Below are 56,778 nucleotides of genomic sequence, written 5' to 3'. Positions count from 1 at the left end.
CCTGACCGAACCCGCTCCGTGACCGGACCCACAGCCCGGCACCCCGCTAGACCACACCGCACGACGAAGGACCACCATGACGACGACAGACGCCACCACCAGCACCCCGACCTCAGGCCCCGAGCTCGGCATCTTCCTGCCGATCGGCAACGGCGGCTGGATCATGTCCGAGACCGCACCCCACCCGCAGGCCACCTACGACTACAACCGGAAGGCCGCGGTCCTCGCGGAGGATGCCGGGCTCGACTTCATCATGTCGATGGGCAAGTGGCGCGGCTACGGCGGCACGACCGACCACTGGGGTCGCACCCTCGAGTCCGTGTCGATGATGTCCGGGCTGGCCGAGGCCACGAGCCGCGTGAAGATCTGGGCGACCATCCACACCAACCTGTTCCACCCGGCCATCGCCGCGAAGATGTACACGACCATGCAGCAGATCAGCGGTGGTCGTGCCGGCATGAACATCGTCGTGGGGGCCTACGCGCAGGAGTTCTCGCAGATGGGTCTGTGGGACGAGAACCTCGACCATGCTGCCCGGTACAGGTACACCGAGGAGTGGACGAGCGTCCTGGAGCGCCTGTGGTCCGAAGACTCGGTGACCCACCACGGCGAGTTCTTCGACCTCGACGACTGCCAGTCCCGCCCGCACCCCGAGGTGCGCCCGACGCTCATCAGCGCGGGCCGCTCCCCCGCAGGCGTCGACTTCCAGGCGCGGCACTGCGACGGGTCGTTCCTCACGGCCGACGACCTGCCCGGTCTGCGGAAGGTCTCCGACCAGGTCAAGGCTGCGGCGGCCGAGAACGGCCGCTCGATCAAGACGTACTCGATGTGCACAGTCGTGCTCGGCGAGACCGACGCCGAGGCGGAGGCCAAGCGCCGCGAGTACGGGCGCGGCGCGGACGTCGAGGCGATCGTCAACATGAAGACGTCGTGGGGTCTGCCGCTCGACAAGGCGCTGTCCATGACGGCCGCCGCCCCCGAGGACGAGGCCTTCCAGACGGCCGTGGTGCACGGCTCGCCCGAGACGGTCTCCGAGCGCATCTCCGAGCTCGTCGAGGAGACCGGCATCGACGGGCTCATGATGATCTTCCCCGACTACCACGCCGACCTCCCGGTCTTCGGCGAGACCGTCCTGCCGCTGCTCCGGCCGGCGTCCGTGCTGGAGGGTGTCGCGTGAGCGCGAGGCAGCACGCGCCCCAGGCGCAGCAGGACGCCGCGTCTCTGCGCGCGGCCGCCGCACCGGGTGAGGCCGCGGCCCCAAGCGATGCCGGGACCCTGGGCGCGACTGCGGCCCTGCCCAGCGCTGCAGCCACGGGCGAGTCAGGTCTGCTCGACGGGACGACGCAGGCCGAGGGGACCACCCTCGTCGACGTCGAGGGCACGATGCACCCGCTGCCAGGGCCGCTCGGCGAGGGCGCTCTGCTCGTGGTCGACGTCCAGCGGTCCTTCGCCGACCCGGCGCACCTGCCGTGGCTCGACGAGGCCGGGCTCGCCGCGGTCGACGCCGCCGTGACGCGCACGGCGTGGCTCGTGGACCAGGCCCGGTCGTCCGGGGTCCCTGTCGTCTGGGTCGCGCTCGAGCAGCTGCCCGACTCGCCGTGGCTCACGTCGCTGTGGTTGCGCGGCCTCGACGAGGGCACCTGGCCCGTGCCTGACGAGCCCTGCGTGCTCGGCACCCCGGGGGCCGAGTGGTTCCGCGTCGGACCGCTCCCGGGCGAGACCGTCGTCCCCAAGCGCCGGTATTCCGGCTTCCTCGGGACGGGTCTGGAAGCCCACCTCCGGGAGACCGGGGTGACCTGGGTGGTCGCCGCCGGGCTCACGAGCGAGTGCTGCGTCGACGGGACCGTCCGTGACGCCTTCCAGCTCGGCTTCCGCGCCGTCATGACCTCGGACGCGACAGCCGCCTACGACGCCGAGACCCACACCCATGCGTTGTCGGTCCTCGCCCAGAACGCCGCTGTCGTCGCGACGTCGGCGAGCGTCGCCGCCGCGTGGGTGCACGCCGCGGCAGCCGCTGCGGGGTCCGTCCCGCCGTCTGCCGCGACTCCGCCCGCCCTATCGACGTCCGCATCGCTGTCTGCAGCACCTCTCGCACCGTCCACCGCACAGCCCACCGCACCGCCGTCCGCCACAGCACCGTCGCCCTCGACAGTGGCCGTCGCCGAGCCGATCCCCGCCGGGAGGCCCTGATGACCACCATGAAGCTCGCCTTCGACATCTCCTTCACGCACACCGAGGGCAAGTGGGCCACGCCCGGGTCCTGGGTGGGCGCGGACTACCCCGACGTCGGGATGTTCACCGAGCTGGCCGTCGCGGCCGAGCGCGGTGGCATCGACATGCTGTTCTTCGGCGACGGCACAGGCATCCCGGACACCTGGGAGCAGTCGATGGACGCCGCGATCCGTTACGGCATCCAGTGGCCGCGGCAGGACATGAGCCCGTTCATCGCCGCGATGGCGCAGGCCACGACGCACATCGGCTTCGGCCTGACGTACTCCTCGACCTACATGCACCCCTTCTACACGGCGCGCCTGCTCAACTCCCTCGACCACGTGACGAAGGGCCGGCTGGCCTTCAACGTCGTCGCCTCGGGGCGCCTGGCCGACGCCGCCAACTACGGCTTCGACGGGCTCATGGACCACGACCAGCGCTACGAGCGGATGGAAGAGTTCGTCTCCGTCTGCAAGGCACTCTGGGACTCCGTCGAGCCCGACGCGATCCTCCGCGACCGCAGCACCGGGCAGTTCGCCGACCCGTCGAAGGTGCACAGGGTGGACCACCACGGCGAGCACTTCGACGTGGCAGGCCCGCTGCCGTCGGTGCCGAGCCCGCAGGGCCACCCGGTCCTCGTGCAGGCCGGGGCGTCGCCGCGCGGCATCGCCGCGAGCGCGTCCTTCGCCGACGTCGTCTTCGGTCTCGGCGGTCACCTGCCCTCGCAGGTCAAGCACCGCGCAGCCCTCGACGCCGCGCTCGTCGAGGCAGGGCGTCGTCCCGAGGACGTCGGGATCCTCTGGGCCACCCAGGTGGTCCTCGGGCGGACGGCCGCCGAGGCCGCGGCCCGCAAGGAGGAGATGGCGACGATGCTCATGGACGAGGACGCCGTCGGGGCGTACCTGTCGTACAACTCGGGCTTCGACTTCTCCGTGCTGCCCGAGAAGTTCACGCTCGCGGAGGTCGCCGCGCAGATCACCGCCGCACAGGCCACCCAGTCCGGGTTCGTGCAGCGCCTCATCGCGCGGCGCGGCGACGACGGTGTGCTCACCCGCACCGAGTTCTTCGAGGAGGGCTGGAAGTACGCGACGGGCTACGAGCAGACCATCGCGGGCACGGCTGAGCAGGTGGCCGACGAGCTCGAGGAGCAGTTCCTCGCGACGGGCTCCAACGGCGGGTTCATGATCTGCAACCCGCAGTCCATGCCGTCTTCGCTCTACGAGGTCACCGATCTGCTCGTCCCCGAGCTCCGCCGCCGCGGACTGGTCAGCGACACGTACGCGGGCACGACGCTGCGCGAGAACCTGCTCGCGTGAGCGCGCGGGGGCGGGTGGGCGTCGTCGGTGACGGGACGGCGTCTGCCGGGGCGGGAGCGGGTATCGGCGGCGGTGCGGGTGTCACCACCACGGTCGGCTCCGGAGGCCGTGCACGGGGACCTGCCGACGCGGGTGCTGGGACACCGCCCGGGCCGGGGAAGGCAGCGCGTCAGCAGCTCCCACCCCGGCTGCGCCAGCAGATCGTCATTGCCTGCTGCCTCGTCGCGAGCGCCCAGATCACCTGGGGCGCGATCGTCCCCGCTCTCCCCCGCTACGGCGACATGTTCTCGGTGTCGTCCTTCCTGCTCGGCGCGATCGTCGCGGCCTTCGGCGTCGGCCGGCTGCTGGTCAACATCCCGGCTGGGCTGCTGGCCGACAGGTTCGGACCGCGGCGGCTGCTGCTCGGGGCGCTCGTGGGTCTCGTGGTCGTCACCGTCCTCACGGCCTTCGCGCCCACGCTGCCGGTGCTGCTAGTCGCGCGGTTCCTCGCCGGGGTGCTCGGCGGTTCGGTCGTGACCATCGGCCTCGCCGTCGTCACGGCCAGAGCCCCCGCCGACGCCCGCGGAACCGTGCTCGCCACGGCCCAGGCCGTCCAGCTCGCCGGTGGAGCGATGGGCCCTGTCGTCGGCGGCCTCGTCCTCGACCGCTGGGGGCTGCACGCGGTGTTCTTCGCCGCAGCAGTGCCGGCGGTCGCGTGCCTGGTCTGGACGCTGCTGCGGCCGGACAGAGAGTTCTGGGGAAAGGTACCTGCGGTCTCCACCCCTGCCTCAGCCCCCTCCCCAGCACCCCCCGCCGCCCTAGCCACCCATGGTGCCGCCACCACGGTCGACCAGCGCAGCGACCTCGTGACTTCGGAGCGAGATCGTGACGTAGAAGGGTCGATCTCGCTCCCAAGTCACGATCTCGCCCGCCTCGACCCGGGGCGGGACTCCGGGACAGCGGCAGGGGCAGCCGCCGCCGGACCGGTCAGCGGTCGCCGCCGCGTCGCGACAGACCTTGCCGCCTTCGTCGGGCTCAACGTCGTCGGCTTCGCGGTGTTCGTCATCCGGTTCGGCGGGGAGCAGTCGCTCGTGCCGATCCTCGGCGACCGCGTCGGCATGACCTCCACGCAGCTGGGTCTGTCGATCGGTGTCATCACCCTCGTCTCGCTCGGCCTGCTGCCGCTGCTCGCCCGGCTGCTCGACGCCGGGTGGCGCCGCCGCCTGCTCGTCCCCGGGATGCTCGTCGCCGCCGTGGCGATCGCCCTGTACCCGGTCGCCGACAGCCCGCTCGCCTTCGGCGCGGTCGTCGTGGCCGCAGGTGTCGGGGCCGCTGTGGGCGGCATCGTCCCGGGAGTCGTCCTCGCCGACGTCGCCGCGCCCGGCCGCCAGGGTGCCGCGATGGGCATCTTCCGCTCGACCGGCGACCTCGGCGCCGTCGTGGGCCCGCTCGCCCTCGGCCTCGCCCTGGACCACGGGGGGGCTGGGGCCGCGAGCCTGTCGCTCGCCGCGGTCGCGGCCGTCTCGGCCCTGGCCTATCTGGTGCTGATCCAGAGGCCTGCGGCTGTGCCCGCGCACGGAGACAGTAGGGCTTGACCCGCCGGCGCCAGGACTCTCGGCGGCCGCCCCGTCATGGACCCGACGACAGGTGGACAGGGATGTCAGTCCAGACCGAGGTCGGACCTGACCTGTTCCCAAGGGATCGCGTGTCCACCGTCAGCCATCTCCTGCCGGGCGGCCCGGGCAGCAGCGACATCTGCGGCATCCTCCAGCTCTGAGATCGCCCGGTCGTGATCTCCGGACCCGACGTCGGACGGTCGGTTCGCCCTGGTCTGCCTCGGTCTGCGTCCGCCCATCCCCGCACGATACGAGACGGCCTCGCCTAGACGGGCATCCCTACACCTGGATGCCGCGAGCAGCCAGCATCGGCGAGACGACAGAACCCCCGTCGAGCATCGCTCGGCGGGGGTTCTGTTCTGAAGTTCTGGGGCGGAGACGGAGGGATTCGAACCCTCGAACGGGTTGCCCCGTTACCACCTTAGCAGGGTGGCGCACTAGACCTGGCTATGCGACGTCTCCTCACCGAGTCACCCCGGCGCTGTGCCCGCTGAGCACGTGATCCTCTGCGGGCTGTGCAAGGCTACCTGCCCAGATGCCCTGGGAGCAAAACGTCGCCCGAGTCGCTGAGACTGCGACCTCGGACGGCCCGTCGCCGGGCGACCAGCACGCAGGCACGCAGGCACGCAGGCACGCAGGCACGCAGCAAAGCAGGCAGGCCGCCACCTCCCTAGTGCGGCGCCCGCCCCCACGACGTGTCGGTCACCGTCCGTGCCACCGTCAGCCCGATCGCGAGGGCGACCACCACGAAGGACGCCTGCACCCCGAAGGCCAGCGCGTCGACGGTCTCGCCCGCGTTGAGGAAGTACACGGCCCTGTACGCCGACGCCCCCGGCACCATGATGACCACCGCCGGCACGCACAGCGTCAGACGCGGGACCCGCATCCGCGGAGCCACGACGTTCGCCGCGACTCCGACCACTAGCCCGGCCGCCGCCGCGGCGCCCTGCGCGATCATCCCGGCGTCGAGGAGCTCGAGCCTGATGACGTTGGCAACCATGCCGATCCCGGCCGCCGCGAAGACCACCCGCCACGGGCTGTTGAACAGCACCGCGAAGCCGAGCACACCGAGTGCGCTCGCGACGAGCCGCAGCACGAGCAGCTGCCCGTCACCGAGGTCGAGCGGCCCAGCAGGGTTCGGCGTGAGGCCCATGACGGCCGAGACACCCCACACGCTCAGCGCGGCGGACATCATGATCATCAGCGCGTAGGCCAGCCTGGACAGCCCCGCTGTGAAGTCGAGGCGCGAGAGGTCGAGCGCCGCGGTGATGAGCGGGAACCCCGGCACGAGGAACAAGACCGCGGAGATGTACCCGCTCTCGTGGATCGAGTCGACGGCCCCAGCGACGAAGAGCAGGTTGACGATCCCGAGGTAGACGACGCTCGCGACGGCTGCGGCGACCATGGTCACGCCGAGCTGGTTGTAGCCCCGGTGGATCAGCAGGCGCCGCGTGAGCTGGCCGAGGCTGGCGCCCACCAGGACGACGAGGACCTCGACGAGACCACCGTTGTTGAGGAAGGCGAAGGCCGCACAGGCGACGCCCGTGAAGAAGGCGTTGGCGAAGGTGCCGTAGCGCAACGGCGTCTGCTCGATCTCGTCGAGCCGCTCCGCGACCTCCTCGGCGGTCACCCCGGGCTCGAGGGACGAGCACAGCCTCTCGAGCTGGACCATGCGGTTCGCGTTCACCCCGATGGTCGGGCTGCGCGTCACCTCGGTCCGGAAGATCGGGCCGCGTCGTGAGGTCGCGACGATCTCGTTGACCGTCACCTGCGCCTCGACGCTGTCGAGCCCGAGGGCCCGACCGACCTGCGCCATCGCGATCCGCACCCGATAGCTGCCGCCGCCCGAGGCGAGCAGCATCCGCCCGACCCGGAGCACGACACCGGACTGCCGGATGAGTCCGACAGGTTCGAGCTCGTCTTCTAGGGGCACCGGAGGAGTCACGGTGTCATCATCGCCCGTGGCTCGGCGCGCGCGGGGGACGTGGGTCCCGTTTTGCCGCCGGGGTGGCGGTTGTCACTGGGACAGGACGAGCAGGTGGCCCGGGGAGCAGTGCTTCCCGGGCCACCTGCGTCGGTCAGCGTCCTGCGTGCGCCTTGCGTCGCATGAGCAGGAGCGCTCCGCCGAGCGTCGCGGCGCCTGCCGCGGCCACGCCGAGGCTGGTCGCCGACGCGCCCGTCGCAGCGAGGTCGCCGGCCGGCGAGGCGCCTGCGGCACCAGCCGGTGCGGCTGCTGCGGCGGGCACCACGGGTGCAGGCTCGACCGGCGCAGCCACCGGGGCGACGTCCGCGAGCGCCGGCACGGCACCGATGGACAGGTAGCCGTCACGGTCGGCGTCCTGGGTGGCGTTGGCGAACCGCAGCGGCAGCCCGCCGTCCATGACGTTGGGGACCGAGAACGCCACGGTCGCACCCGTGAGGTCGAGCGCCGTGGTGTCGAGCGTCGCGGAGACCGTCGACGTGGTCCCGGGGAGCAGCCCGGGCAGGTTCGCGTCGACGGGTGCCTCGGCGAGGATCTCGCCCTGTGCGTCGAGCAGGACCATCGATGCCGGCCAGTCGTAGTAGAACGGTGCGACGCCGCGGTTCTCGAGGTCGAGCGTCACGTCGACGCCTCCAGCGCCCCGGGTGACGCTGCCCTGGACGGCCGCGAGGTCGTAGCCGAGCGAGGCGGAGGCTGCGACGGCCCGCTCGCGCGACTGCCCTGTGTACCCGGTCGCCCAGGCCTGGTGGTTCATCATCCAGCTGATGTGCGTCTGGTCGACGGAGTCCGCGAAGTTGTAGTCACGTCCTGCGGCGATCTCAGCGGCTGCGTCCGGGCAGGACAGCGGGTCGTCGAAGAGGCAGGTCTGCAGCGGCGGGTACAGCTCGCCGCCGACCGGGGCCTGCTGCCACGCGTCCTGCATGCCCTCGGCGATGACCTTGGTGAGGAAGTGCCAGTCGGTCGTCGGCAGCGTCGCGTAGGCGAAGGAGTCGTCGTGCAGGCCGAAGCCGTGGTCCTTGACGGCCTCGGACGGGTACCGGGCGAGCAACCAGGTTTCGTCGAGGGCTGCGTCCCACGCGTCCCAGATCGTCTCGCGGGTGGCCTGGCTCGGCATCCAGTCCTCGCCCGTGGGGTTCTCGTCGGAGACCACGCCGTCCATCGGGTAGGTGTGGTCTTCTCCCCAGAACCCGATGAGGCCGGCGGTGACGTAGCCGACGCGCGGGTCCCCGTCGTACTGCTCGCCGAAGGCGGTGACGAAGTCGACGATCATGTCGACCACGCGGGGGTCGTCGTAGTCGGGCGAGAAGCTCAGGCCGTCGTTGTCGAAGAAGTCATACGCGCGCTCCTGGCTGATGCCGTCGGGTCCGAGCAGGTAGTCCGGCACGCCCGACTCCTGCGCCGGGTAGTCGAGGTAGAAGCGGAACACCGACTGGTGCCCGCGCTCGGCGATCGCGTCGAGCCTGGACTCGACGGCCGTCCAGTCGTAGGTGCCCTCACCCGTCACGACAGAGTCGACGGGGAGGTAGAACCACTCCATCGAGTACGGGAAGTCGGGGTCGGCGAACTCGGCGGTCTGGCCGGGCTCCGGCGCGAAGGGCAAGAAGCCCTTGAGCGGGTTCGTGGCGAGCGCCGGCGTGGTGGTGAGCTCGTAGGTCGCGGTCGCGGCCTCAGGCTCGGCCGGCGCGGCTGCGGCGGCTGGTGCGAGCAGTCCGAGGGCTGATGCGAGCGCGAGCGCCCCGACCCTCTGGGCTCGTCGTCTCTTCACGGTGCGGTCAACGGTCATGGACGCTGTCCTCCAGGCTCGGTCGGCGACGGGTGCACACCTGCAGGCTCCGTCGCCTGCGGGACACACCCGGACCGACGGGGTGGCGACGGTGCTCCGTTCCACCGTCGCGTCCATCAGAGCAGCCGACCACCCCTTCCGCAACCCCCTTGGCAAAAATACGCAGCCTGGTGGCGAAACCTCGCGTCCTCTCGTCGCCGAGGTCGACCAGTGATTGATTCTGACGCTTACATGGGTATCCTGATCACGAACGCGCATTCAAGTCGGTGCGCGCACCGTCTGACAGAACAGTGAGGCGCCCCATGACGGCGACGTACGTGCACGACGAGATCGCATCCCAGCCCGAGAGCTGGCGACGAGCCGCCGCGACGCTCCCGCAGGTGAGCAGCCTGCTCCCCCAGCACGGCGAGCGCGTCGCCGTGGTCGGCTGCGGGACCAGCTGGTTCGTGGCCCAGGCCTACGCGGTCCTGCGCGAAGAGTCCGGCCACGGCCTCACCGACGCCTTCGCAGGCTCGGAGTTCCCGGCGGGCCGCAGCTACGACCGCGTCCTGACCATCTCGAGGTCCGGGACGACGACCGAGATCCTCGAGCTCCTCGGCCAGCTCACCGACGTGCCGACGGTCCTGGTCACCGCCGTCGACGACTCCCCCTGCGCCGCGGCAGCCGACGCGACGATCGGTCTGGGCTTCGCCGACGAGCAGTCCGTCGTCCAGACGCGGTTCGCCACGACGGCCCTCGCCCTCCTGCGCGCACACCTCGGCGAAGACCTCGAGCCTCTCGCCCTCGACGCCGAGAAGGCGCTGGCCGTCGACGTCACGGCACTCCTCGACCTCGAGCAGGTGACCTTCCTCGGTCGCGGCTGGACCGTCGGCCTCGCCCACGAGGCCGCGCTCAAGACCCGTGAGGCAGCCCAGTTCTGGGCCGAGAGCTACCCCGCCATGGACTACCGCCACGGACCGATCTCGATCGCCCAGCCCGGACGGGCCGTCTGGACCCTCGGCGAGGTCCCCCAGGGCCTCGACGCCGACATCGCCGCGACAGGCGCCCAGCACGTGCACCACGACCTCGACCCGCTCGCGGCCCTCGTCGTCGCGCAGCGCTTCGCCGTCGCCCTGGCCGAGCACCGCGGGCTCGACCCCGACCAGCCGCGCTCCCTCACGCGCGCCGTGATCCTCTAGGTGGTGGGCATGACACCCCGCGACGCGCTCCCCAGCCTCGGCGACGGCCACCCCGTGGTCGCGATCGACGTCGGCGGCACCACCATGAAGGTCACGTCGGTCTCGGCCGACGGGACCATGAGCCCGCCCCGCCGCGTCCCGAGCCCACCCCCGGGCCCGGGCAGCGCCGACGAGGTCGTGCGCATCGCCACGGCCCTCGTCCACGAGGAGGCCGAGCGCCTCGGCGCGCCCCCGGCCGCCCTCGGCATCGCCCTGCCGGGCGTCGTCGTCGAGGACCAGGCTCTCGGCGTCTACTCCGAGAACCTCGAGTGGCGCGACGTCGACTTCAGGGCTGCCTTCGCCCGGACCCTCGACCTGCCGATCGCCGTCGCGCACGACGTCCGCGCCGCGGGCGCGGCCGAGACACGCCTCGGTGCGGCACGGGGTGCCTCGACAGCCCTCGTGCTCGCCATCGGCACCGGGATCGCCACGTCGGTCCAGGTCGACGGACGCCTGCACGTCGGACGCGGGTACGCCGGGGAGATCGGGCACGCCGTCGTCGTCCCCGGCGGCGAGCCCTGCGTCTGCGGCAACCGCGGATGCCTCGAGGCCACCGCCTCGGCCGAGGCGATCCGCCGCCGCTACGAGAGGGACACGGGCACCGAGGTCTCGGGCTCGAAAGAGGTCTTCGCGCGGGCAGCAGCAGGCGACCCCGTCGCCGTCGCCGTCCGCGACTCAGCCTTCGACGCGCTCGCCCTCGGGCTCTCGCACGCCATCACGCTGATCGTCCCGGACGTGGTCGTGCTCGCCGGCGGGCTCTCCGAGGCGGGCGACGCCCTCGTCGTCCCCCTCGCGCAGCGCCTCGAGAGCCTCGTCAGGTACGGGCCTGTCCCCCGCCTCGTCCGCGCGACCCTCGGCGAGGACGCCGGCCTGGTCGGGGCTGCGCTCGCGGCCCGCGACGCGCTGGCCGCACAGGACGACCCGCAGCCGAGCCGATGATCCTCACCCTCACCCCCAACCCCGCGGTCGACGTCACGGTCACCACCGAGCAGCTCGACCGCGGGGCCACCCGGGTGGTCGACGCCGCGCGGCGTCGCGCCGGCGGCAAGGGCGTGAACGTCTCGCGTGTCCTCGCCCAGCAGGGCGAGGACACGCACGCCGTGCTCCCCGTCGGCTCGGGCGAGGAGTCGTGGTTCGACGACGACCTCGCCTCGGTCCCCCACACCCTGGTCCCGTGCGCGGGGCCCACCCGGCACTCCTACGCGCTGGTCGAGACCGGCGAAGACGTCACCTCGATGCTCAACGAGCACGGCGCGCAGCGCACCGCGGCAGAGTGGCAGGCCGTGCTCGCCGCGGTCCGCGGGCTGTCGACCAGCGCCGACGTGCTCGTGGCCTCGGGGTCGCTGCCGCCAGGTGCCCCGTCCGACGTGCTCCAGACCATCGTCGGGGTCGGCCACGACGCCGGCATCCCCGTCGTCGTCGACGTCGCGGGCACGCACCTGCTGGCGGCTGCCGACGCCGGGGCCGACGTCCTCAAGCCCAACCGCGACGAGCTCGCGGCGGCCCTCGGCGACCTCGACGTGCTCGACGCAGCCCACGAGCTCCAGCGCCGCGGTGCCGGGATCGTGGTCGTCTCGCTCGGCCCCGACGGGCTGCTCGTCGTCCCGCCCAGCGGCCAGGCCGTCCACGCCCGCCTGCCCGCCGCGCTGCGCGGCAACCCCACAGGCGCCGGCGACGCAGCCGTCGCCGCCATCGCGAGCCTCTTGCATCGGCGCGACGTCTCGACCCTCGGGCCCGATGACCTCGAGGCCGTCGCGCGGCGCGCGGTCGCGTGGTCCGCAGCAGCCGTCCTCAGCCCGTGGGCCGGCTCGCTGGCCGTCGACCCCGCGACGCTCGAGCCCGACGTCGAGATCTCGACCGCCCGGCCAGGCTCCCCATCGCCGGCCCGCGCCACCCCCTGACCTCTCCCACCGACCGACGAACGGATCCTCATGCCTCTCGTGACCACCCGCTACCTCGTCCACGAGGCCGCCCGCCAGGGGACGGGCATCGGCGCCCTCAACGTGCTGCACCTGGAGACCGCCGAGGCCCTCGTGCGCGCCGCCGAGCGCGCCGGCCAGCCCGTGATCCTGCAGATCTCGCAGAACTGCGTCTCCTTCCACGGCGGACACCTCGAACCGCTGACCCACGCCGCGGCCGCCCTCGCCGAGAGCGCGACGGTCGGCGTCTCGCTGCACCTCGACCACGCCGAGGACGAGGCCCTCGCCCTCGCCGCGGTCGACCTCGGCTACTCCTCGGTCATGTACGACGGAGCGACGCTGCCGTGGGACGAGAACATCGCCGCCACGCGCCGCGTCGTCGCCCACGCGCGTACCCGCGACGTCTTCGTCGAGGCCGAGCTCGGTGAGATCGGCGGCAAGGACGGTGCGCACGCCCCCGGGGTCCGCACCGACCCGCAGGAGGCGAAGGACTTCGTCGCGTCCACAGGCGTCGACGCGCTCGCTGTCGCCGTCGGCTCCTCGCACGCGATGACCACCCGCTCCGCGGTGCTCGACCTCGAGCTGATCGCCCGGCTGCGTGACGCCGTCCCGGTCCCGCTCGTCCTGCACGGCTCCTCCGGCGTGGACGACGCGACCATGCAGGCCGCGATCCGCGCCGGGATCGTCAAGGTCAACGTCTCGACCCACCTCAACAGCGCCTTCACGGCTGCCGTGCGCGAGTACCTCGGGGCCAACCCCGCTGTGGTCGACTCCCGCAAGTACATGGGCCCAGGACGCGAGGCCATGATCACCGAGGCCGCCCGGCTGCTGCGCCTCTTCGCGCTCGACCTCGACGAATCCGACGCAGCCGCCGCCCGCACGGCCTGACGGCGGGGCCCTGCCGGCGGGGGCTCTTCCAGCTGTGGTGGCAGGCTCTGCCGCAGCGGCACGACGGCGGCGTGCTGCCACCGTCGGCGGCGCAGGGCTACGCCCGTCGGCGGCGTACGACTGCGCCCGTCGGCGTCCGACGGCTGCTCTGCACCGTAAGGTTCAATGGTCGGGCTCGGCCCGGTTCCCCCAGCGAGGAGTGAGATGGAGCGCGAAGAACGCCTGTCCAGGCTGGTCGACTACATCGTCGCCAACGGGTCGGCCCACGTGGAGCAGATCGTCGAGACCTTCGAGGTCTCCCCGGCGACAGCACGACGAGACCTCGACGCCCTGGCGGACCAGCAGCTGGTCACCCGGACGCGCGGCGGGGCGATGGTCAACTCCATCTCGGGCGACCTCCCCATGCGGTACCGCACGGTGCGCCAGCCAGGTGAGAAGAGCGCCATCGGCGCCAAGGCCGTCTCGCTGGTCACCCCCGGTGAAGTCATCGCCTTCAACGGCGGGACCACCACGACCGTCGCCGCCTACGAGGTCGGTGTGGCCACGGCGGGCGACGAGCGCTTCGCGGGCTCGGTCACGACGGTGGTCACCAACGCCGTGAACATCGCGAACGACCTCATCGTCCGGCAGAACCTGCGCATCGTCGTGACGGGCGGCGTCGCCAGGTCGCAGTCCTACGAGCTCGTCGGTCCGCTCGCCTCGCTCATGCTGCCCGAGATCAACATCGACACCCTGTTCCTCGGGGTGAGCGCCTTCGACCTCGAGCACGGCCTGTTCACCCACCACGAGGGCGAGGCTGCGGTCAACGCGGCCCTGGTCGCGCTCGCGCGCCGCACCTTCGTGCTCGCCGACTCCGACAAGTTCTCGGCCACGGCCTTCGCGCGGATCTGCGCGATCGAGGACGTCGAAGGGGTCGTGACCGACTCCGGGGCTGATCCTGCCGTGCTCGACGAGCTGCGCAGCCGCGGCCTCGAGGTCCACGTCGGCTGAGCCGACCTCCTCGCCAGGTCGGTCGAGGACGGCGTCCTCGCGGGACGTCCCCGGGCAGAAGACCCGGCGCGCCGCACAACCGGCGCAGCCAGCAGCCTCGCACACCGCACGTCCCGCACGTCCCGCACGTCCCGCACGACACCACGAGCCCCGGTCCACGACGGACCGGGGATCGTGACGTTCAGGCGTGGACGGCTCAGAGCGGGTAGGGGCTGTCCTCGTCGACGAACAACGGGCCGAAGTCGACGATCCTGTCGTCGATCCGGAACCTGTACCTGTCCAGCTGCTCGGTGGCCGGCGACCCCGTGAGGAACTCGCGGAGCTCCGCGTGGTCCTCTGGCTCGATCCAGGCCGGCGGGTCGGAGATCGCCGGGAAGCCCGAGAGCGTCGCGATGTCCTTGAGCCACTGCATCTGCTGCTCGCTCAGCAGGTTGCGACGGTGACGGAAGTACACGACGTCCGGGTCGAGGCCGATGAGCCCGCGCATCCACAGGCGGCTCACGGCGTTCGAGGCCGAGTTGTGGGCCGTCGCGTCGGAGGGGTCGTCGGTCGCGTAGTTGTCCCACATCGGGGCGACGTCGGGCCCTGTACGCACGGCGTCGAGGACGCCGAGCGAGGAGAAGACCGGTGCGCCCGAACCCAGCAGGAAGGTGTCGGGTCCGGCGGCAGCCCGGATCGTCTCGATCGCCGACCTGTAGGCCTGCTCGCGGTCGACGTCCTGCGAGCGCACGCCGGCGATCGTGGCGGCGTTGATGAAGTCGAGCTTGAGGTAGCTGAACCCCCAGTCGTGCACGGCACGCGAGACCGTGTCGACGAGGAACTCCTGGGCGTCGGGCCGCGTGAAGTCGAAGGTGTAGTAGTGGCTGCCCCAGTTGGTGCCGGCCTGGACCAGCTCGCCGTCGGTGCCGCGCAGCAGCATCTGCGGGTTGCGGCGGACCACCTCTGAGCCGGGCAGCGCGATGAACGGCGCGATCCAGAGCCCGGCGCGCATGCCGTGGTCGCCGATCAGCCTCACGGAGTCCCGCATGCCGCCGGCGAACTTGTCGTTCGGCTGCCAGTCCCCGACGAGCCGCTCCCAGCCGTCGTCGATCTGCACGGTGTCGAAGCCGAGCGCGGGCAGCTGCGGCACCACCTCGGCGAGGTCGGAGTGTGCGATCGTCTCGTAGTAGGAGTACCAGGACGACCACACGGCGCCGGGGTCGCGGTCGAGGACGCCGTAGCGGTCCGCCAAGAGCTGGCGGTACCGGGCGAAGACAGCCTGCTCCTGGCCTTCGAGCAGGACCCACTCGCCGGTCTTGCCGGTCTCCGTCCAGGCGCTGAGGACGTCGGCGTCGGCGTGCAGGCGCGGGGTGTCGCCGCCGAGGCAGCCGAGCAGGAGCGTGCCCGTCTCGGAGGCGAGGGCGATCACCCAGGACGAGTGGTGCCGCGCGGGGTCGTCCCAGCGGGTGTCGTCTGCGGTGTTCCGGCGGACCGGGTTGGCCACGCGGAGCGGCTGGTCGGCCAGCGACCGCCACCCTGTCGGGGACCAGGAGTTGTGGCCGTTGCGGTACACGTCGCCCTGGGTCACGCCGTGCAGGATCGCGACCCTGGAGGCTGTGAAGAAGGTCTCGGTGGTCGGGCTGGACCCGTCGGCGGGGCTGGCCCACCCGGGGGTGCCGCCGGTCTCACCACCCTGGATCCTCAGCGGGAGGCGGGTCGGGCTGTCGATCGGCATGGGGTCTCCTCTGCGCGACGGCGGGAGCGGTGCGGCGCACCGCTCCCGCCGTCGTGGTGTCCGGCGAGGCTGGGCTCGCACTGCTGTCTGGTGGTCGTGCTGGTGGTCAACGGTCTGGCCGCGGCCGGACGGTCTCCGGGCTGCAGCCTGGCCGTGGTCGGTCAGAGTCCGGCAGGTACCCGGCCGGAGTCCGGCCAGCGACTCGGTCACCGCTGGCCGGACGCGGTGTCACTCGTAGTAGGACTCGACCGTCGCGGCCGCGGTGTCGAGCGCGGTCTGGGCGTCTGTGCCCTGCGCGATCGACTGCATGGCGTCCTGGACCGCGGTGTTGACCTCGGCCGAGCGCTCGATGACCGGGACCAGGAAGGTGTCGCCCGCGTCGGCCACGGACACGAAGGCCGTCGAGTCGTAGCCCATGGCCTCGCGGGCCTCGAGGGCGACCTGGGTCGCGGAGGTGAGCGCCGGGAAGATCAGGCCGGCCTCGCCGACGGTGTCCTGGCACTCGGCCGAGGCCAGGTACTCGACGAACTTGTAGGCCTCGTCAGGGTGCGACGTCCCGGCCCAGACGGAGTCCGCGAGCCCGTTCGTCGACGCGAAGCGCCCCTCGGGACCTGTCGGCACGGCGGCGAAGGCGAAGTCCACGGGTGCGGCCTCACCGAGGTACGAGGACGCCATCCACGATCCCTGGATCGTCGAGGCGGCGTTCTCGTTCTCCATCACGGCCTGGGTGCCCAGGGTCGACGTGGAGTCGAAGCTCGGCGCGTAGCCGTCCTCGATGAGGGACTGCAACCAGGTGGCGGTCTCGACGAGGGACTCGTCGGAGTAGTCGGGTGCCGAGGTGCCGTCGCCGAAGGTGAAGCCGTTGGCGTGGGCGAACACTCCCCAGCCGTTCTGGCCGATGGCCCCGTCGGCCCACTCCGGGTAGTAGCCGTAACGCACCACGTCGTCGCTGTCGAAGGCGGGGTCGCGCCCGTCGCGGCCTGCGGAGTCGATGCTCGTCGCACGGACGAACTCGCCGAAGGTGCCGCCGTCTGTGGGGTTCCACGTGAGGGAGGCCATGTCCTCGGCCGTGAAGCCTGCCTCTTCGGCGGCCTTCACGTTGTAGAGGACACCGACGGTGTCCCAGTCCTTGGGCAGGCCGTAGCGGGCGTCACCCTCGACCCACCTGTCGGCGAGGTCCGGCGTGAAGTCCGCGAAGTCGATGTCGGAGGCGTCGACGTACTCGGAGAGGTCGAGCAGCTGCTGGTTGTCGACGAACTCCTTGTAGTACGAGATCTGGTTGACGAAGATGTCGGGCGCCGTGCCGGCGGTGATCTGGGTGTTGAGGTTCTGCCAGTACTGCGCCCACCCGGTCTGGGTGATCTCGACGGTGATCTCCGGGTTGGCCTCGGTGAAGGCTGCGGCGCAGGCCTGGTACAGCGGCGCCTGCTGGTCGTCCCACATCCAGTACTGGAGGGTGACGTCGCCGCCGTCGGCCGAGCTGTCGCCGGAGGAGCAGGCGGTGAGGGTCAGCGCCGATGCTGCCCCGATCGCCACGAGTGCTGCGAGCTTCTTCATGGTCGTGCCTTTCTGTCTGACTGCCCAGGGGGGAAGAGCGAGACGGCTCGGGCGGGCTACTTGCCGCCGGAGAAGTTGAGGGACTGCACGAGCTGGCGTCCGAGGAAGATGAGGATGATGAGCACGGGGACGACCGAGAGGGTCGAGCCGGCCATGAGGCCCGTCCAGTCGGGACGGGTGTTGGGCGACTGCTGCTGGAACACGCTGAGCCCGACGGTGAGCACGCGGGTGCTCTCGGAGTTCCCGGCGACCAGCGGCCACAGGTACTCCTTCCACATGCCGACGAAGGTGATGAGGATCATCGTCGCGACGGGCCCGCGGCTCATGGGCAGCGCGAAGCGCCAGAACCTGCCGAGAGGGCCGACGCCGTCGAGCATCGCGGCCTCTTCGACGGAGCGCGGCAGCGAGAGGAAGAACTGCCGCAGGAAGAAGATCGCGAAGGGTGTGACGAGCAGGGACGGGGCCACGAGGGCGAGCATCGTGTTGAGCAGGCCGAGCTCGCGCATGAGGGCGAAGTTCGGCAGCAGGGTGAAGATCCCCGGGATCATCAGCCCCGCGATGATCAGGACGAAGAGGCCGTCCCGCCCACGGAAGGTGAGGCGGGCGAAGGCATAGGCCGCCGCGGCGCAGGAGAGCGTCTGCACGAGCGCGACCGACCCGGCGAAGATGAAGGAGTTCATCGTGTACCGCAGGAAGTTGATGCTCGCGCCGGTGCCGCCCGCGGCGATCGCCTCCTGGGTGGTCGTCAGGCCGAGCACCCTGCGGAAGTTGACCAGGGTCGGGTCGCTCGGGAACAACCTGCCCGAGTCCGCGATGAGGTCTGACGTCGGGGTGAGGGACGTGCGGACCATCCAGTAGAACGGGAAGACGGTCGCGAGGACGACGAGCGCGAGGACGAGCCACGCGACGAGCCTGCCGGGGGCGAGGCGGGCCGGGGTGAACCTGGACCGGGTGCGGACCGGGGTGCCGACGGCGGCGGGGGCTGGCGTGGTGGTGGTCATGCGAGGTCCGATCGGTTGGCGCGCATCATGCGCAGCTGCACGTAGGTCAGGGCGCCCAGGAGCACCACGAGCAGGATCGACACCGCTGAGGCGTAGCCCATGCGGTGGAACGAGAAGGCCAGCTGGTAGATGTAGTAGTAGATGACCCGGACCTCGGGGATCGGGTTGTTGCCGTACCCGACCTGGACGAGGTCGAACACCTGGAACGAGCCGATGAACGAGACGACGAGCACCAGGGCGATGACCGGGCGGATGAGGGGCAGCGTGATCCCGAAGAACATCCGGGTCTCGGAGGCCCCGTCGATCGAGCCGGCCTCGTAGAGCTCGGACGGCACCTGGAGCATCCCTGCGTAGAGCAGGAGCGCCGTGTAGCCGAGGCCCGACCAGACGGAGATCATGACGATGATCCACAGGGCGGCCTTCGGGTTGTAGAAGGTCACACCGCTGATGCCGATCGAGTCGAGCAGGTTCGAGAGGTAGCCGACGTTGGCGTCGAGCAGCCAGCCCCAGATGAGCGCGATGGCCACGTTGGGCACGAGCCACGGGAGCAGCAGGACCGACCGGAGCCAGGTCTTGAGGTTGAGGCGCTGCATGAGCGCGGCGAGCACGAGGGCGAGCACCATGACGAGGACGATGTTCGCGACCGCGAAGACGGCCGTGATGCGCAGCGAGCTCCACACCTGGGGGTCGGAGGCGACCTGGCGGAAGTTCTCCAGACCGATGAACTCAGGCTCCCGCAGGAGGTTGAAGTCCGTCATGGAGTAGTAGGTGCCGCGGATCGTGGGGTAGATCCAGAACACCGCGAACCCGAAGAGGGCCGGGAGGAGGAGGATGGCCGCGGCCCAGCTCTCCTTGCGGTTCCGGAACGGCTTCTTCACGGTGCGGCCGGACGGCCCGCCGTCGCTGTCGTCGCTGTCTCTGCGTCGGCCGGTATCGGCCGACGTCTCGAGCAGTCTCGTCACTGAGAACCTCCTGGGCTGTGTGGTGCCCCTGCACTGGTCTGATGGTTAGGCTAGGAACTTGCTAGAACCCTGTCAAGCGTTTTACGTAACCTGGGTCACGTGTGCCACTTCCTGCGTGTGGTACTGGTAGTCCACGAGTCGAAGGAGCTGTACACACACATGGCGACGATCCAGGTCAGGGAGTACAACCTCGAGCGCACGCTGGGCGCGATCAGGTCGAGCGGTCCGTCGACCACGTCCGAGCTCACCCGCGCGACAGGTCTCTCGCGCCCGAGCATCAACTCCCTCGTCTCCGAGCTCGTCGGGCTCGGCTGGGTCGACGTGGTCGAGCCCGTGCTCGACGGGCAGGGTGGCCGTCCGCCCCAGCGCTTCGCCTTCAGGAGCAGGGCCGGCCTGCTGGTAGGCCTCGACATCGGCGTGCACAGGATCTCCGTGCTGCTGGCCGACCTCGACGGGACCGTGCTCGTCGACCACCAGGTGGCCGTCGACCCGACGCTCGCCCCGCCCGAGCGGCTCGGGGCGATCGACCAGACCCTGCGCGAGGCCCTCGCCGAGCACGGCGCGAGCCCGCAGGACGTGTGGGCCGTCGGTGCGGCGGTGACGGGCCCCGTCGACGCGACAGGACGCACCTCCCTCTTCAGCCCGCTGCCGGGCTGGACCGACGTCGACCTGGTCGGCCACCTGTCCGCGACCTTCCCGTGCCCTGTGAGCGTCGAGAACGACGTCAAGCTGGCGCTGCTCGCCGAGCACGCGTGGGGAGCAGCGCAGGGCGCCGACGACGTCGTCTACATCCTGGCGGGGCTGCGGACGGGCGCTGCGGCCTTCGTCAACGGTGTGCTGGTCAAGGGCCACGCCGGTGCCGCCGGTGAGATCGGTCGGCTCCCCGTGGTCCGCTGGAAGAAGGCGATCGGCATCCTCCGCGGCGACGACGCCGGTGACGACGAGCTCGACGTGGACGCCGCAGCCGCCTCGACCACCTTCGAGACCGCGCGGCGCGGCGACCCCGGCGCGCGACGGCTCGTCCGCGAGTACGCCCGAGCCGTCGCGACAGGCGCGTCCGCCCTCGTGCTCACCCTCGACCCCGAGGTCGTCGTGCTCGGTGGTGGCAGCACACCCTGGGCCGACCTGTGGGTGCCGGAGTTCTCGGCGATGGTCGGCCGCAGCGTCATCCGCATGCCCGACGTGCGCGTCTCGACCCTGGGCGGCGACCACGTGGCCCGGGGCGCCGTGAGGCTGGCGATGAGCCAGGTCGAGTCCTCGCACCTGACCGGTGGGATCCGGCCGGCCCGGGCACGGCTCACCGACGCCGACGAGGGCGCCGCGCAGCCTGTCGCGACCTGACGGGGCCCGGACCGCGGAGGGCGACACCGCCGCGACGGCGCGCGCACCCCGGGGCCCGGTCACTCGCCGAGACCCAGGATGCGGCGCGCGTTGGTGCTGTAGAGAGAGGTCAGCAGGTCGAGGGGGAGGTCGGCCCCGGAGACCGCCCACCGCCCCTGCGGAGGGATGCTCGCGCCGGGCGCGTAGGGGAAGCTCTCGTCGTCGCTCTCGAGGAACCTGAAGTACGTCTCGAGGCCGGCGCGCTCGAGCGGGAAGATGTCGGTGCCGAAGAGCACCCGGTCCGGGAACTCCTCGAGCAGCCGGCGGAACCGTCGCGGCTGGCGCCCCAGCTCCGCGACGCGGCCTGCGGTGTCGACGAAGAAGTTCGGGAGCTCGCGCAGCAGCCTCGACACGTGGTCGAGGTCCTCCGCGACGCAGCCGACGTGGGCGCCGATGTAGGTGGTCCCCGGCGTCGCGCGCACGAGCTCCTCGAGGGCTCCGAGGAGACCGTGGAAGGAGGGGTAGACCGAGCGGTCCGCGAAGGACCAGTCCGGCTGCCCGGCGAGCTCGTCGAACCTCTCGTTGTGCGCGTCGAGAGGATCGAAGAAAGCCATGGGGTCAGCCACGTGGATGAGCACCGGGAGTCCGAGCTCACCGGCGACAGCGAGCACCCCGACCACCCGCGGGTCGTCAGGCTGGACGAGCGCGCCGGAGGCGTCGCGGACCGACAGGCCGAGGCTCTTCCACACCTTGACCCCGCGGGCCCCGCGGGCGGCCGAGTCGCGCAGCTGGGCGACGAGGCGCTCGACCCCGTCGGGCTCGGCGAGCAGCGGCCACTCCACCTGGCAGAAGGTGACGAACCTGCCGGGGTGGGCACGGTCGTAGCGGTCGAGGTTCGCCTCGAGGGCGTCGCCCCACAGACCGTCGAGGTTGACCACCGTCGTGAGGTTGGCCTCGTCCATGAGGGCGAGCAGAGCGTCCACGTCAGGGGTGCACCAGTCGTCGGTGAGCCAGCGGCCGAGGTGGTTGTGGATGTCGACAGCCGGGACGGCCGCGCGGGTGACGCGGGTGGTGGGCACCCGCAGCTGCTGCCGGGGTGTCCAGTCGGCGACGCGCAGGTCTGGGACTGGGGGCGTGCTCGGGTTCACACCCAAGGCGTCGTGGAGGGGCATCGTCGCGGTCTCCCGTGGCTGAAGTTGATCGATTGGGTCAGGTTCCAATCAGATTCTTGCACGCCATCCGATGTTGCGCCATGATCGACCCATGGTTCACATCGCGTTCATCGGCGCAGGCAGCGTCGTCTTCACCCGTCAGCTCGTGAGCGACATCCTCCGGTTCCCGGAGCTCGCCGGGGCGCACCTGTCCCTGCACGACATCGACCAGGAACGGCTCGTCGTCGCCGAGGCGACCACCCGTCGCGTCGCCGCCCAGCTCGGGGCCTCCCCCGAGGTCACCGCCACCCTCGACCGCCGAGAGGCCCTCGACGGGGCCGACTTCGTCATCAACATGATCCAGGTGGGCGGGGTCGACGCGACGCTGCGCGACCTCACCATCCCCGCGGAGCACGGGCTCCTGCAGACCATCGGCGACACGACTGGCGTCGGCGGGATCTTCCGGGCGCTGCGCACCTTCCCGGTGATCGAGGCGCTCACCGCAGACATGCGCGACGTCTGCCCCGACGCCTGGCTGCTCAACTACACCAACCCGATGGCCATGAACGTCTGGTGGGCCTCCGTCGTCGCCCCCGACATCAAGGTCGCCGGGCTGTGCCACAGCGTCTACTGGACCGCGAACGACCTGGCCGAGCTCGTCGGCGTCCCGGTCGAGGAGACGACCTTCCGGGCCGCCGGGATCAACCACCAGTCGTGGATGGTCCGGTGGGAGCACCAGGGCGAGAGCCTGTACCCGCGCCTGGCGGAGAAGATCGCGGCCGACCCCGAGCTCGAGCGCCGGGTCCGCGTCGAGATGTTCCGGCGCATCGGCTACTACCCGACCGAGACCAGCGAGCACTCCTCCGAGTACCTGCCGTGGTTCCTGCGGTCGCCCGAGCAGATCGAGAGGTACCGCCTCAAGCCCCTCGAGTACGCCGACATCAGCCGTGCCAACCTCGCCCAGCTCGACGAGACGCGGCGGATCCTCGCCGCCGACGAAGACTTCACGCTCGACGCTGGCGCGAGCGAGTACGCACCGCAGATCATCCACTCGATCGTCACGGGCACCCATCGCGAGGTGCACGTCAACGTGCCGAACGTCGGGCTGATCGACAACCTGCCGCAGGGCGCTGTCGTCGAGGTCCCGGCGACCGTCGACAGCTCGGGGATCCACCCCGTCCCGATGGGCGCCCTGCCGGTCCAGTGCGCCGCGGTCAACCAGCCCTACGCCTCGGTCGCCGGGCTCACCGTCGAGGCAGCACGTCGCGGCGACCCGCTGCTCGTCCGCCAGGCGGCGCTCGTGGACCCGAACACGTCGTCGACCCTGACCCCGGAGCAGATCTGGGCGCTGTGCGACGAGCTCGTCGCGGCGCACGGCGACCTGCTGCCCCCGGCGCTGCGGGTGCAGCTCGGCAGCTGACGCCGCAATACCGCAGTCCCGCAGTCCCGCAGTCCCGCAGTCCCGCAGTCCCGCACGCAGGACGCCAGAAGCCCTCGACCGGAGCTCGTCCGGTCGAGGGCTTCTGCGTGCTGCGGAGGCGGAGGGATGTGAACCCACGGTCGGCTCTCACCGACCCGCACGAGCTGCCAGGGACACCTGACGCTGCCTGATGGGACAGTAGAAGGGCGGTGACCTCACACCTGCAGCACCTCTACGAAGTGGACTCGACGATGGCAACGGACAGCCGGAGATCCACCAAGGCGATCGTTGCACTTGGTGCCACATCCGTAGCGATGGCCACCCTGGCATTTCTTGCATGGTCCACTCTTGGGCCTCAAGGTGAGCTCGACTGCACAGTGGAGACGAATGTCGTCACCGAGAGAGCCGTCGTCGAGTCGATGCCAATCTGCGCACCGTAGCTTCCGACGCCCCCTCCGCACTCACGCCCGCCACCACGAGCTGAGACGACTTCCCCCACTCTCCCGGGCCCGCCAGGTGGGACCTGTCGGACGCACGAGCACCGCTCAGCGTGGCCGGCGCTAGCCAGCTGCTAGCCATCTGCTGGCCCAGGGACTGCTCGCGAGAGCCTAGAGCCGCCCCTGCCGAGCACAGGGTGCTGACACGAGAACAGCCCCTGACCCGGTCTGTGAGACCAGGTCAGGGGCTGTTCTGCTGCGGAGGCGGAGGGATTTGAACCCACGGTCGACTTTCACCGACTCCAGTTTTCAAGACTGGTGCATTAGGCCGCTCTGCCACACCTCCTCGCATCCTGCTGCGCGTCACCCTGAGGTGCACGCGCCGTCAGACGCACTGGACATCCTGCCACGAGACCCGCCCCGAACCGAACTCCCCACGCGCACCCAGAGCGTCGATCGCACCGAGGTCACCCTCAGGGGAACGAGGTCGTACGAACACGCCAGAACACCCCGAGGACAGGGCAGATCCGGCGTGTCCGTACGACCTCGCCGACAGACGTTCGACCTGGGGGCAGGACGGGCGACCTCGTGACCGGACACGACGGGCGACCTCGCGGACCGGAGGCGACCCGGGAGAGGACGGGACGACCTCGCGGCACGACATGCGACCTGGGCGAGGACCGCACGACCTCGCCGCACGACGGGCGACCTCGCGGCCGAGGGGGGATCGGCCGCGAGGTCAGTCTGGTCGAGCAGCTGGCTCAGGCGGCCCGGATCTGCTGCATGGCGTGCTGCACGAGCGCGATGAGCGACTGCTTGGTCGCCGCGCGCGAGCGGGCGTCCGTGTAGAGCATCGGCACGTGAGCAGGGATCTGGAGCGCCTCGCGGACGTCCTCCAACCTGTGCTTGGCCACCCCGTCGAAGCAGTTGACGCCCACCACGAAGGGGATGCCGCGCGACTCGAAGTAGTCGACTGCCGGGAAGCACTGCTCCAGGCGGTCGGTGTCGACGAGCACCACAGCGCCTATCGCACCGCGCACCAGGTCGTCCCACATGAAGAGGAAGCGGTCCTGACCCGGCGTGCCGAAGAGGTACAGCCACAGCGAGCCCGGGAGCTCGATGCGCCCGAAGTCCATGGCGACTGTCGTGGTCGTCTTGCGGTCGGACACGCCGCCGGCGTCGTCCACGCCGACCGAGTGCTCGGTCATCGCAGCCTCGGTGTTGAGAGGCTCGATGTCGGAGATCGACCCGATGAACGTCGTCTTGCCGACGGCGAACCCGCCTGCGACCACGATCTTGACGACCGTGGGCGCTCCGACGGGCTTGCTCACAGCGGTGGCCTCGGCCGGTCCGCTAGAGGGCTGAAATACCATTGAGAACACTCTCCAACACACTCAGGGACAGGGCCGGGTTCTGGCCGTGACCGGTGTGAACATTGACTGGCGTAGACGTGTGGATGGTCAGGTAGCCGTCCTCGGCGAGGTCCGCGATGAGGATGCGGACCACCCCGAGGGGCATCCGCAGGAGCGCGGACACCTCGGCGATCGACACGTAGGTGCTGGCGGCGTGGCTGAGGATCGCCCGCTTCTCGGGCGGCAGGCCACGGCTGTCGACAGCCCCCGGGAGCACCTCGATGAGGGTCTCGAGGGGCAGGTTCGACGTCGCCGACCGCACACGACCGCCGGTCACGGCGTAGGGCCGCACCGTCGCGGCCTCGAAGTGCTCGCCGTCCATGGAGTGCGAGCTCGACCGTCTGTTCATCATGGCAACCTCATCCGACCGGGGCGCGGACGGCTCCGTCGACCGGCAGGCTGCTGCGCATCTCGGTGATGAGCTGAGGCGTCAGCGTCGCCTCGGTCCGAGAGACCAGCATCGCCATCTCGTAGCCGATCAGACCGACGTCGCACGTCGAGTCCGCGACAGCCGCGAGGACAGAGCCGTTGGACACGTTCATGAGGAACAGGAAGCCGTTGTCCATCTCGATGATGGACTGACGGACCGCACCTCCGTTGAGCTGGCGGGACGCCCCGCGGGTCAGGCTCGACATGCCGGACACGATCGCGGCGAGCTGGTCGCCGCTGGTCCGGTCCAGGTTGTCGGACATGGCCATGAGCAGGCCGTCGGCCGACACGACCAGGGTGTGACGGGTGCCAGGAACTGTCCTGACGAAGTTGTCCAGCAACCAACCGAAGTTCGTCGCCTCGGTGCTGAGAGCGCTCACGCTTCCTCCTTCTCGATGCCTCAGTGGCGAAAGACCATCAACGCGGCTGGGGCGCCGAGTCTGGGACGTACTGCGTGCCGAGGTCGCCGGCGGGTGCCGGTGCCTCCGCGGTGGGACCGTCGGCCTCGGGTGCCTGGCGACCACGCGAGGTGGCCGACTGGAACGCCGAGAGCCTGGAGCGAAGCTCGGCCGCGTCGCGGCTGATCTTCTGGGACGCGAGGTCGTCGGTGGATTCCGCGACCTCGCCACGGGTACGGCGGGTCAGCCCGCCGCCCTGTGAGGTTTCGACCGCCGCAGGGCGGTAGGAGGACAGCTGGCTCAGCTCGGCCAGCGCCTGCTCCTGGATGTTCGACCGCATGGCGAGCATCGAGGACATGTCCGAGCTGATCTGCCCGGGGGGCGTCCAGCTGTCGCCCGCCCCGGCGATCTTGCCGAGCTCGGCGAGCGCGGTGTCCGGGACAGGAGCAGGGTTCCAGGAGCCGCTCGCCAGGTCGGGCAGCGTGCTGCCCGACGGTGACGGGGCCGGTGCCGGGGCCGGTGCCCACGCGACAGGCTCCGCCACGGGGGCTGTCGCCAGCACGGGGGCGGACTCGGGCAGGAAGAGCGGCTGGACGGGGGCCGCGACGGGCTCGGCCGGCGCGAAGGAGGCCGGGCCTGTCCGTGTGACCGGCATGACGGGCCGCGGTGCGACGGCGGCGGGAGCCTCGTCGACCTCGTCCTCACGCTTCTTCTTGCGACCGAAGAGGCTGCGGCGCACGGGCGCCTCGCGCTGCTTGGTCGACCGCCGGGTCGGCGCGTCGGCGACGACGTCGGCGAAGCTCGGCAGCGCCGCTCCGGTGCCCCAGGCTGCTGCGGGCTCGGCGGCCGGCGCCACCGGGGCCTGGGCTGCTGCGGCGGCCGGCGCCTGGACGACCGGGGCCTCCGCGACGACCGGCTCAGGCTCGACGACCTGCTCGGCAGGTGCAGAGAACACCGACGACCTGGGCTCAGGCTCGACCAGCGCGCGGCGGGCCGCCCGGGTCGTGAGCGCGGGGGCCGCCACGGGTGCGGGCTCGAAGGCCTGCTCCGGCGCGGAGGGCTCCTCGGCCAGGGCTGCTGTCGGGAGCGCGCTGTACGCCGTCTCGGGCTCCCACAGGGCGGCCGGCTCGACGACGGGTTCCGGCGCGACGACAGGTTCGGGCGCGAAGACCGGCTGGGGTTCGTACGCCGGCTGGGGTTCGTAGACCGGCAGCGGCTCGAAGGCCTCGGCCGGGGCGTAGGCAGGCTCGGGCTCGAAGTCGGGCAGAGGCTGGTAGGCACCCGTCGGGTCGTAGGTCGCCGTCGGCTCGAAGGCGGCGGCGGGCTCGTAGGCCGCGGCGGGCTCGAACGCGGCTGCGGGCTCGAAGGCCTCAGCAGTCTCGTAGGCAGCCGCGGACTCGTACGCAGCAGCCGGCTCGTACGCCTGCGAGGGCTGGAAGGCCCTGGCGGGGCCCGCGACGGCCGCGGGCTCATCCGCAGGGAACGGCTCGTCCAGCACCACGGCCGGTGCCCACGCGTCGTCGACGGCGGGAGCAGCAGGAGCCCAGGGCTCGTCGTCGGGCTCGAGCGCCGGCACCACGAGGGAGGGTCCCTGGACGGGCGCAGGCTCCGGCGCGCGCAGCCCGAGGCTGTCGAGCGCAGAGGTGCTCCACGTCGGTTCCTGGTCGTCCTCGACGAGGGCCGGGGGCGGTGAGGTCGCACCGCGCTCGGCGGCCACGGCGTCGAGGGCCGACGCCCCGTCCTCGAGAGCGTTGAGGGTCCGGAACCTGGAGAACATGGCGCTGCGTCGTCCGCCGTCGAGCAGCGGGGCGTCCTGGACGGGCTCGAGGACCGCCGGGCCAGCAGCAGAGGCTCCGCCCGGGGACCGGCTCGGCAGCGACGGCGGGAGCGCCTCGGCGAGGGTCTGCTCGGGGGCCCAGTCGACGTCGGTCGACGCCGACAGCTCGACCTCGGGGTCCGCTGACTCGAGCGCCGGGAGGACGATCGAGTCGTCGGCCGGCGGCAGGTTCGCCGGCGCGCCGGCGACCGGGGCGTCAGGCAGCGCGGCACCGAGCGGCGTGGACGCACGACGACGCGGCATGCCGAGGGAGGTCGAGCCGTCGGTCAGCGCCTCGAGGTCGACAGGCTGGGCGGCCGGGGCGGCCTCGGGCGCGCTCCAGTCCTGCGTGGCCTGCTGCGTGGCGGGCACCAGCGGGTCCGTCGGCATCTGCAGGGGGACGTCGGACTCGTCGACGAACAGCGCGAGCGGCAGGGAGACCGTGACGACCGTGCCGGCGCTGCCGTCGACAGGGGCGCCGAAGACCACGTGCGCACCGAGCCTGTCGGCGAGGCGCCCGACCACGAAGAGCCCGAGGCGCTGGACACCGATCACGTCGGAGGGTGAGCGCGAGGCGACCTTCTCGTTCGCGGTAGCGATGTCGGCGGCGCTCATGCCGAGCCCGTGGTCGCGGACCTCGATGGTCACGAAGTGCTTGGTGCGGGTCGTGGTGACCTCGACGGCGGTGTTCGGCTCCGAGAACATCGTGGCGTTCTCGAGGAGCTCGGCGACGAGGTGCGCGGCGCTGAGCGCCGTGTGGCCGAGCATGAGCGGGTCGGACTCGAGGTTCAGGCGGACCCTGTCGTACAGCTCGATCTCGGAGGACGCCGTGCGCACCACGTCGGAGACGGGCATCGGCTGGCGGACGCGCCGACCCGAGTCGATCCCGGCGAGCACGAGCAGCGACTCGGAGTTGCGGCGCATGCGGGTCGCGAGGTGGTCGAGGCGGAACAGGTTCGCGAGGATGTTCGGGTCTTCCTCGGACCTCTCGAGGTCGTCGAGGAAGGCGAGCTGACGGTTGAGCAGCACGTGGTCGCGGCGGGCCACGTTGACGAACATCTCGGCGATCGACCCGCGCAGCGCAGCCTGCTCGCGGGCGACCTCGACCGTCGTGTGGTTGACGTCGTTGAAGGCGGCGGCGAGCTGGCCGACCTCGTCGTCGGACTCGACGGGGATCTCGGCGAGCGTGAAGTCCGGCATCTCGCCGGGGACCGCGCTCTGCTCGACGAGCTTCGGCAGCTGGTCGCGGACCTCGGTCGCGGCCTTCGTCAGGTGCTTGAGCGGGCCGGTGATGCGTCGGGCGATGAGCAGCGCGACGGCCACGGAGGCGGCGACGGCGAGCATGGCCACGAGCACCGTGACGACGGCTGTCGTGCGGGCAGAGGCCGTGGACCTGGCGGCCGCGTCCGACGTGCGGGAGGCGAGGGTGTCGACGAGCGGGTCGAAGCGGTTGATCTCCGCCTGGACGGCGTCGGGCCACCGGGCTGCGAGGTCGGGCGTCACAGCGCTGAAGTCACCCGTCGCGAGGAGCCTGCGCAGACCCGCGTACTCCACGTTGGGCCGCGGGACCAGCAGTCCTTCGACGCCCAGGGCGCCGACGGCGCTGGTCGCCGTCGACCGGGCCGCGTTGGTGTCGGCCACGATCCCGGTCAGCGCGTAGACACGGTTGACGGCGAGCTTGCTGCGGGACGCGTCGACGAGCGCAGCCTGCATCAGCGGGAGCTCGGCACCGAGCTGGTCGGCGGCGTCGAGCGAGGTGACGTACGCGGTGACGTCAGCCGCGAGCGGCCGGTCGGTCAGGGTCGCGGCGAGCGCGGCGAGGCCGGCAGGCAGCCCGCGGACGAGCTCCGTGTAGCTGGTCGAGAGGTCGTCGGTGTCGGCAGACCCGCGCTTCTGCTCGTCGCGGATGATGACCAGCTCGAGCCTGTTCTCGCGCAGCGCCGTCTCGAGCGCCTCGCTGACCCGCGCGTCGAGCGCACCGGTGTCGACGGCCTCGAAGGCCGTCGCGAGGTCGGCGAGGGCCGCGTCGGTGACCTTGCGGGCGGCGACGATCTTCGCGGTCGTCTCACCCCGCTCGGTGTTGACCGAGACCGTCCGCTCGTCCGACAGGGCCTGGGTCGCGGTCTCGATCGCGGGGCCGAGGTCGACGACGCCCTGCGCCTGCCCGGCGACCTTGGCGTCGTCGAAGGCGGCGAGGGAGAACATCGCGGCGGCGATGAACAGCACGAGGACAGGGACGGCGAGGGTCGCCAGGATCTTCCCTCGGACGCTCAGCTTGCGGAGCATCTGTACCCCTCCTCTTCCTCGGCTCGTGCGGTCTGGTGATCGGGTCTGCGGGGTGCGGGCCCGCCCGAGGAGACCTCGTCCGACACCCGCCGCATCGAGAGCATCGGCCCGAGCCGCCAGCACCTTGAGCGCCTTCGCGGAATTAACCCGCACGTCCCTCGTCAGGCGGCCGCGCGGCGCCGCCCGTGCCGGACCACCAGCGCGGTCGTACGCTGGGACGATGCGCGCAGTGATGATCGACGAGTTCGGCGGCCCCGAGGTGCTCACCTGGCGGGAGGTCCCGACCCCCGTCCCCGCGGCGGACGAGGTGCTCGTGCGGGTCGCGGCCGCCGGGGTCAACCGGGCCGACCTCCTCCAGCGCCAGGGCCACTACCCGCCGCCCGCCGGGGCACCCGACTGGCCGGGTCTCGAGGTGTCGGGGGTCGTCGAGGCGATCGGCGACCAGGTCGCCGGGTGGCAGGTCGGCCAGCGCGTCGCGGCCCTCGTCGACGGCGGCGGCTACGCGACGCACGTGACCGTCCCGGCCACCCAGCTCTTCACGGTCCCCGCGGGCATGACCCTCGTCGAGGCCGCGTCCCTGCCCGAGGCCGTGTGCACGGTCTGGAGCAACCTGGTGAGCACGGCCCACCTGGAGGCGGGCGAGACCCTGCTCGTGCACGGCGGTGCCGGCGGCGTGGGGACCATCGCCGTCCAGGTGGCCGTCGCCCTCGGTGCCCGCGTCCTCGTGACGGCCGGCTCCCAGGACCGCGTGGACGCCTGCGTCGCGCTCGGAGCCGCAGGCGGCTTCGTCTACAGGACGACCGACGGCTCCTCCTTCGCCGACGCCCTGCCGGACCTCGTGCGCGAGCACACCGACGGGCGCGGCGCCGACGTGGTGCTCGACGTGGTCGGCGCGGCCTACCTCGACGCGAACCTGCGGTCCCTCGCGATCGGAGGGCGGCTCGTGGTCATCGGCATGCAGCAGGGCAGCCGGGCCGAGCTCGACCTCGGACGCCTGCTCACCTCCCGTGCGAGCGTCTCGGGCACGACGCTGCGCGCCCGCCCGCGCAGCGAGAAGGCGAGCATCGTCGAGGCGGTCCGCGAGCACGTGTGGCCGATGCTCGAGGACGGCCGGGTCCGCACCGTGGTGCACGCCGAGGTGCCCATGCAGGAGGCGTCCCGCGCGCACGAGCTCATGGACTCCGGCGCCGTGCTCGGCAAGGTCCTGCTCGTCCCCTGAGCGGCGAGCCCGTCGCCCGGCAGGATGCCCGACGCTCCCCGCCGTGCGCCCCGCCCGTTCTGGACGAGACTGGGAGCATGGCAGCGAACCAGAGCTCACCAGACCAAGGTGACCGGCCGGCCGGGCGTCACGACCACGGCGGGGCGGCACCACGAGACGACAGCGCGGCACCGAAGCCGACCGAGCCTTCACGGGCCCACCGCGAGGCTCAGGGGCCTCAGGTGCCCCGCGACGAAGATGCCCGCGGCGTCGAGGTCCACCCCGCCCAGGCCGCCGCAGCGCCCGCAGCCCCCGAGGACGAGCGGACCCGCACGACGGTCATCCACGAGCCCGCGAAGATCCTGCGGATCGGCGAGATGATCAAGCGCCTCCTCGAGGAGGTGCGCAGCGCACCCCTCGACGAGGCTGCCCGCGCGCGGCTGGCCGAGGTCCACGAGAGGTCCATCACCGAGCTCGAGGACGGCCTCTCCCCCGACCTCGTGGCCGAGCTGCACCGCATCACGCTGCCCTTCACCGACGACGCCGTGCCCTCGGAGGCCGAGCTGCGCATCGCGCAGGCCCAGCTCGTCGGATGGCTCGAAGGCCTGTTCCACGGTCTGCAGACCGCGATGGTCGCGCAGCAGATGGCCGCCCAGGCGCAGCTCCAGCAGATGCAGGCCGGGCAGCGGGTGCTCCCGCCAGGTCTTGCCGGCGAGGCCCCCCGGACAGCAGGGAGCCCGGGGCCGGACAGCCGTCCGACCCCGGGCCAGTACCTCTGACGCGCACCTGTCGCGTCTGCGACGCGCGTTGCGCGCCGTACGTCCAGAGCCATCGGGCCCGCCGCCCCTCCCCGGTGCAGCGGGCCCGCGCTCAGCCTTTGACGGACCCCGCGAGGAGTCCCCTCACAAAGTACCGCTGAAGTGCCAAGAACACGATCAGCGGGACGATCATCGACACGAATGCACCCGCTGAGAGCAGGTGCCACTGCGAGCCGCGGGTTCCCGCGAGCTCGGCGATGCGCACCGTGAGCGGGAAGGTGTTCGTGTTGCCGAAGGTCAGCGAGACGAGCAGGTCGTTCCACACCCAGAGGAACTGGAAGATCGCGAAGGACGCGATCGCCGGGGTGAGGAGCGGCATGAGCACCTGGAAGAAGATCTTCACGTGCCCGGCACCGTCGACCCGCGCGGCCTCGACGAGCGACGGTGGGATGTCCTTCATGAAGTTGTGCAGCAGGAAGATCGCGAGCGGCAGCGCGAAGATCGAGTGCGAGAGCCAGATCGACCAGAACGAGCCGTTGACCCCCCACTGCACGTACTGCGACAGCAGCGGGATGAGCGTCACCTGGATCGGCACCACCTGGAGCGCGAAGACCGCGACGAAGAGCAGGTTGCGGCCCTTGAAGTCGATCCACGCGAAGGCGTAGGACGCGAGCAGCGCGAGCGAGATCGGGATGACCACGGCCGGCAGCGTGATGACCAGGGAGTTGATGAAGAAGGTCGCGAAGTTCGTCGACGACCCGAACAGCACCTCGGAGTAGTTCTCGAACGTGAGCTGCGGGTCCTTGAGCAGTGTCCACCACCCGGAGGTCCGGATGTCTGCCCGGGGCCGGAACGACGTGACGAGCAGACCGAAGGTCGGGATCGTCCAGAGGATCGCGAGGACGATCGCGACGAAGGACGCCCACGGCGAGGTGAGACGGCCCTTGGCGGCGATCGCGCGCTTCTCCGCACGGCTGAGCTTCTTGACCGACACGTTGGGCGTCGACTCGTCGCTGTCCCCCTTCTTGACCAGAGGGCCGACGGGGTTCACGGGGGCGCTCATCGGATCTCCTCGGTCATGCGGAGCTGGCGGACGTTGTAGATGACCAGCGGCACCACGAGGATGAAGAGGATCACCGCGAGAGCGGCACCGAGGCCCTGGTTACGGATCACGAAGCTCTGGTTGTAGAACTCGTTCGCGACGACCGAGGTGTCGAAGTTGCCGCCGGTCATGGTCCGGACGATGTCGAAGACCTTGAGCGTGCCCATGGCGATCGTCGTGATGACGACGATGAGCGCGGGCCGGATGCTCGGGATCGTGATGTAGCGGAACATGCCGAGGCCGTGCAGGCCGTCGAGACGGGCCGCCTCGACGATGTCGTCGGGGATGGCCTTGATCGCTGCGGAGAGCACGGTCATCGAGAACCCGGCCTGGATCCAGATCATCACGACGATGAGGAAGAAGGTGTTGGCGGGCGCGCCGAGCAAGAACTGCTGCGGCTCGAGCCCGATCCAGACCAGCAGCTGGTTGAGCGCACCCGTCTGGTTGACGCCTGGCTGGTCAGGCTTGTACTCGTAGACGAACTTCCAGATGATGCCGGCGCCGACCATCGAGATCGACATCGGCAGGAAGACGAGTGTCTTGGCGAGGTACTCGTAGCGCGTGCGGTCGACGAGCACCGCGTAGACCAGACCGACGATCGTCGCAACGATCGGCACGAGGATCACCCACGCGAGGGTGTTCCGCAGGACGACCTGGAACTGTTCTTCGGTGAAGGCGGCGACGTAGTTGTCGAAGCCGACGAACTCGGCGCCGTTCCGGTTGAACAGCGAGCCCCAGATGGTCCGGATCCCGGGGTACACCAGACCGAAGCCGAGACCCAGGACTGCCGGGCCGAGGAACCCGACGGTGACGACCCACCCGGGGATCTTCTTGGGGCGGTCGACCGCGAAGAGGATCGCCCCCATGACGACGACGAAGAGGACGATGGCGATCGCCATGAGCGCCAGCTTGTGCGGCGTCGACTCCGCGTTGATGAACCAGTCCATGCTCTACCTCCACGCCGGGGGGGACTGCGTGGGCCGCACTGCCCAGGCAGGTCCGACGCCGTCCGAGACCGGGAGGTCTCGGACGGCGTCGGACGTCGATCAGTCGAGCGTCAGCTCGCGGGCCAGGCCGCGTCGATGTTGGAGAGGACCTCTTCGTCGGAGATGTCAGAGACGAACCAGTCCGTCATCTGCTTCCAGAACGCTCCCGTCCCGACCTCCCCGGGCATCATGTCCGAGCCGTCGAAGCGGAAGGTGTAGCTCTCGTCCGTGAGCAGGTCGTAGGAGAGCTTGTCGATCGGCGACTGCAGGAGCGAGCCGTCGAAGCCGGTGTTGGCGGAGATCCAGCCCTGGCCGGTCACCTGAGCCTTGGCGTCAGCCCACTGCGGGCTGGACAGGTAGGCGTGGAAGGCCTGGACCTCGGGGCGGTCGCTGAAGGCGGTGACGAACTCGCCACCACCGAGCAGCGGCTTCTCGTCGGCGGTCTTGCCCGGCAGGTAGAAGGCGAAGACGTCGCCCTTCTCGCTCACGTCGAGCGACTCGTCCCAGTTGGCCTGGTAGAAGTTCGCCGCGCGGTGCAGCGAGCAGGTGCCGTCGGGGATGCCGTTGCCGGCCTCGTTCCACGGCGCTGCGGCGATCGAGCGGACGTCGCCCAGGCCACCGTTGACGTAGTCCGGGTTCTTGAGGATGTCGCCGGCCGCGCCGAGCGCCTCGACGATCGCGGGGTCGTCGAAGGGGATCTCGTGGGTGACCCACTGGTCGTAGACCTCAGGTCCGGCGGTCCGCAGGACCATGTCCTCGAGGAAGTCGGTGGCCGGCCAGCCTGTCGCGTCACCGGACTCGATGCCTGCGCACCACGGGATCTTGCCCTCGTCGGCGATCTGCTGCGTGAGGGCCATGAGCTCGTCGAGCGTCGTGGGGATCTCGTAGCCGCTCGCCTCGAACTCGCTGGGCGAGTACCAGACGAAGGACTTCACGTTGGCGCCGAGCGGGGTCGCGTAGAGGGTGCCGTCGACCGAGCCGTAGTTGACCCAGTCTTCGGTGTAGTACTCGTTCGCGTTGTCGATGACGGCCTGCGGGGCCGGCATCACGGCGTCGGGGAAGTCCGCGACGAGCGACTTGAGGAAGCCCGGCTGCGGGATGTACGCGATGTCGGGGGCGTTGCCGGCGGTCAGGCGCACGGGGAGCTGCGCCTCGAACTCGCGGGAGCCCTCGTAGGCGATCTCGACGCCCGTGCACTCGGTGAAGGGCTTGTAGGAGTCTTCCTGCTCCTGCGACTCCGGGTCGACGATCGAGGTGTAGACCGAGACGGTCTTGCCCTCGAGGTCACCGAACTCGTCGGTGTACTGGGTGTAGTCCGCACAGTCGACGTCGGCCGAGGGAGCGTCGTCGCCGCCACCGCCGTCGCTGTCCGAGCACCCTGCGAGCACGAGAGCGACGCTCGCTCCGGCCGCGACAGCCGCGAAACTGCGGCGCTTCAGTGTTCTCATCGTTTGCGCTTCCTCACATCGTCGTGACGGATGGTCCCCCGGGAGGCGCAGGACTCAGATGGCCACTGCTGTGGGACCGCTCAGAGCAATGCAAGCGCTTGCATGGCCCGAGCGCAACCGCTCGCACCCTCTTGCGAGGTCACAGTTGCGTCACGTCTTCCGAGGTGAGGCGGTTGACGACCGGGTGACGAGGTGCGTCGCGTGCAGCACCTGGAGCGCTCCGGACACTCTCTCCGCCCCGGGCGTCGCCCACAGCGCGATGTCCGCGAGAAGCAGCCGGGCGGCCTCGGCTCCTTGTCGTGCCGGGTCCTGCGCGACGGTCGTCAGCCCTACCAGCTCGCCGAGGTCGTGACCGTCGATGCCGATGACCGAGAGCTGCCCCGGGACGTCGAGGCCCCTCTCGCGTGCGGCCAGCACGGCGCCCATCGCCATCTCGTCCGAGGCCGCGAAGAGCGCGGTGATCTCCGGGTGGGTGTCGAGCAGCCTGTGGGCCGCCTCGCGCCCGCCGTTGACGTCGAAGGCGCCGTCGACGGCCCACCCGGGCTCGGCCGCGACGCACGCGTCCTCGAGGGCCACCCGCCAGGCGGCGTGCCGGGCCACGGGCGGGGACCACGAGTGGTCGACCCCGGCCGGCCCCGTGATGTGGCCGATCCGGCGGTGGCCCAGCCCCAGCAGGTGCTCGGTCGCGCAGCGCCCGGCCGCGTCGTCGTCGAGGCGGACCGTCACGTGGTCGTCACGGCCTGTCCCGATGAAGGCGAGCGGCAGGTCGAGGGCCTCGAGCGACGTGACCTCTTCCTTGCTGAGCGGCATGCCGACCACGAGGATCCCGTCGACCCGGCGGCGCAGGACGCTCGGGTCGACCCGCGGCCGCGACTGGTCGCGCGAGAGGTCGAAGGTGTAGAGCAGCGCGTCGAAGCCCACCTCGCGCAGGGCACGCTCGGCCCCGTCGATCGCGTGCGCGTAGAACCAGCGGTCGACCCACGGGGTGAGCAGACCGATGGTGCGGGTGCGCCCGGAGGCCAGGCTGGCGGCCGAGGGGGACGCGACATAGCCGAGCCGCCGCGCGACAGCCTCGATGCGCTCGCGCGTCGCCGCCGACACGCTGGTCATCCCGCGGAGCGCGCGGGAGACCGTCGCCGTCGAGACGCCGGCTGCTCGTGCGACGTCGTCCATGCTCACCACAGCGCCGGGGCGAGGGACCGTCGGAGAGGTGCTCACGGCACGGCCTGGTCCCGTCCCTGGTCGAGGATGCTGCGGAGCACGGGGACCGCGCCGTCGTCGACGATCGACAGCGTGACCTCGTCGGCCGCCGCGATCACCGAGGCGTCGGCGTGGCCCATCGCGACGCCGCGCGCCGCCCAGCCGAGCATCTCGAGGTCGTTCTCCCCGTCCCCGATCGCGACGGTGCGATCAGCGGGGACCGAGCAGAGCGTCCGCAGCCGCTCGAGCGCCGACGCCTTGGTGACCCCGCGCGGGGCGACGTCCATCCAGCGGGTCGCGGAGATGAAGAACGACGTCGCGACCAGACCGAGCGCGTCGACGCGCTGCTCGAGCTCGCGCGTCGGGGTGCTCGCCTCGGAGACGACCACCCGGATCGCGTCACGACCACCCAGGTCGTCGAGGGTGACCACTGTGCTGGGCCCGTGGGTCCCGTGCGCGGGGAAGCCGTCGGTCACCCAGAACCCGACACCTACCTCTTCCATCGCGATGTGCGCCGACGGCATGTGCTCTGCCATCACGGCGAGGGCCGGGCGCGGGTCGAAGCGGACGACCTCCTCGACCACGTAGCCCTCCGGCAGGCTCGGGTCGAGGCGCGCGGTGACCGAGCCGTTCGACGAGACCACCCAGCCGGAGTCGATCCCGAGCTCACGGGCCACCGGCAGCGCACCGACGAGGGGGCGACCCGTCGCGATGACCACCTCGTGACCGGCGTCGCGGAGCGCGGCGATCGACTCGCGGACCTCGTCCGAGATGAACTCGTCGAAGGACATGAGCGTGCCGTCGACGTCGAGGGCGACGAGGTACGCCCCGTCGGCCGCACGCCGGGCGACCTCGGCGGCGGCCTGCGCCGTGAGCGCCTCGGTGGCGGGCGCCCCGGGCGACAGCACGGGGCTGCCGCCGACGGGGGCACCACCGAGGTCGAGCGTCATGCCGAGACCGGCTCGAGGACCTCGAGCCCGCCGAGGTAGGGCCGCAGCCCCTCGGGGACGCGGACCGAGCCGTCGGCCTGCTGGTGGTTCTCGAGGATCGCGACGATCCAGCGTGTGGTGCCCAGCGTCCCGTTGAGGGTCGCGACCGGGCGGGTGTCGCCCGCGGCCGTGCGCTCACGGATGCCGAGGCGGCGCGCCTGGAAGGTGGTGCAGTTGGAGGTCGACGTGAGCTCGAGGAACCTGTTCTGCGTCGGGAGCCACGCCTCGCAGTCGAACTTGCGGGCCGCGCTCGACCCGAGGTCGCCGGCCGCGGTGTCGATCACGCGGTACGGGAGCTCGGCCTTGGCGAGCATCTGCTCCTCCCAGGCGAGCAGGCGCTCGTGCTCCGCGGCAGCCTCCTCGACCGGGACGTAGCTGAACATCTCGACCTTGTGGAACTGGTGCACGCGGATGATCCCGCGGGTGTCCTTGCCGTAGGAGCCGGCCTCGCGGCGGTAGCAGGCGCTCCAGCCCGCGTAGCGCTGGGGGCCAGCGGTCAGGTCGAGGATCTCGTCGGAGTGGTAGCCCGCGAGCGCCACCTCGCTCGTGCCGGTGAGGTAGAGGTCGTCGGCCTCGAGGCGGTAGATCTCGTCCGCGTGGGCGCCGAGGAACCCTGTGCCGGCCATGATCCCGGGCTTGACGAGGGTCGGGGTGATCATCGGTGTGAACCCGGCGGCGTAGGCCTGGTCCATCGCGGCGTTGAGCAGCGCGAGCTCGAGGCGCGCGCCGATGCCTGTGAGGTAGTAGAAGCGGGCACCCGAGACCTTCGCGCCGCGCTCGGTGTCGATCGCCTTGAGGCGCTCGCCGAGGTCGAGGTGGTCGCGCGGCACGAAGTCGGCGCCGTACTCGGCCTGGAAGTCGCGGATCGTGCCCTCGGTGCGCAGCACGACGTAGTCGTCCTCGCCGCCGGCCGGGGCGCCCTCGACGATGTTGGCGATGCGTCGGCTGAGCTCGGTCAGCGTCTTGTCGGCCTCGTCGGCCTCGGCCTGGAGGGCCTTGACCTGCTCCGAGATCGTCTTGGTGCGGGCCAGCAGCGCCGTGCGCTCGTCACCCTGCGCCTTGGCGACGTCCTTGCCGAGAGACTTCTGCTCGGCGCGCAGCTGCTCGAACTCCGTCAGCGCGGCACGGCGCCGGGAGTCGGCGTCGAGCACCTGGTCGACGAGGGCAGGGTCGTCACCTCGGGCCACCTGGCTTGCACGGACGAGGTCAGGGTTGTCGCGAACCACTCGCAGATCGATCACCCGGACAGCCTAGCGACCGATGCTCCGTGCTGCGCGCACGGACCGGCGGCGGGGTCGTGCGGTGAGTGGGCCGGAGGTGCCAGACTCGTGCAGGGCAGGTACCTGAGCCGGGTGCGTGTCGGGGCACCGCTCGACCGGCGGGCGCACGAGGAGGCAGCACATGGCAGGGCACAGGATCTTCAGCACGAGCTTCGCGAGCATCTATCCGCTCTACGTGACCAAGGTGGAGCGCAAGGGGCACACCCGCGACGAGGTCGACACGGTCATCCGCTGGTTGACGGGCTACGACGACGCAGGGCTCGCCGAGGTCGTCGCCGACGGGTCCGACATGGAGACCTTCTTCGCGCGGGCGCCGCGCATGAACCCCGACGCCTCGCTCATCACGGGGGTGATCTGCGGGCTGCGGGTCGAAGACGTCGAAGACCCGCTGATGCAGCAGATCCGCTGGATGGACAAGCTGGTCGACGAGGTCGCCCGCGGCAAGAAGATGACGTCGATCCTGCGGGGCAGCGGGACCGCGAGCGTCTGAGCGACCTCAGGCCTTGTGCGGCAGCGAGACCGTGGCGCGTACCCCGCCGCCCGGAGCCTCGTCGAGACGGACGTCCCCTCCGAGCTCACGGGTCACCTCCCGCGCGATCGACAGCCCCAGGCCCGAGCCTCCGGCGTCGCGCTGGCGTCCGTCCTCGAGCCGTGTGAAGCGCTCAAAGACCCGTTCCCGGTCGCCTGCGGCGATCCCCGGCCCGTTGTCGACGACGACGACCTCCCCGTCGGAGACGTGGACCAGCACACGCGACGACGCGTGCCGGAGCGCGTTGTCGACCAGGTTGCGGACAGCCCTCCCCGCGGCCGACGGGTCTGTCGCCGCTGTCCCTGCGCCGGTGGTCTCGACCCGGGGCACCGGGGACCCTGCAGGTCTAGAGGCGCCTGAAGCGAGCACGCTGCCCGGGACGACGCCGTCGACGAGCTCGCGCAGGTCGACCGGCTCGCGCCGTGCGGTCGTGGCACCGAGCCGCGCGAGCACGAGGAGGTCGTCGACCAGCCTGTCGAGCCGCTGCACCTCGGACGCGAGGTCGTCGGCGAGCTCGGCGGCCGTGTAGGCCTCCGGGTGCTCCTGCGCGATCTCGACGCTGACCCGCAGCGCGGCGACGGGTGACCTCAGCTCGTGCGCGGCGTCGGCGACGAAGGCGCGCTGGCGGGCGGCCGAGGACTCGAGCCTGTCGAGCATGTCGTTGAGCGTGCGGGCGAGCGCCCCGAGCTCGTCTCCCCCCGCTCCTGGGACAGGCAGGGACCCCGGACCGCCGCGGGCCGTGACGAGCTCGGCTCCGCGCCGGAGCTCTTCGACAGGGCGCAGGGCTCGTCCGAGCAGCGCCCAGACGAGCCCGCCGAGGGCCACGGTGAGGAGCGGGACGACGGCGCCGAGCGAGACGCGCAGCGCGGAGACCACCCCCTCGACCTCGCGCAGCGGCAGGGCGCTGACCGCCCAGGCGGGCTCCCCGCGCCACTCGACGGGCAGCACCGCGGCACGGACCAGCCCACCGGCGTAGGCGCTGCGGTCCGTCGTCACGAACACGGGCTCGGCCAGTCTGCTGCTGCCCTGGGCAGGGGTGTCGGCCGCCGGGCGCTCGGCGTCGTCGAGCACCGAGACCGGGACGACCGCGAGAGTGCGGCTGCCGCTCGCCGAGGTCGCGAGCACGAGGCCGTCGGCGTCGAGCAGCTGGGTGACCTCGCCCGGCTCGGTCGCGGGCAGGACCGCGGGCAGCTGGTCGCTCGTGGCGAGCTGCCCGACTGTCGTCACGCTCGCCCGCACGAGCTCGTCGAGGGCGGCGACGCGGCTGCTCGAGACGACCATCGACAGGAGGGTCGCGCCGAGCGCGAGGGCCACGGCGAAGAGACCCGCCGCGACGATCGTCAGCCGCAGGCGCAGCGACCACGACGACCACGGCCGCACCCCCGTGCGTCCGTCTCCCCGGAAGACCCTGCGCCGGCCCGCTGGTCCCGGGATCATCCGTCGACGCGGTACCCGGCGCCGCGGACCGTGGCCACGGCGTCGCGGCCGAGCTTGCGGCGCAGGTACCCGACGTACACCTCGACGACGTTGAGGTCTTCGCCGTCGCCGTCCCAGACGTGGTCGCGGAGCTCGACCTTGCCGACCACCTGCCCGGGCCGTCGCATGAGGTACTCGAGCAGGGCGAACTCGCGCGCCGTGACCTGGACGGGCGCACCGCGGCGGGTGACCACGTGGCTCGCCGGGTCGAGGCTGACCTCCCCCGCCACGAGGACGACGGGCCGTGGGACGGCGCCGCGCCGCAGCAACGCCCGCAGCCTCGCGACCAGCACGACGAAGGCAAAAGGCTTGGTGAGGTAGTCGTCTGCGCCGACGTCGAGGCCGTCGGCCACGTCGTGGTCCCCGTCCTTGGCGCTCAGCAGGAGGACCGGTGTCCAGACCTCTTCGGCGCGCAGCGTCTGGAGCACGTCGTAGCCGGAGCGCACGGGGAGCATGATGTCGAGGACGACGGCGTCGTAGGCACCCTCGCGGGCCAGGTCGAGGCCGGTCTGGCCGTCGTGCGCGACGTCGACAGCGAAGCCCTCGGCGGTCAGCCCACGGGTCAGGGCTCGGCTCATGACGACCTCGTCGTCGACCACCAGGATGCGCATGCCGACCAGCATGGCAGCCCCGGCGCAGACGTGCGTCAGGGCGTCCACAGGGCCTCTCAGCGTCCCCACAGCAACGCTCCGGCAGAGTGTGGTCCATGGCTACTCGACGTGCACTCTCGAACCGCGCCCGCTGGGGCGTCCCTGTGGTGACCGCGGCTGTCGTCGCGGGCGCCTTCACGCTCCCGTCGGCGCTCGCGTCGTCCGACACCCCCGACCTCGGCGAGATCACCGCAGCCGAGCTGGTCGACAGGATCGCCTCGGCCGAGCCTGTCCCGGTCTCGGGCACAGTCGTCATGACCACCCGCCTCGGCCTCCCCGACCTCAACCTCGCGCAGGTGCAGGGCGCAGGCCCGCTCGACCTGCTCGGCGGATCCTCGACCGTGCGGGTCTGGAGCGACGGCGAGGGCAAGGCTCGGTCGTCCCTCCTCGGCGACCTCTCCGAGTACACGGTCGTGACCGACGGCGGGTCCGCGTGGACCTACTCGAGCAGCGACGACGAGGCCGTCCACTACGCCGTCGCCCCCGAGGACCAGGCCGCCCTCGACCAGCTGAGCGCCTCCGTCAAGGACCTCGACCCCGCCGTCGTCGGCGACCTGCCCACCCCGCAGGCTGTCGCCGAGCAGGCCCTCGCCGCCGCAGACGAGACCTCTGAGGTGACCGTCGGCCCCGCGACCCAGGTCGCCGGGCGGGACGCCTACCAGATCGGTCTCACCCCCGACACCGACGGCACCCTGGTCGACAGGGTCTTGCTCGCCGTCGACGCCGAGACCTCCGTCCCGCTGCGTGCCCAGGTGTGGAGCACCCAGGACACCGTGACCCCGGCCGTCGAGATCGCCTTCACCGACGTCTCCTTCGACGCCGTCGACCCGACGGTCTTCGACTTCACCCCGCCGCCCGGGGCATCCACCCGCGACGTCGTGGTCCCGCTGCCCGAGGACACCATGGTCCCCGAGCCCGGCTCGCAGACCGTCCCCGAAGGAGCCCCCGGCACCCAGGTCATCGGCACAGGCTGGGAGTCCGTCGTCGAGCTGACCGACGTCGACCTCGCAACCCTGCTGTCCGGCGACGTCCCCGAAGAGGAGCTGCGCTCAGGCCTTGAGGGCACCTTCGGCTCGGAGAGCACCGACGAGCTGATGACCGACCTCCTCGGCGACTCGAGCGACCGTGCTGACATGACGACGCTCGACCCGCAGGCACTGCTCGACCAGCTGACGACCGACGTCCCTGAGGGCCAGCTCATCACCTCGTCGCTCCTCACGGTCCTGCTGACCGACGACGGCCGCATCTACGCCGGCGCGGTCCCGGCCGAGACCCTCCAGGCCCTGGCCCGGTGACAGTCCCCGCCTCAGGCGAGACGGCGATGCCGGCACCGACGACCGCCCCCTCGGCGTCGGTGCCGGCATCTGCCGTACCCCAGCCCGGCCTCCCGACAGCCCGGACCTCCTCCACCGGCAACCTCCCCGGTCGTCGCGGCGACCACGCACCTGCTGCGGGCGCCGGGCAGGGGAGCCAGACGGACCTCGCGATCCGCACGCACGACCTCACCAAGCAGTTCCGGTCCGGGCAGGTCGCCGTCTCGAAGGTGAACATCGAGGTGCCTCGCGGGGCCGTGTACGGCTTCCTCGGCCCCAACGGCTCCGGCAAGACCACCACCATCCGGATGCTCCTCGGCCTCGTCGGCCCCTCCGACGGCTACGCCGAGCTGCTCGGGGAGCGCATGCCGACCGCGAGCGCGACGGTCCTGCCCCGCGTCGGAGCGCTGGTCGAGGGTCCGGCCTTCCACCCGTACCTCAGCGGACGCGCGAACCTCGAGCGCCTCGACGCGGCCGACGGGACGACCCGCAGGTCCACCCGGAAGGCGCGCATCGACGCGGCGCTCGCGCGCCTGGGTCTCGGTGCGGCCGCCGCCAAGCCGTACAGGCAGTACTCCCTCGGCATGAAGCAGCGCCTCGGCCTGGCCGCAGCGCTGTTGCGTCCCCGGGACCTGCTGATCCTCGACGAGCCCACCAACGGGCTCGACCCGCAGGGCACCCGTGAGGTGCGGCACCTCGTCCGCGAGCTCGCCGACGCCGGGACCACCGTCCTGGTCTCCTCGCACCTGCTGACCGAGATCGAGCAGGTCTGCACGCACATCGGCATCATGAGCCGGGGCAACCTCGTGCTCCAGGGTCCGCGCGAGACCGTGACCGAGGCGCACGAGACCGTCGTGGTCGTCACGACCTCCCCCGACCACCGTGGGTCTGCCGTCGAGGTGCTCACGGGCCTCGGGCTCACCGCCCCCGAGGTCGCCGGCACCACGATCACCGCCGCACTGGGCGACGTCCCACCCGAGCGGGTCTCCGTCGCGCTCGTCCACGCAGGTGTCGACCTCCTCGGCCTCGAGGTCCACCGCCCGAGCCTCGAGAGCGTGTTCGTGCGCCTCACCGGAGAGGGATTCGATGTCGCCCGCTGACACGCTCGCCGCAGACCGTCCCGGGGCCGCCAGCTCCGTCGAGCACGACGACGCCGCCTCGACGGCTCAGCGCCGCGGCGCGACGGGTCGCCTGCTCCGCAGCGAGCTGAGGCTCGTCTTCGGTCGCAAGCGGAACCTGGTCCTGCTCGCCGGCCTGGGGCTGATCCCCATCATCATCGGCGTGGTCGTCCTCATCACGCAGGACACCGCGATCGCCGGGCAGGGCCCACCCTTCTTGCAGAAGATCACGAGCAACGGTCTCTTCCTCGTCCTCACCTCGCTCTTCAGCTGCCTGCCGCTGCTGCTGCCGCTGACCGTCGCGATCGTCTCGGGCGACGCGATCGCGGGCGAGGCCCAGGCGGGGACGCTGCGCTACCTGCTGGTCACGCCCGTGCCCAGGACGCGGATGCTCCTGGTCAAGGCTGTGGGAGGTCTGACCTTCGCCGCAGCCGCCGTCCTGACCATCGCGGTCGTGGGCCTCGTCGTGGGCGGCATCTTCTTCGGCTTCGGCGACGTCACCCTGCTCTCCGGAGACAGGGTCTCGACGGCCGACGGACTGCTGCGCACCCTCGGGATCACCGCCTACGTGATCCTCTCGCTCACCGGGCTCGTGGCGGTCGGGCTCTTCTTCTCGACCCTCACCGAGGTGCCTGTGGCGGCGATGGCCGCGACCATCGTGGTGCCCGTGGTCAGCACGGTCCTCAGCGCGCTGCCCCAGCTCTCGGCCATCCACGGTGGCCTGCTCACCTTCCACTGGCTCGACTTCGGGGAGTTCATGCGTCTGGACGTCGACTACTCGACGCTCGGACAGGGGTTGGCTGTGCAGGCCGCGTGGGTCGCGATCTTCGGCACACTCGCCTGGAGCAGGTTCACCACGGCCGACGTCACCTCCTGAGGCGTCTGCTCGACCAGGTCCGCGGGCGGGCCGGCAGCGGGACGACGCCCGGCGACGAGTCGCTGCGCCCGCGTCCTCGTCCGGCTGCTGCGGTGCGGCATCCGCGGGGCAGCGTGGTGAGAACCACCCTGCCCTGCAGCGCCGACTCGGGCCCCAGGGCCTAGTTTGGTCCCATGACACTCGAAGCGTGGCTGCTGATCGCAGCGATCGTCGTCTCACTGACGGCCATCACCCTCGCGGTCCTCGTCCTCCGGTCGCAGCGCACGCTCGCCCGCACCGCAGCAGCAGCACCGGCAGCGCCGGTCGACGAGGCGCCCGCAGACGACGCGCCTCGCGGACCTCTCCTCGCCTTCGTGGCGAACCCCTCGAAGAACGGTGCCGAGCAGCTCAAGGCCGCGCTCATGTCGCGCTGCACGGCCGAGGGGCTGCCCGACCCGATCTGGGTCGAGACCACCGTCGAAGACCCAGGCCTCGGCCAGACCCGTGAAGCCCTCGAGCGCGGTGCCGACGTCGTCGTCGCCGTCGGCGGCGACGGCACGGTCCGCGCCGTCGCCCAGGGCATGGCCGACTCCGGCAAGCCCATGGCGCTGCTGCCCCTCGGCACGGGCAACCTCCTCGCCCGCAACCTCGACATCTCTGTCACCGACCGCGACGACGCCTTCGACATCGTGCTGCACGGCGTCGACCGTCGGATCGACGTCGGCTGGCTCACGGTCGACCAGCCTGCCGACCCTCGCGAGAAAGACACCGAGGGCAACGGTCCCGCCGACACCGGGACGCACATCTTCCTCGTCATCGCCGGGCTCGGCTTCGACGCCGCGATGGTCGCCGACGCCGACGACACCCTCAAGTCCAAGGTCGGCTGGATCGCGTACTTCGTCGCCGGGGTCAAGCACCTGCACGGGCGTCGCACCGAGATGACCATCACCCTCGACGACCGCGAGCCCGTCACGACCCGGCTGCGCACGCTCATGGTCGGCAACTGCGGCCGGCTGCCGGGCGGCATCACGCTCATCCCCGACGCGATCATCGACGACGGCATCCACGACATCGCTGCGATCGACACCCGGGGCGGCCTCATGGGCTGGGTCCAGCTCTTCGGGGAGGTCGTCATGCAGGGCTTCGGCGTCTCGAACGACCTGCCCAACAAGATCGGCCGGATCGACCACACCCGCGCCAAGGTCGTGCACCTCGAGGTCCCCGAGGGCGAGCAGGTCCAGGTCGACGGCGACGTCCTGGGACGCGCCCGCGCCGTGAGCACCCGGGTCGACCCCGGTGCGCTGCTCGTCCGCGCCCCGGCACCGAGCCTCTCCCCCCGGTAGCCGTCCGCACGACCACCGGACGGTCGCCGCGCACGTCGCTCGCCTCGCGGACGCCGGGCCTGGCGCATAGGGTCCCACGATGAGCACAGCACCCAGCGCCCCAGGACCGTCGGACCGCCCCGCAGACCCCTGGGCACCGCCGACCTCCGGTGGTCTGCCCTCGTACCCTGCCTCGTCTGGCTCTCCCGAGCACAGCGGCTACCCCCTGCCGACGGGGGAGCGCGACGCGACGGACCCGTATCTCCCGGCACCCCCCGCAGGCCGGCGACGCAGGTCCACGGGCGGGGTCTGGCGCATCGTGCTCGGCATCGTCCTGGTGCTCTCGACGCTCGCCTCGGTCACGGGTGCGAACAGCTCGACGAGCACGGCGACCTCGGGCGACCCTGTCGCGACCCTGACCGTCGTCGTGCTGCGCCTCCTCATGCTCGGTCTGGCTGTCTGGTTGATCGTCTCCGGGTCACGCCGCACCGCGGAGAAGCGACGGCTGCGCCGGTCGGTCTGACCGGGCTCTGCACCCGACCACCACGTCCTGCACCGGACCAGCGCCTACTCTGGTCCGGTGCCCAGAACCCTGATGCCCTCTGCCCTCGCTCCCCGGAGGATCGTCTCGCTCGGGCGTCGTGCAGCACGCGTGACGCGGGCAGCCGCTGTCCTCGCAGCCGCCGGGGTGGTCTTCTCGACGGTCGCCCCCGCAGCCGCGTACGCCTCGGAAGGCTCGCCGGCTGCTGCCCAGGATGCCGCGCAGGACGCCGCGTCCCAGCACGCGAGCTCCCAGCAGGCAGGGCCGCAGCAGGCAGCGTCCCCGCAGGCAGCGCCTCAGCAGACCGACGACAGGGTCGTGGTCGTCGGGACCGGCGGGGTCTCGTGGGCCGACATCTCCGCCGAGGCGACACCGGCGACCTGGGAGGTCGCAGAGCAGGGCGGTGTCGGCAACCTCGTCGTCCGCTCGGTGCGCTCGACCACCTGCCCGGCCGACGGCTGGCTCGCCCTCTCCTCCGGCAAGCGCGCGGCCGACTACCGCGGCGAGGGCGTCGACCCGTGCCGGGTCCTCACCAACCCGACAGACGCAGACCCGACGAGCGTGCCGGGCTGGGACGAGTACGAGAGCGCGGTCGAGTCGCAGTCCTACGGCGCAGCCATCGGCAGCCTCGGAGACGCCGTCCAGACCGCCGGGCTCGCAGCCACCGCGATCGGGCCGGGCGCGATGATCGCCCTCGCGACGTCGGACGGCACCGTCGCCGGTGACGTCGTCCCGCTCCCTGTCGGCACCCGGCCCGTCCCGCGCGCCGACGCGCTCCGCCTCGACGTCGCTGCGGCGCTCGAGACCTCCAGGCTGGTCGTCGTGGACGCCGGCTCGGTCCGCGACATCGTCGACCCCGCGCAACCGACCGAGCTCACGCGCAGCGAGCAGCACGCCGCAGACGTCGCGACGGTCGACGGACACCTGGCAGCCGTGATGGAAGCCGTCCTGGCCGACGACCCGGACCTCGAGCGGACCACCGTCGTCGTCGCGTCGATGGCGGACCCCGGACGCACGTCGCGCATGGGCACCCTGGTCGTCCTCGGCGACGGCACCCCCGTGGGAACACTCATGTCCCACTCCACCCGACAGCCCGGCTACGTGCAGACGACCGACCTGCTCCCGCTGGTCGCCGCGCCGCTCGGGCTGCGCGACGTGCTCCCCCGCTCGACGCTGGTGGGCACAGCACCGACGAGCGACGCCTCCGGAGCACCGGTGTCCGAACGCGTCGACGCCCTCGTCGACGCAGAGGACCACGCGCGCTCGACCTACCCTCTTGTCGGCACGTTCTTCACGCTCTTCTGCGTCGTCAACCTCCTGCTCTTCGCGACAGTCGGCCTGGCGTTCTCACGGTGGCTCGGCGCCGCCGGTGCGCGCGGCCGCTCGGCCCGCCCCGCCGCGGGACGACGCGGCATCGACTCTGCCGCCGCGCGCCTGACCGCCCGTCCGCGCGGGAGCCTCGCGGTGCTGCGAGCCGCAGCGGTCGCCGTCGCCGCGGTCCCCGTGGCGACCATGCTCGCCAACCTCGTCCCGTGGTGGCGGGTCTCCGCGCCGTCCCTCGCGCTCGCAGGTCTCGTCGTCGCCTGGGTCGCGGTGGTCACCGCCGCCGCGGTCCTGCCACCGTGGAAGCGGCAGGTCTTCGGCCCGGCAGCCGTCGTCGCCGCCGTCACCGCGGGCGTGCTCGCCGTCGACGTCGCGACAGGTGCCCGTCTCCAGGTCTCCGGGCTCATGGGGATCCAGCCGATGGTCGCGGGGCGCTTCTACGGCTTCAACAACACGTCCTTCGCGCTCTTCGCGACCTCCACGATCGTCCTGGCCGCGAGCATCGGCGACGCGCTGATCCGCCGCGGCCACCGCCGGTGGGCTGTCGTCTCGATCGCCACGACGGGGGTCGTCGCCGTCCTCCTCAACGGCTCGCCGAGCATCGGCGCGGACTTCGGCGGTCCGCCGGCGACGGTCCCCGCCTTCTGCCTGCTCGCCCTCGTGGCGGCCGGGGTGCGGGTCACGTGGCGCAAGGTCCTCGCGGTCCTCGCCGCCGGGGTCGTCGTCGTCTCGCTGTTCGCCGTCGTGGACTGGCTGCGCCCGCCAGACCAGCGCACCCACCTCGGTGCCTTCGTGGACGACACTCTCGACGGTGAGCTCTGGGGCATCCTGCTCCGCAAGATCGGTGCGAACTTCTCGACGCTCTCCAACCCGCTGACCCTCGTCGCGGTCGGCGGGATCCTGCTCGTGGTCATCGTCGTCGGTCGGCCCCTGCGGGCGGCGACGGTCGCCGACGGCGCAGACGCGTACGCGTGGCTGACCCGCGGCACCCCGCTCAAGCAGGTGAGCGACGCAGCGCCGCTGTTCGTCCCCGCCGTCGTCTGCGCAGTCGTGGCGCTGGTGATCGGGACCCTCGTCAACGACTCGGGGATCGTCATCCTCGCCGTGGGCATGTCGGTCCTGGTCCCGGTGGTCACCGCGACCTACGCGACGTGGATGCTGGGCCTCCAGCGCGAGCACACCCTGCAGGTGCCAGGACAGGTCTGACACCAGGCACACCGGGGAGCACGAGCCGCGCGGGCGACCGGGCTACCAGACCGCTGCCCGGCCGTGGCCCAGCCTGTGCCCGTGCCTCTCAGGGCACGGGAACAGGTGAGGCCTCAGCGGCCGCGTCGACGTCCGACGCTGCTCAGCGCCTCACCGACGGCCCGCACCTTGCGGGCGTTCACGGCGAGCACCACGTCGCGGTACTGCGAGGCCCTGTGCATCTGACCGCGGAAGTCTGTGCCCGACGGACGGTGCCGCAGGTCGCACGGCACCTCGACGGCCACGTACCCCAGGCGCAGCAGGTCGATGGTCAGACCTGTCTCGACGCCCCACCCACGAGCGAGGGGGGTCGCGGCCTCGAAGGCCTCGCGGGTCAGGCACCGCATGCCCGACAGCGGCTGGACCGGGGTCCAGCCCGTCATCGACGCGATCGCACGGCGTGCGGCACCCACGACGATCCCTCGCCCGCCGGCACCGGGCTGGGGCGGCAGGAGCGCGATCGACATGTCGGCCTCGCCCTCGCGGACCGGGGCCACGAGCGGCGCGGTGTTCACGGCCGACTCGGCGAGGTCTCCGTCGATGAACAGCAAGAGCCTGGGCGGGCGACCCGGGGCGTCGCGCATGGCCACGATGGCCGCGCCTGTCTCCATCGCCGCGGCCTTGCCACGGTTGTGGGAGTGGCGCACGACCACGGCTCCGGCGTCGCGTGCGACGTCCTGGGTGCCGTCCTCGCTGCCGTCGTCGACGACGAGCACCAGGTCGACGTGCGGGATCGCCCGGGCCGCGCGGACCGTCGCGGCGATGCGACGGACCTCGTCCTTGGCCGGGATGATCACCGCGACGCGCTGCCTGTCACGCTCCCGTGCCGGGAGCCGGAACACGGCCGAGCGCGCCCTGCGGGGCACCGCAGCAGCGCCCCCGGTCGTAGGGGTACCGCTCGTCGCGCGGCCGTCGTCGGACCCTGACTCACCCATCACGTCGCCAACCCTAGTCTTCCCGGCCTGCTCTGACCTGCTGTACTCGGCAGCCGTCAGCGCAGGGTGACCTGGCGAGAGACGATCCCGGCACGCGCGCGACGCTCGTTCGCGTCGAGCGGGGCGGTGCTCGCCAGCTCGGCCTCGAAGACCGGCCAGAACTCGGCCGCAGCGGCCTCGATGTCCTCGGCCTCTGATCCCTTCGGCAGCTCCCACACGGGGATGACGATCCCGGAGGAGCGGAACGCCCCGAGGAACTTCGATCCGCCGAAGCCAGACTCGCGACGGGCGTGCAGACGGGCGACGGCGTTGATGACGGTCTCCTCGTCGTAGGCCATCGACCAGCGCAGGTACTCGCGGGCGCCCATGCGGCACCAGTAGCCGTGCTCGACGGACTCGAGCCTGACGGTCTCGATGATCGTCTCGTTCGCCTCGGTCAGGGACTCGCGGACGTCCGCGGTGATCTCGGCCGAGGGGTCGAGCCAGTAGTCGAAGCCCTCGTGGACGGTGACCTCGAAGGGCACCGACGGGTCGAGGATGTCCTGCAGGCGCGGGCCCGGGCCGGGGAGCACCGTGCTGGTGAGCGAGGTGCCGGGCTCGAGCTCGATGGTGTCGAGGATGGTCTGCGCGAGGTCGCGGCTCGCGTCGCCCGAGCCCGCGTGGGTCTGCAGGGCGACGAGGATCGCGCCGTCGGCACGGTGCAGCGAGGGCCAGGCCCCCGGGAGGACCGTGGTGAAGGTGATGTCGCGGGCGCCGTGCTCTGCGGTGGTCCGCGCTGTCGCCGTCGCGGCCGGGACGACCTCGCGCATCGCGACGAGGTCAGCCTCGCCGGCGAGGCCCTCGAAGGGACGCAGCACGAATTCCGGGGACGTGTTCTTTGCCATGGGACGAGCCTACCGGCACCGCCCCATGGCGCAGACCCGACCTGCTGGACGCCAGGTGGAGATCTCAGGCCGGGTCAGCACCCGTCCGTCTCGTACGCGCAGAGCTGCTCCCAGGCGGCCTGGAGCTCGGGCACCACGAGCTCGCGGGACGCCTTGATGCTGTACTCGCCGCCCGCGTTGGCGACGAGGGTGACCGCGTTGCCCCGACGGGTGACGGAGAGGACGTAGCCGAGCGACATCTCGTCCTGCCCGGGGGTGTAGTCGTCGTTGTAGGAGACGACGAGAACCGTCCCCTGCGCACCGACCTCGACGGGCTCTGTCGCGTAGCCGGTCGTGACGTCGTCGCTCCCGGCGCACGCCGCGAGCACCGAGCCGAGCCGGTCGGCCTCGGACACCGCGGCGTCGACGTCGGCGAAGACCGCGACCTGCTGCTGCCCGATCGCGTCCTCGAACGCCCCGTCCCCCTGCACGACGGTGCGCATCGCCGCGGCGCCGTCCGGCGCAGTCTGCTCGCAGCCGTCCGGGAGCAGCCAGGTCTCGACGCCCTCGCGCTCGGTGCGCGCCCCGTCCTCGGGGTAGAGGCGCTCCTGCGGCAGCATGACGGTCGCAGGCAGGTCGGTCGTCGGGGCGGGAGCCTCGGTCGTCGGGGGCTCGGTGGGCTCCGGGCTGGCCGCCTCCGTGCTCTCCGTGCCGGTGGAGGTGCTCGTCGCGGTGGGAGTCTCCGCCGGGGCGGAGGACGCGGCGGGAGAGCTCGTCGAGCCGCCCTCCGACGGTCCAGAGCTCGCGCACCCGGCGAGGACGAGCGTGGCTGTCGTGACGAGGGCTGCCGGGAGCGAGATTCTCATCCCAGCAGACTCTCAGAACCTCCGTGCACCCGCATCCGTCCGGAGGTGGACGCCACCGGCGTCGGCGCCGGTGCCTCACCCCGGCACGAGTGGCAAGATCGACTCATGGACCCTCGCGCTGGCACGCTCGCCCTCCCCGAAGACCTCATCGACGTCGACGCAGTCGTCGGCGCGTACTACGACCTCACCCCTGACGTCGACGACCCCTCGCAGAAGGTCGTGTTCGGCACGTCCGGGCACCGTGGGTCGAGCCTCGACCACGCCTTCAACGAGGCGCACATCATCGCGACGACCGCCGCGATCGTCGAGTACCGCCGCTCCCAGGGCACCGACGGTCCGCTGTTCATCGGCCGTGACACCCACGCCCTCTCGCTCCCGGCGTGGCAGACCGCCCTCGAGGTGCTCAGCGCAGCCGGTGTCGACGTCTACGTCGACGCGCGCGACTCCTTCACCCCGACGCCTGCCGTCTCGCACGCGATCCTGCTGCACAACGGGGCCTCAACCGCCCAGGGCGTCCGGACGACCGGACCGGGCCTCGCGGACGGCATCGTCGTGACCCCCTCGCACAACCCGCCCCGGGACGGCGGCTTCAAGTACAACCCGCCGCACGGTGGCCCGGCAGGCTCCGAGGCGACGTCGTGGATCGCCGACCGCGCCAACGAGATCCTGCGCAGCGGGGTCGGCGCCGTGCGCCGCGTCTCCCTCGACGAGGCCCTCGCCGCAGAGACGACGCACCGCCACGACTACCTCGTCGCCTACGTCGACGACCTCGCGACGGTCATCGACGTGGACGCGATCCGCGACGCGGGCATCCGCATCGGCGCCGACCCGCTCGGCGGCGCGGCTGTCGAGTACTGGGGCGCGATCGGCGAGCGCTACGGCCTCGATCTCACCGTGGTCAACCCGCAGGTCGACCCGCGCTGGGCCTTCATGACCCTCGACTGGGACGCGAAGATCCGCATGGACTGCTCCTCCCCCTACGCCATGGCCTCGCTCGTCAAGGCCATGGAGGGCGACGCTCCGTACGACATCGCGACGGGCAACGACGCGGACTCCGACCGTCACGGCATCGTCACCCCCGACGCCGGGCTGATGAACCCGAACCACTACCTCGCCGTGGCCATCAGCTACCTGTACGGCGGAGCGCGCCCGGGCTGGCCGCAGGACGCCGCGATCGGCAAGACCCTCGTGTCGTCGGCGCTCATCGACAGGGTCGCCGGTGGCCTCGGTCGCCGCCTCGACGAGGTGCCCGTCGGCTTCAAGTGGTTCGTGCCCGGCCTGCTGAACGGCTCGGTCGGCTTCGGCGGGGAAGAGTCCGCAGGGGCGTCGTTCCTGCGCAAGGACGGCTCGGTGTGGACGACCGACAAGGACGGGATCATCCTCGCCCTGCTCGCCTCCGAGATCCAGGCGACCACGGGGAAGTCCCCCTCGCAGCACCACGCAGCCCTCGTCGAGCAGCACGGCCAGTCCTGGTACGCCCGCGTCGACGCGCCCGCGACCCTCGAGGAGAAGGCGACCCTGTCGAAGCTCTCTGCTGACCAGGTCTCGGCGACGACCCTCGCCGGCGAGCAGATCACCGCGAAGCTCACCGAGGCACCGAGCAACGGTGCCGCGATCGGCGGCCTCAAGGTGACGACCGAGAACGCGTGGTTCGCCGCGCGCCCCTCGGGCACCGAGAACGTGTACAAGATCTACGCCGAGTCCTTCACCTCCCCCGAGCACCTCGCCGAGGTGCAGGAGGCCGCGAAGGCTCTCGTCGGCGAGGCTCTCGCCTGACCTGCTGACCTGAGTCCCCCGCCCGACCGGGCGGACGAGCAGACGCCGGTGCCATCCCCATGGGAAGGGCACCGGCGTCTGCGCTGTCTCGGGCCGCCGGAGGACACCTCTGAGGGCCGCCAGACCTCACCCGCTCTCACCGGGCGAGCACGCTGACCTGCGGATAGCGTCTTCCCGTACCTGAGCGCGGCCTGCGTGCCGCCCGGACACCGACCCGAGAAGAGACACAGCATGCGCATCACCCGCGGTATCGCCTCCCTGACCGTGGCGGGCCTCGCCCTCACCGGTCTGGCCGCCTGCTCGAGCGACGACTCGAGCTCCGAGGAGACCACCGTCGCGACGACCGAGCCCGCCGAGGAGACCACCGAGGCGACCGACGAACCGACCGAAGAGCCCACCGAGGACGCCACCGACGAGGCGACAGACGACGCGACCGAGGACTCCGACGCGGCCGGCTCCGGGACGTCCCCGGCGTGGGCTGTGCCGACGACCACCCCGGGCGAGAAGATCGCGACGATCGACGCCGAGACCTTCACGGTCGACGTCTACCAGGTGGGGACCGCCAAGGCCTCGAAGACCGGCCAGTGGGTCGACCCGGAGACGAACCTCCCGCTGATCGCCGAGGGCGACGAGATCGTCTACGTCAACTACGTGTTCACCAACACGGGCACCGAGTCGATCCCGCTCACCTACAGCCTCGTCACCGTCACCCCGACCTACGCCGACTGGGAGTACCTGCAGGGCATGGACTCGATCGTCGACTCCGAGCAGTTCGAGGAGATGGGCGTGACGAGCTTCGCCATCGACCCGATGAACGGCGGCGAGGCTCCCTTCGAGTGGGCTCCGGGCGAGACCTTCTCCTCCGGCCAGAACTTCAAGTACCAGGCCGGGTCGCCCATCACCTTCGAGGCGCGCCTGTCCCCCGCCGACGAGGCCGGCGAGCCCCTCAGCGACCAGCGCACCGAGGTCAGCGTGGACGCCACGATCAGCTGACACGACCCTGGAGCCCCGCTCGCGGACGTCAGGCTCCCACAGTCCGTGCGTGCACGGGCCAGCCACTCACCGGGCGCCGACCACAGGGTCGGCGCCCGGTGCCGTCTCCGGCGTCCCTCCAGGTCCTCCCGAGGACCTGGAGCACTCCCCCGGGCAGCCCGGCCCAGCCGAGCACGGGTCCCCATCGACTCCACGGGTACTACTACCCACCCCCAAGATCCGCAGGATCCCGCGGTTCATGGGCAGTGGTACCCATAGCTGCGGTCACACCGGCAGGGGCGCCGAGGTTAGTGTCGAAGAGAACCCGATCCCGACCTCCCGGGTCGATCCCTAGACACGAATCGAGATCATCATGCGCATCACCCGCGGCATCGCATCCCTGACCGTCGCCGGCCTCGCCCTGGCCGGGCTGGCGGCCTGCTCGAGCGACGACTCCGACAAGGACTCGTCCTCGATCCTCGCCACAGACTCCGCCGAGGAGACCACCGAGGCCTCGGACGAGCCCACCGAAGAGCCGAGCGAGGAGGCCACCGAGGACGAGTCCGACGAGGCCACCGACGAGTCGAGCGACGACTCCGGCGATGCGGCAGCATCGGGCGACTCGCCGTCCTGGGCCGTCCCGACCACGACCCCGGGTGAGAAGCTCGCGACCATCGAGGGCACGAACTTCACGGTCGACGTCTACCAGGTCGCGACGGCGACAGCCTCGAAGACCGGGCAGTTCGTCGACCCCGACACGAACCTCCCGCTGATCGCCGAGGGCGACGAGATCGTCTACGTCAACTACGTGTTCACCAACACCGGCACCGAGGACATCCCGCTCTCGTACAGCCTCGTGAGCGTCTCGGCCGAGTACGCCGACTGGCCCTACCTGCAGGGCATGGACTCGATCGTCGACTCCGCGCAGTTCGAGGAGATGGGCGTGACGAGCTCCGCGATCGCCACGGGCACCGGCGAAGAGGCTCCGTTCGTGTGGGCTCCCGGCCAGACCTTCTCCTACGGCCAGAACTTCAAGTACCAGGCCGGGTCCCCGATCACCTTCGACGCGACCCTGACCCCGGCCGACGACGCCGGCGAGCTCGTCCACGACGAGCGCCAGGAAGCCTCCGTCGACGCGACGATCAGCTGATCGCCGGTACGACGGCCCGCCAGGGCCGCACGGCATGAGAGACGGCCGGGCGACGACCACGTGTCGCCGCCCGGCCACGTCTCTGCGCGAGATGCTCGCCCGTCGCTCTCGCCGTCGACCTCGGCAGCCTAGGTCCGCCGCCCTGCCCTCTCGCGGGAGCGCTCTGCGGCCGCCCGGATCTTCCGGTACACCGAGAGGTCGATGCTGCCCGCTACGCTCTGACCCGCTGCCTGGGGGAACATCGCTCGCTCGATCTCGACCCAAGATGTGGCTGTACATGACCGGCAGTCGCGCAGACCGCGCCTTCTCGTTGACCTGGTCGATGATCACCATGACGTTCTCATCGCGAGAATCTGCGTAGCGAGCTATGCGGTTCAAGGCCTCGTGCATCGCGTGGGTCTCGCGCTCGGTGTACATGGCGGAGTCGTCCACGTGGTCACCGCGCGTCTGCCTCGGCGTCCCGATGGGCTTCTCATCGGCGTAGTAGAAGAGCTGTCCGTCGAGTCGGCGAACGCTCTTCACGAGGGCGTCGAAGACGCGGAGCTGAGCCGGAAACTTCTGAGGCGTCTCAGCACGGAAGATGTCAGAACCCTTGCGCTCCCAGCGTCCTGGGTGCGCTGCCTTCTCGATCATCGGCTTGTAGAGAGCTGCCTTCTCCCTCTGGAAGATCGCGCCGAACTCGCGCGCTCGTCCCTCCGGGACGATGAAGCCCGCGTAGCCGAACGCGGGACTGGTCTTGTACCTCGCGTCATCGCGGGCGACGAAGGCTCCGGTCTCCCCGATCTCGTCGATGTAGGCAAGCAGCATCGGACCATTGTCACCTAAGCGACTAACGCAGAAACCCACGCCTAGGCGTGGGTTTCTCGAGTTGGTGCTCGGGGAAGTATTTCATCCACAGCTACCAGTACAGGACACTACTCTTCAGCAGACGCAGGTAGCAAGACGTAGGTGAGGTCGCACGGGCGACACGGATCTCGAGCGATGCGCCCGGCGCTCACGGGAGGAGCGTCTTGTACTCCTCGTGGCGGTCGATGTAGCCGTGGACGAACGAGCACTGGGGGATCACCGTGAGGTGGTGC

At 71.3% G+C, this 56,778-nt stretch carries 47 protein-coding genes, 2 tRNA genes and 1 pseudogene (2 of these 50 running past the window's edge); 24 read left to right on the top strand and 26 right to left on the bottom strand.

Annotation, left to right across the window (positions count from 1 at the left end):
• The 5 genes from SANBI_RS01015 to SANBI_RS00995 all read left to right on the top strand — a co-directional run.
• Positions 1–5, top strand: the 3' end of a protein-coding gene (locus SANBI_RS01015; RefSeq protein ID WP_319158103.1) for an ABC transporter substrate-binding protein. The gene continues 1,135 nt to the left of window position 1, outside the view; 5 of the gene's 1,140 nt are visible here — the last part of the coding sequence; the start codon falls outside the window, past its left edge; its stop codon occupies positions 3–5.
• 71 nt (positions 6–76) lie between these two features.
• Positions 77–1,177 (top strand): LLM class flavin-dependent oxidoreductase, encoded by a 1,101-nt coding sequence (locus SANBI_RS01010; protein ID WP_319158101.1) that lies wholly within the window; start codon positions 77–79, stop codon positions 1,175–1,177.
• Entirely contained in the window at positions 1,174–2,190 is a 1,017-nt protein-coding gene (locus tag SANBI_RS01005) for a cysteine hydrolase family protein (protein WP_319158099.1), read from the top strand. The genes SANBI_RS01010 and SANBI_RS01005 overlap by 4 nt, the downstream gene beginning before the upstream one ends.
• Positions 2,190–3,527, top strand: a complete 1,338-nt coding sequence (locus SANBI_RS01000) for an NtaA/DmoA family FMN-dependent monooxygenase (RefSeq protein WP_319158096.1) — start codon at positions 2,190–2,192, stop codon at positions 3,525–3,527. The genes SANBI_RS01005 and SANBI_RS01000 overlap by 1 nt, the downstream gene beginning before the upstream one ends.
• Positions 3,524–5,101, top strand: a complete 1,578-nt coding sequence (locus tag SANBI_RS00995; protein WP_319158094.1) for an MFS transporter — start codon at positions 3,524–3,526, stop codon at positions 5,099–5,101. Before SANBI_RS01000 ends, SANBI_RS00995 begins: the two co-directional genes overlap by 4 nt.
• Before the next feature lie 394 nt (positions 5,102–5,495).
• Here SANBI_RS00995 and SANBI_RS00990 read toward each other — a convergent pair.
• From SANBI_RS00990 to SANBI_RS00980, 3 genes are all read right to left on the bottom strand, one after another.
• A tRNA-Ser gene (locus tag SANBI_RS00990) sits at positions 5,496–5,584 on the bottom strand.
• A gap of 208 nt (positions 5,585–5,792) precedes the next feature.
• Positions 5,793–7,067 carry a threonine/serine exporter family protein gene (locus SANBI_RS00985; RefSeq protein WP_319158092.1) on the bottom strand — a complete coding sequence of 425 codons (1,275 nt, stop codon included), beginning with the start codon at positions 7,065–7,067 and terminating at the stop codon, positions 5,793–5,795.
• 133 nt (positions 7,068–7,200) lie between these two features.
• The gene (locus SANBI_RS00980) at positions 7,201–8,886 is read right to left on the bottom strand and encodes a DUF4832 domain-containing protein (protein ID WP_319158090.1); all 1,686 of its coding nucleotides are present in this window, start codon (positions 8,884–8,886) and stop codon (positions 7,201–7,203) included.
• A 302-nt stretch (positions 8,887–9,188) separates the two neighbouring features.
• Here SANBI_RS00980 and SANBI_RS00975 point away from each other — a divergent pair, with 302 nt between their 5' ends.
• From SANBI_RS00975 to SANBI_RS00955, 5 genes are all read left to right on the top strand, one after another.
• The gene (locus SANBI_RS00975) at positions 9,189–10,064 is read left to right on the top strand and encodes an SIS domain-containing protein (protein WP_319158088.1); all 876 of its coding nucleotides are present in this window, start codon (positions 9,189–9,191) and stop codon (positions 10,062–10,064) included.
• Between the two features lie 9 nt (positions 10,065–10,073).
• The gene (locus SANBI_RS00970; RefSeq protein ID WP_319158086.1) at positions 10,074–11,042 is read left to right on the top strand and encodes an ROK family protein; all 969 of its coding nucleotides are present in this window, start codon (positions 10,074–10,076) and stop codon (positions 11,040–11,042) included.
• Positions 11,039–12,004: a 1-phosphofructokinase family hexose kinase gene (locus SANBI_RS00965; protein WP_319158084.1), complete on the top strand. Its 966-nt coding sequence runs from the start codon at positions 11,039–11,041 to the stop codon at positions 12,002–12,004. The genes SANBI_RS00970 and SANBI_RS00965 overlap by 4 nt, the downstream gene beginning before the upstream one ends.
• Before the next feature lie 30 nt (positions 12,005–12,034).
• The gene (locus SANBI_RS00960; protein ID WP_319158082.1) at positions 12,035–12,910 is read left to right on the top strand and encodes a class II fructose-bisphosphate aldolase; all 876 of its coding nucleotides are present in this window, start codon (positions 12,035–12,037) and stop codon (positions 12,908–12,910) included.
• Positions 12,911–13,114: 204 nt separating this feature from the next.
• Positions 13,115–13,900 (top strand): DeoR/GlpR family DNA-binding transcription regulator, encoded by a 786-nt coding sequence (locus SANBI_RS00955; protein ID WP_319158080.1) that lies wholly within the window; start codon positions 13,115–13,117, stop codon positions 13,898–13,900.
• A 196-nt stretch (positions 13,901–14,096) separates the two neighbouring features.
• Here the strand turns inward: SANBI_RS00955 and SANBI_RS00950 are convergent, their stop codons facing one another.
• From SANBI_RS00950 to SANBI_RS00935, 4 genes are all read right to left on the bottom strand, one after another.
• Positions 14,097–15,614 (bottom strand): glycoside hydrolase family 36 protein, encoded by a 1,518-nt coding sequence (locus SANBI_RS00950; RefSeq protein WP_319158079.1) that lies wholly within the window; start codon positions 15,612–15,614, stop codon positions 14,097–14,099.
• Between the two features lie 228 nt (positions 15,615–15,842).
• Entirely contained in the window at positions 15,843–17,171 is a 1,329-nt protein-coding gene (locus SANBI_RS00945) for an ABC transporter substrate-binding protein (protein WP_319158077.1), read from the bottom strand.
• 56 nt (positions 17,172–17,227) lie between these two features.
• On the bottom strand, positions 17,228–18,172 hold the full coding sequence (locus SANBI_RS00940) for a carbohydrate ABC transporter permease (RefSeq protein ID WP_319158075.1): 945 nt from the start codon (positions 18,170–18,172) through the stop codon (positions 17,228–17,230).
• Positions 18,169–19,134, bottom strand: a complete 966-nt coding sequence (locus tag SANBI_RS00935; RefSeq protein ID WP_319158073.1) for a carbohydrate ABC transporter permease — start codon at positions 19,132–19,134, stop codon at positions 18,169–18,171. The genes SANBI_RS00940 and SANBI_RS00935 overlap by 4 nt, the downstream gene beginning before the upstream one ends.
• Before the next feature lie 159 nt (positions 19,135–19,293).
• On the opposite strand from SANBI_RS00935, the gene SANBI_RS00930 reads away from it, so the two are divergent.
• Entirely contained in the window at positions 19,294–20,475 is a 1,182-nt protein-coding gene (locus SANBI_RS00930) for an ROK family transcriptional regulator (RefSeq protein WP_319158071.1), read from the top strand.
• A gap of 59 nt (positions 20,476–20,534) precedes the next feature.
• Here SANBI_RS00930 and SANBI_RS00925 read toward each other — a convergent pair whose 3' ends face one another.
• On the bottom strand, positions 20,535–21,626 hold the full coding sequence (locus tag SANBI_RS00925) for an amidohydrolase family protein (protein ID WP_319158069.1): 1,092 nt from the start codon (positions 21,624–21,626) through the stop codon (positions 20,535–20,537).
• A 91-nt stretch (positions 21,627–21,717) separates the two neighbouring features.
• Between SANBI_RS00925 and melA the strand changes: the two genes are divergently transcribed.
• The gene (gene melA / locus SANBI_RS00920) at positions 21,718–23,025 is read left to right on the top strand and encodes an alpha-glucosidase/alpha-galactosidase (protein ID WP_319158067.1); all 1,308 of its coding nucleotides are present in this window, start codon (positions 21,718–21,720) and stop codon (positions 23,023–23,025) included.
• 696 nt (positions 23,026–23,721) lie between these two features.
• Here melA and SANBI_RS00915 read toward each other — a convergent pair.
• From SANBI_RS00915 to SANBI_RS00895, 5 genes are all read right to left on the bottom strand, one after another.
• Positions 23,722–23,808 (bottom strand) — tRNA-Ser (locus SANBI_RS00915).
• Positions 23,809–24,223: 415 nt separating this feature from the next.
• Positions 24,224–24,835 (bottom strand): GTP-binding protein, encoded by a 612-nt coding sequence (locus SANBI_RS00910; RefSeq protein WP_179914316.1) that lies wholly within the window; start codon positions 24,833–24,835, stop codon positions 24,224–24,226.
• Positions 24,816–25,226 (bottom strand): DUF742 domain-containing protein, encoded by a 411-nt coding sequence (locus SANBI_RS00905; protein WP_179914317.1) that lies wholly within the window; start codon positions 25,224–25,226, stop codon positions 24,816–24,818. Before SANBI_RS00905 ends, SANBI_RS00910 begins: the two co-directional genes overlap by 20 nt.
• A 7-nt stretch (positions 25,227–25,233) precedes the next feature.
• On the bottom strand, positions 25,234–25,683 hold the full coding sequence (locus SANBI_RS00900) for a roadblock/LC7 domain-containing protein (protein WP_056135162.1): 450 nt from the start codon (positions 25,681–25,683) through the stop codon (positions 25,234–25,236).
• A gap of 37 nt (positions 25,684–25,720) precedes the next feature.
• Positions 25,721–29,803 (bottom strand): ATP-binding protein, encoded by a 4,083-nt coding sequence (locus SANBI_RS00895; protein ID WP_319158064.1) that lies wholly within the window; start codon positions 29,801–29,803, stop codon positions 25,721–25,723.
• A 220-nt stretch (positions 29,804–30,023) separates the two neighbouring features.
• Between SANBI_RS00895 and SANBI_RS00890 the strand changes: the two genes are divergently transcribed.
• Positions 30,024–31,022 carry an NAD(P)H-quinone oxidoreductase gene (locus tag SANBI_RS00890; RefSeq protein ID WP_319158062.1) on the top strand — a complete coding sequence of 333 codons (999 nt, stop codon included), beginning with the start codon at positions 30,024–30,026 and terminating at the stop codon, positions 31,020–31,022.
• A 221-nt stretch (positions 31,023–31,243) separates the two neighbouring features.
• Positions 31,244–31,780, top strand: coding sequence for a proteasome activator (locus tag SANBI_RS00885; protein ID WP_082544165.1), 537 nt, complete (start codon positions 31,244–31,246; stop codon positions 31,778–31,780).
• A 91-nt stretch (positions 31,781–31,871) separates the two neighbouring features.
• On the opposite strand, the gene SANBI_RS00880 is transcribed toward SANBI_RS00885, so the two are convergent.
• The 6 genes from SANBI_RS00880 to serS form a co-directional block, all read right to left on the bottom strand.
• The gene (locus SANBI_RS00880; RefSeq protein ID WP_319158060.1) at positions 31,872–32,822 is read right to left on the bottom strand and encodes a carbohydrate ABC transporter permease; all 951 of its coding nucleotides are present in this window, start codon (positions 32,820–32,822) and stop codon (positions 31,872–31,874) included.
• Positions 32,819–33,808, bottom strand: a complete 990-nt coding sequence (locus SANBI_RS00875) for a carbohydrate ABC transporter permease (RefSeq protein WP_319158058.1) — start codon at positions 33,806–33,808, stop codon at positions 32,819–32,821. Before SANBI_RS00875 ends, SANBI_RS00880 begins: the two co-directional genes overlap by 4 nt.
• 110 nt (positions 33,809–33,918) lie before the next feature.
• Positions 33,919–35,295, bottom strand: a complete 1,377-nt coding sequence (locus SANBI_RS00870) for an ABC transporter substrate-binding protein (RefSeq protein ID WP_319158057.1) — start codon at positions 35,293–35,295, stop codon at positions 33,919–33,921.
• A 150-nt stretch (positions 35,296–35,445) separates the two neighbouring features.
• Positions 35,446–36,513, bottom strand: a complete 1,068-nt coding sequence (locus tag SANBI_RS00865; protein WP_056135147.1) for a LacI family DNA-binding transcriptional regulator — start codon at positions 36,511–36,513, stop codon at positions 35,446–35,448.
• Positions 36,510–37,445: an HAD family hydrolase gene (locus SANBI_RS00860; RefSeq protein ID WP_319158055.1), complete on the bottom strand. Its 936-nt coding sequence runs from the start codon at positions 37,443–37,445 to the stop codon at positions 36,510–36,512. Before SANBI_RS00860 ends, SANBI_RS00865 begins: the two co-directional genes overlap by 4 nt.
• A complete protein-coding gene (gene serS, locus SANBI_RS00855; RefSeq protein WP_319158053.1) occupies positions 37,442–38,725 on the bottom strand; it encodes a serine--tRNA ligase in 1,284 nt (427 codons plus the stop codon). The genes SANBI_RS00860 and serS overlap by 4 nt, the downstream gene beginning before the upstream one ends.
• A 160-nt stretch (positions 38,726–38,885) precedes the next feature.
• Between serS and SANBI_RS00850 the strand changes: the two genes are divergently transcribed.
• Positions 38,886–39,254 carry a DUF2200 domain-containing protein gene (locus SANBI_RS00850; protein ID WP_319158051.1) on the top strand — a complete coding sequence of 123 codons (369 nt, stop codon included), beginning with the start codon at positions 38,886–38,888 and terminating at the stop codon, positions 39,252–39,254.
• A gap of 6 nt (positions 39,255–39,260) precedes the next feature.
• On the opposite strand, the gene SANBI_RS00845 is transcribed toward SANBI_RS00850, so the two are convergent.
• Positions 39,261–40,730 (bottom strand): sensor histidine kinase, encoded by a 1,470-nt coding sequence (locus SANBI_RS00845; protein ID WP_319158049.1) that lies wholly within the window; start codon positions 40,728–40,730, stop codon positions 39,261–39,263.
• A complete protein-coding gene (locus tag SANBI_RS00840) occupies positions 40,727–41,380 on the bottom strand; it encodes a response regulator transcription factor (protein ID WP_319161136.1) in 654 nt (217 codons plus the stop codon). The genes SANBI_RS00845 and SANBI_RS00840 overlap by 4 nt, the downstream gene beginning before the upstream one ends.
• Before the next feature lie 95 nt (positions 41,381–41,475).
• Between SANBI_RS00840 and SANBI_RS00835 the strand changes: the two genes are divergently transcribed.
• From SANBI_RS00835 to SANBI_RS00810, 6 genes are all read left to right on the top strand, one after another.
• Positions 41,476–42,714 carry a LolA family protein gene (locus SANBI_RS00835; protein WP_319158047.1) on the top strand — a complete coding sequence of 413 codons (1,239 nt, stop codon included), beginning with the start codon at positions 41,476–41,478 and terminating at the stop codon, positions 42,712–42,714.
• Between the two features lie 26 nt (positions 42,715–42,740).
• A complete protein-coding gene (locus SANBI_RS00830; RefSeq protein ID WP_319158044.1) occupies positions 42,741–43,832 on the top strand; it encodes an ABC transporter ATP-binding protein in 1,092 nt (363 codons plus the stop codon).
• Positions 43,819–44,727, top strand: a complete 909-nt coding sequence (locus tag SANBI_RS00825) for an ABC transporter permease (protein WP_319158043.1) — start codon at positions 43,819–43,821, stop codon at positions 44,725–44,727. Before SANBI_RS00830 ends, SANBI_RS00825 begins: the two co-directional genes overlap by 14 nt.
• A 173-nt stretch (positions 44,728–44,900) precedes the next feature.
• The gene (locus SANBI_RS00820; RefSeq protein WP_319158041.1) at positions 44,901–46,049 is read left to right on the top strand and encodes a diacylglycerol/lipid kinase family protein; all 1,149 of its coding nucleotides are present in this window, start codon (positions 44,901–44,903) and stop codon (positions 46,047–46,049) included.
• 79 nt (positions 46,050–46,128) lie between these two features.
• Positions 46,129–46,551, top strand: a complete 423-nt coding sequence (locus SANBI_RS00815; RefSeq protein ID WP_319158039.1) for a hypothetical protein — start codon at positions 46,129–46,131, stop codon at positions 46,549–46,551.
• 57 nt (positions 46,552–46,608) lie between these two features.
• Entirely contained in the window at positions 46,609–49,098 is a 2,490-nt protein-coding gene (locus tag SANBI_RS00810; RefSeq protein ID WP_319158037.1) for a hypothetical protein, read from the top strand.
• 113 nt (positions 49,099–49,211) lie between these two features.
• On the opposite strand, the gene SANBI_RS00805 is transcribed toward SANBI_RS00810, so the two are convergent.
• From SANBI_RS00805 to SANBI_RS00795, 3 genes are all read right to left on the bottom strand, one after another.
• On the bottom strand, positions 49,212–50,072 hold the full coding sequence (locus tag SANBI_RS00805) for a glycosyltransferase family 2 protein (RefSeq protein WP_319161134.1): 861 nt from the start codon (positions 50,070–50,072) through the stop codon (positions 49,212–49,214).
• Positions 50,073–50,128: 56 nt separating this feature from the next.
• On the bottom strand, positions 50,129–50,956 hold the full coding sequence (locus tag SANBI_RS00800) for a DUF5926 family protein (RefSeq protein WP_056135120.1): 828 nt from the start codon (positions 50,954–50,956) through the stop codon (positions 50,129–50,131).
• Positions 50,957–51,030: 74 nt separating this feature from the next.
• A complete protein-coding gene (locus SANBI_RS00795) occupies positions 51,031–51,801 on the bottom strand; it encodes a hypothetical protein (protein ID WP_319158035.1) in 771 nt (256 codons plus the stop codon).
• A gap of 105 nt (positions 51,802–51,906) precedes the next feature.
• Between SANBI_RS00795 and pgm the strand changes: the two genes are divergently transcribed.
• From pgm to SANBI_RS00780, 3 genes are all read left to right on the top strand, one after another.
• A complete protein-coding gene (gene pgm, locus SANBI_RS00790) occupies positions 51,907–53,577 on the top strand; it encodes a phosphoglucomutase (alpha-D-glucose-1,6-bisphosphate-dependent) (protein WP_319158033.1) in 1,671 nt (556 codons plus the stop codon).
• 231 nt (positions 53,578–53,808) lie between these two features.
• A complete protein-coding gene (locus tag SANBI_RS00785; protein WP_319158031.1) occupies positions 53,809–54,570 on the top strand; it encodes a hypothetical protein in 762 nt (253 codons plus the stop codon).
• A gap of 352 nt (positions 54,571–54,922) precedes the next feature.
• The gene (locus tag SANBI_RS00780; protein ID WP_319158029.1) at positions 54,923–55,699 is read left to right on the top strand and encodes a hypothetical protein; all 777 of its coding nucleotides are present in this window, start codon (positions 54,923–54,925) and stop codon (positions 55,697–55,699) included.
• 309 nt (positions 55,700–56,008) lie between these two features.
• On the opposite strand, the pseudogene SANBI_RS18785 reads toward SANBI_RS00780, so the two are convergent.
• Both SANBI_RS18785 and SANBI_RS00775 read right to left on the bottom strand, forming a co-directional pair.
• Positions 56,009–56,506, bottom strand: a pseudogene (locus SANBI_RS18785) (DUF3800 domain-containing protein); the annotation flags it as partial.
• Between the two features lie 187 nt (positions 56,507–56,693).
• Positions 56,694–56,778, bottom strand: the 3' end of a protein-coding gene (locus tag SANBI_RS00775) for a GNAT family N-acetyltransferase (protein ID WP_056135101.1). It continues 236 nt past the right edge of the window; the window shows 85 of its 321 coding nt (coding positions 237–321); its start codon lies off the right edge, out of view; the stop codon is at positions 56,694–56,696.

The organism is Sanguibacter biliveldensis (assembly GCF_033798665.1).
Classification (GTDB): domain Bacteria; phylum Actinomycetota; class Actinomycetes; order Actinomycetales; family Cellulomonadaceae; genus Sanguibacter; species Sanguibacter inulinus.
Note: the sequence above shows the minus strand (reverse complement) of the source record. Positions and strands in the feature narration are given on the sequence as shown.

What these genes read in the sequence shown, in the direction of transcription:
- SANBI_RS00905 (WP_179914317.1), bottom strand. Translation starts at nt 25,226, where the DNA reads ATGATGAACAGACGGTCGAGCTCGCACTCCATGGACGGCGAGCACTTC.
- SANBI_RS00835 (WP_319158047.1), top strand. Translation starts at nt 41,476, where the DNA reads ATGGCTACTCGACGTGCACTCTCGAACCGCGCCCGCTGGGGCGTCCCT.
- SANBI_RS00785 (WP_319158031.1), top strand. Translation starts at nt 53,809, where the DNA reads ATGCGCATCACCCGCGGTATCGCCTCCCTGACCGTGGCGGGCCTCGCC.
- SANBI_RS00825 (WP_319158043.1), top strand. Translation starts at nt 43,819, where the DNA reads ATGTCGCCCGCTGACACGCTCGCCGCAGACCGTCCCGGGGCCGCCAGC.
- SANBI_RS00890 (WP_319158062.1), top strand. Translation starts at nt 30,024, where the DNA reads ATGCGCGCAGTGATGATCGACGAGTTCGGCGGCCCCGAGGTGCTCACC.
- SANBI_RS00945 (WP_319158077.1), bottom strand. Translation starts at nt 17,171, where the DNA reads ATGAAGAAGCTCGCAGCACTCGTGGCGATCGGGGCAGCATCGGCGCTG.
- SANBI_RS01000 (WP_319158096.1), top strand. Translation starts at nt 2,190, where the DNA reads ATGACCACCATGAAGCTCGCCTTCGACATCTCCTTCACGCACACCGAG.
- SANBI_RS00965 (WP_319158084.1), top strand. Translation starts at nt 11,039, where the DNA reads ATGATCCTCACCCTCACCCCCAACCCCGCGGTCGACGTCACGGTCACC.
- SANBI_RS00795 (WP_319158035.1), bottom strand. Translation starts at nt 51,801, where the DNA reads ATGAGAATCTCGCTCCCGGCAGCCCTCGTCACGACAGCCACGCTCGTC.
- SANBI_RS00925 (WP_319158069.1), bottom strand. Translation starts at nt 21,626, where the DNA reads ATGCCCCTCCACGACGCCTTGGGTGTGAACCCGAGCACGCCCCCAGTC.
- SANBI_RS00850 (WP_319158051.1), top strand. Translation starts at nt 38,886, where the DNA reads ATGGCAGGGCACAGGATCTTCAGCACGAGCTTCGCGAGCATCTATCCG.
- SANBI_RS00975 (WP_319158088.1), top strand. Translation starts at nt 9,189, where the DNA reads ATGACGGCGACGTACGTGCACGACGAGATCGCATCCCAGCCCGAGAGC.
- pgm (WP_319158033.1), top strand. Translation starts at nt 51,907, where the DNA reads ATGGACCCTCGCGCTGGCACGCTCGCCCTCCCCGAAGACCTCATCGAC.
- SANBI_RS00845 (WP_319158049.1), bottom strand. Translation starts at nt 40,730, where the DNA reads ATGATCCCGGGACCAGCGGGCCGGCGCAGGGTCTTCCGGGGAGACGGA.
- SANBI_RS00880 (WP_319158060.1), bottom strand. Translation starts at nt 32,822, where the DNA reads ATGAGCGCCCCCGTGAACCCCGTCGGCCCTCTGGTCAAGAAGGGGGAC.
- SANBI_RS00950 (WP_319158079.1), bottom strand. Translation starts at nt 15,614, where the DNA reads ATGCCGATCGACAGCCCGACCCGCCTCCCGCTGAGGATCCAGGGTGGT.
- melA (WP_319158067.1), top strand. Translation starts at nt 21,718, where the DNA reads ATGGTTCACATCGCGTTCATCGGCGCAGGCAGCGTCGTCTTCACCCGT.
- SANBI_RS00895 (WP_319158064.1), bottom strand. Translation starts at nt 29,803, where the DNA reads ATGCTCCGCAAGCTGAGCGTCCGAGGGAAGATCCTGGCGACCCTCGCC.
- SANBI_RS00980 (WP_319158090.1), bottom strand. Translation starts at nt 8,886, where the DNA reads ATGACCGTTGACCGCACCGTGAAGAGACGACGAGCCCAGAGGGTCGGG.
- SANBI_RS00815 (WP_319158039.1), top strand. Translation starts at nt 46,129, where the DNA reads ATGAGCACAGCACCCAGCGCCCCAGGACCGTCGGACCGCCCCGCAGAC.
- SANBI_RS00780 (WP_319158029.1), top strand. Translation starts at nt 54,923, where the DNA reads ATGCGCATCACCCGCGGCATCGCATCCCTGACCGTCGCCGGCCTCGCC.
- SANBI_RS00940 (WP_319158075.1), bottom strand. Translation starts at nt 18,172, where the DNA reads ATGACCACCACCACGCCAGCCCCCGCCGCCGTCGGCACCCCGGTCCGC.
- SANBI_RS00930 (WP_319158071.1), top strand. Translation starts at nt 19,294, where the DNA reads ATGGCGACGATCCAGGTCAGGGAGTACAACCTCGAGCGCACGCTGGGC.
- SANBI_RS01010 (WP_319158101.1), top strand. Translation starts at nt 77, where the DNA reads ATGACGACGACAGACGCCACCACCAGCACCCCGACCTCAGGCCCCGAG.
- SANBI_RS00800 (WP_056135120.1), bottom strand. Translation starts at nt 50,956, where the DNA reads ATGGCAAAGAACACGTCCCCGGAATTCGTGCTGCGTCCCTTCGAGGGC.
- SANBI_RS00910 (WP_179914316.1), bottom strand. Translation starts at nt 24,835, where the DNA reads ATGGTATTTCAGCCCTCTAGCGGACCGGCCGAGGCCACCGCTGTGAGC.
- SANBI_RS00970 (WP_319158086.1), top strand. Translation starts at nt 10,074, where the DNA reads ATGACACCCCGCGACGCGCTCCCCAGCCTCGGCGACGGCCACCCCGTG.
- SANBI_RS00960 (WP_319158082.1), top strand. Translation starts at nt 12,035, where the DNA reads ATGCCTCTCGTGACCACCCGCTACCTCGTCCACGAGGCCGCCCGCCAG.
- SANBI_RS00840 (WP_319161136.1), bottom strand. Translation starts at nt 41,380, where the DNA reads ATGCGCATCCTGGTGGTCGACGACGAGGTCGTCATGAGCCGAGCCCTG.
- SANBI_RS00955 (WP_319158080.1), top strand. Translation starts at nt 13,115, where the DNA reads ATGGAGCGCGAAGAACGCCTGTCCAGGCTGGTCGACTACATCGTCGCC.
- SANBI_RS00805 (WP_319161134.1), bottom strand. Translation starts at nt 50,072, where the DNA reads ATGGGTGAGTCAGGGTCCGACGACGGCCGCGCGACGAGCGGTACCCCT.
- SANBI_RS00875 (WP_319158058.1), bottom strand. Translation starts at nt 33,808, where the DNA reads ATGGACTGGTTCATCAACGCGGAGTCGACGCCGCACAAGCTGGCGCTC.
- SANBI_RS00830 (WP_319158044.1), top strand. Translation starts at nt 42,741, where the DNA reads ATGCCGGCACCGACGACCGCCCCCTCGGCGTCGGTGCCGGCATCTGCC.
- SANBI_RS00820 (WP_319158041.1), top strand. Translation starts at nt 44,901, where the DNA reads ATGACACTCGAAGCGTGGCTGCTGATCGCAGCGATCGTCGTCTCACTG.
- SANBI_RS00870 (WP_319158057.1), bottom strand. Translation starts at nt 35,295, where the DNA reads ATGAGAACACTGAAGCGCCGCAGTTTCGCGGCTGTCGCGGCCGGAGCG.
- SANBI_RS00860 (WP_319158055.1), bottom strand. Translation starts at nt 37,445, where the DNA reads ATGACGCTCGACCTCGGTGGTGCCCCCGTCGGCGGCAGCCCCGTGCTG.